The sequence below is a fragment of the Streptomyces sp. CB01201 genome (assembly GCF_002803085.1).
Taxonomy (GTDB): Bacteria; Actinomycetota; Actinomycetes; order Streptomycetales; family Streptomycetaceae; genus Streptomyces; species Streptomyces hundungensis.
This window is the reverse complement of the sequence record NZ_NNBJ01000004.1, coordinates 147,861-204,800: the sequence shown is the minus strand read 5'-3', so window position 1 is coordinate 204,800 and position 56,940 is coordinate 147,861. Positions and strand designations below refer to the sequence as shown.

The 56,940-nt window shown below is 70.6% G+C and carries 52 protein-coding genes (1 of these 52 cut by a window edge); 20 read left to right on the top strand and 32 right to left on the bottom strand.

What is annotated here, in order from left to right:
- Positions 1–414 carry the 5' end (the start) of a redox-regulated ATPase YchF gene (gene ychF, locus CG740_RS11115; protein WP_100574881.1) on the bottom strand. The gene continues 675 nt to the left of window position 1, outside the view, so 414 of the gene's 1,089 nt are visible here — the first part of the coding sequence; it begins with the start codon at positions 412–414; its stop codon lies off the left edge, out of view.
- A 276-nt stretch (positions 415–690) separates the two neighbouring features.
- On the opposite strand from ychF, the gene CG740_RS11110 reads away from it, so the two are divergent.
- Positions 691–1,275 (top strand): DUF6542 domain-containing protein, encoded by a 585-nt coding sequence (locus tag CG740_RS11110; RefSeq protein ID WP_376216083.1) that lies wholly within the window; start codon positions 691–693, stop codon positions 1,273–1,275.
- A 166-nt stretch (positions 1,276–1,441) separates the two neighbouring features.
- Here CG740_RS11110 and ppgK read toward each other — a convergent pair whose 3' ends face one another.
- Together ppgK and CG740_RS11100 are read right to left on the bottom strand one after the other, a co-directional pair.
- Positions 1,442–2,197: a polyphosphate--glucose phosphotransferase gene (gene ppgK, locus CG740_RS11105; RefSeq protein ID WP_100574880.1), complete on the bottom strand. Its 756-nt coding sequence runs from the start codon at positions 2,195–2,197 to the stop codon at positions 1,442–1,444.
- Between the two features lie 110 nt (positions 2,198–2,307).
- The gene (locus tag CG740_RS11100; RefSeq protein WP_199846408.1) at positions 2,308–3,297 is read right to left on the bottom strand and encodes a 4-hydroxy-3-methylbut-2-enyl diphosphate reductase; all 990 of its coding nucleotides are present in this window, start codon (positions 3,295–3,297) and stop codon (positions 2,308–2,310) included.
- Positions 3,298–3,509: 212 nt separating this feature from the next.
- Between CG740_RS11100 and CG740_RS11095 the strand changes: the two genes are divergently transcribed.
- The 4 genes from CG740_RS11095 to CG740_RS11075 all read left to right on the top strand — a co-directional run bounded on the left by CG740_RS11095 (position 3,510) and on the right by CG740_RS11075 (position 7,441).
- On the top strand, positions 3,510–4,967 hold the full coding sequence (locus tag CG740_RS11095) for an APC family permease (protein WP_100574878.1): 1,458 nt from the start codon (positions 3,510–3,512) through the stop codon (positions 4,965–4,967).
- Between the two features lie 55 nt (positions 4,968–5,022).
- Positions 5,023–6,237: an exodeoxyribonuclease VII large subunit gene (xseA, locus tag CG740_RS11090; protein WP_100574877.1), complete on the top strand. Its 1,215-nt coding sequence runs from the start codon at positions 5,023–5,025 to the stop codon at positions 6,235–6,237.
- Positions 6,238–6,247: 10 nt separating this feature from the next.
- Entirely contained in the window at positions 6,248–6,478 is a 231-nt protein-coding gene (locus tag CG740_RS11085; RefSeq protein WP_100575082.1) for an exodeoxyribonuclease VII small subunit, read from the top strand.
- A gap of 372 nt (positions 6,479–6,850) precedes the next feature.
- Positions 6,851–7,441 carry a malonic semialdehyde reductase gene (locus CG740_RS11075; RefSeq protein WP_100574875.1) on the top strand — a complete coding sequence of 197 codons (591 nt, stop codon included), beginning with the start codon at positions 6,851–6,853 and terminating at the stop codon, positions 7,439–7,441.
- A 215-nt stretch (positions 7,442–7,656) separates the two neighbouring features.
- On the opposite strand, the gene CG740_RS11070 is transcribed toward CG740_RS11075, so the two are convergent.
- Positions 7,657–8,199 (bottom strand): DUF4245 domain-containing protein, encoded by a 543-nt coding sequence (locus tag CG740_RS11070; RefSeq protein WP_267895399.1) that lies wholly within the window; start codon positions 8,197–8,199, stop codon positions 7,657–7,659.
- 126 nt (positions 8,200–8,325) lie between these two features.
- On the opposite strand from CG740_RS11070, the gene glpX reads away from it, so the two are divergent.
- On the top strand, positions 8,326–9,357 hold the full coding sequence (glpX, locus tag CG740_RS11065; protein WP_100574873.1) for a class II fructose-bisphosphatase: 1,032 nt from the start codon (positions 8,326–8,328) through the stop codon (positions 9,355–9,357).
- A 105-nt stretch (positions 9,358–9,462) separates the two neighbouring features.
- Here glpX and CG740_RS11060 read toward each other — a convergent pair whose 3' ends face one another.
- Together CG740_RS11060 and CG740_RS11055 are read right to left on the bottom strand one after the other, a co-directional pair.
- A complete protein-coding gene (locus tag CG740_RS11060) occupies positions 9,463–9,816 on the bottom strand; it encodes a WhiB family transcriptional regulator (protein WP_053726269.1) in 354 nt (117 codons plus the stop codon).
- Between the two features lie 151 nt (positions 9,817–9,967).
- Entirely contained in the window at positions 9,968–10,666 is a 699-nt protein-coding gene (locus CG740_RS11055) for a DUF1707 SHOCT-like domain-containing protein (protein WP_100574872.1), read from the bottom strand.
- A 173-nt stretch (positions 10,667–10,839) separates the two neighbouring features.
- Here CG740_RS11055 and CG740_RS11050 point away from each other — a divergent pair, with 173 nt between their 5' ends.
- Positions 10,840–12,510, top strand: coding sequence for a fumarate hydratase (locus tag CG740_RS11050; protein ID WP_199846407.1), 1,671 nt, complete (start codon positions 10,840–10,842; stop codon positions 12,508–12,510).
- A gap of 79 nt (positions 12,511–12,589) precedes the next feature.
- The gene (locus CG740_RS11045) at positions 12,590–12,958 is read left to right on the top strand and encodes a hypothetical protein (RefSeq protein ID WP_199846406.1); all 369 of its coding nucleotides are present in this window, start codon (positions 12,590–12,592) and stop codon (positions 12,956–12,958) included.
- 21 nt (positions 12,959–12,979) lie between these two features.
- Here the strand turns inward: CG740_RS11045 and CG740_RS11040 are convergent, their stop codons facing one another.
- Entirely contained in the window at positions 12,980–14,503 is a 1,524-nt protein-coding gene (locus CG740_RS11040) for a ricin-type beta-trefoil lectin domain protein (protein ID WP_100574869.1), read from the bottom strand.
- A gap of 138 nt (positions 14,504–14,641) precedes the next feature.
- Here CG740_RS11040 and CG740_RS11035 point away from each other — a divergent pair, with 138 nt between their 5' ends.
- The 3 genes from CG740_RS11035 (at position 14,642) to CG740_RS11025 (ending at position 19,109) form a co-directional block, all read left to right on the top strand.
- Positions 14,642–16,033 carry a class II fumarate hydratase gene (locus CG740_RS11035; protein WP_100574868.1) on the top strand — a complete coding sequence of 464 codons (1,392 nt, stop codon included), beginning with the start codon at positions 14,642–14,644 and terminating at the stop codon, positions 16,031–16,033.
- Between the two features lie 56 nt (positions 16,034–16,089).
- On the top strand, positions 16,090–16,779 hold the full coding sequence (gene fomD, locus CG740_RS11030) for a cytidylyl-2-hydroxypropylphosphonate hydrolase (RefSeq protein ID WP_100574867.1): 690 nt from the start codon (positions 16,090–16,092) through the stop codon (positions 16,777–16,779).
- A 293-nt stretch (positions 16,780–17,072) separates the two neighbouring features.
- Positions 17,073–19,109, top strand: coding sequence for an ATP-binding SpoIIE family protein phosphatase (locus tag CG740_RS11025; protein ID WP_100574866.1), 2,037 nt, complete (start codon positions 17,073–17,075; stop codon positions 19,107–19,109).
- 79 nt (positions 19,110–19,188) lie between these two features.
- Here the strand turns inward: CG740_RS11025 and CG740_RS11020 are convergent, their stop codons facing one another.
- Positions 19,189–21,483, bottom strand: coding sequence for a transglycosylase domain-containing protein (locus tag CG740_RS11020; RefSeq protein WP_100574865.1), 2,295 nt, complete (start codon positions 21,481–21,483; stop codon positions 19,189–19,191).
- Between the two features lie 270 nt (positions 21,484–21,753).
- Between CG740_RS11020 and CG740_RS11015 the strand changes: the two genes are divergently transcribed.
- The 4 genes from CG740_RS11015 to CG740_RS11000 are packed head-to-tail and all read left to right on the top strand — an operon-like array spanning position 21,754 to position 27,729.
- Positions 21,754–24,135 (top strand): FtsX-like permease family protein, encoded by a 2,382-nt coding sequence (locus tag CG740_RS11015; protein ID WP_100574864.1) that lies wholly within the window; start codon positions 21,754–21,756, stop codon positions 24,133–24,135.
- A gap of 50 nt (positions 24,136–24,185) precedes the next feature.
- Positions 24,186–24,710, top strand: coding sequence for a PadR family transcriptional regulator (locus CG740_RS11010; RefSeq protein WP_100574863.1), 525 nt, complete (start codon positions 24,186–24,188; stop codon positions 24,708–24,710).
- Positions 24,707–25,399 (top strand): ABC transporter ATP-binding protein, encoded by a 693-nt coding sequence (locus tag CG740_RS11005; RefSeq protein ID WP_100574862.1) that lies wholly within the window; start codon positions 24,707–24,709, stop codon positions 25,397–25,399. Before CG740_RS11010 ends, CG740_RS11005 begins: the two co-directional genes overlap by 4 nt.
- A complete protein-coding gene (locus CG740_RS11000) occupies positions 25,396–27,729 on the top strand; it encodes an ABC transporter permease (RefSeq protein WP_100574861.1) in 2,334 nt (777 codons plus the stop codon). Before CG740_RS11005 ends, CG740_RS11000 begins: the two co-directional genes overlap by 4 nt.
- A gap of 172 nt (positions 27,730–27,901) precedes the next feature.
- Here the strand turns inward: CG740_RS11000 and CG740_RS10995 are convergent, their stop codons facing one another.
- A complete protein-coding gene (locus tag CG740_RS10995; protein ID WP_100574860.1) occupies positions 27,902–28,840 on the bottom strand; it encodes a LysR substrate-binding domain-containing protein in 939 nt (312 codons plus the stop codon).
- 164 nt (positions 28,841–29,004) lie between these two features.
- Here CG740_RS10995 and CG740_RS10990 point away from each other — a divergent pair, with 164 nt between their 5' ends.
- Complete coding sequence (locus CG740_RS10990) at positions 29,005–29,559, top strand: peroxiredoxin (RefSeq protein ID WP_100574859.1); 555 nt, start codon at positions 29,005–29,007, stop codon at positions 29,557–29,559.
- 3 nt (positions 29,560–29,562) lie between these two features.
- Positions 29,563–30,096, top strand: coding sequence for an alkyl hydroperoxide reductase (locus CG740_RS10985; RefSeq protein ID WP_100574858.1), 534 nt, complete (start codon positions 29,563–29,565; stop codon positions 30,094–30,096).
- Positions 30,097–30,183: 87 nt separating this feature from the next.
- Here the strand turns inward: CG740_RS10985 and CG740_RS10980 are convergent, their stop codons facing one another.
- From CG740_RS10980 to CG740_RS10965, 4 genes are all read right to left on the bottom strand, one after another.
- Complete coding sequence (locus CG740_RS10980) at positions 30,184–31,602, bottom strand: AI-2E family transporter (RefSeq protein ID WP_100574857.1); 1,419 nt, start codon at positions 31,600–31,602, stop codon at positions 30,184–30,186.
- 168 nt (positions 31,603–31,770) lie between these two features.
- The gene (locus tag CG740_RS10975; RefSeq protein ID WP_100574856.1) at positions 31,771–32,481 is read right to left on the bottom strand and encodes a transglycosylase SLT domain-containing protein; all 711 of its coding nucleotides are present in this window, start codon (positions 32,479–32,481) and stop codon (positions 31,771–31,773) included.
- A gap of 385 nt (positions 32,482–32,866) precedes the next feature.
- The gene (locus CG740_RS10970) at positions 32,867–34,189 is read right to left on the bottom strand and encodes a PhoH family protein (protein WP_100574855.1); all 1,323 of its coding nucleotides are present in this window, start codon (positions 34,187–34,189) and stop codon (positions 32,867–32,869) included.
- Positions 34,190–34,682: 493 nt separating this feature from the next.
- Entirely contained in the window at positions 34,683–35,444 is a 762-nt protein-coding gene (locus CG740_RS10965; RefSeq protein WP_100575081.1) for an isoprenyl transferase, read from the bottom strand.
- A 136-nt stretch (positions 35,445–35,580) separates the two neighbouring features.
- Here CG740_RS10965 and mgrA point away from each other — a divergent pair, with 136 nt between their 5' ends.
- On the top strand, positions 35,581–36,618 hold the full coding sequence (mgrA, locus tag CG740_RS10960; protein WP_100574854.1) for an L-glyceraldehyde 3-phosphate reductase: 1,038 nt from the start codon (positions 35,581–35,583) through the stop codon (positions 36,616–36,618).
- Between the two features lie 406 nt (positions 36,619–37,024).
- On the opposite strand, the gene CG740_RS10955 is transcribed toward mgrA, so the two are convergent.
- Positions 37,025–38,554 carry a DUF2079 domain-containing protein gene (locus CG740_RS10955; protein WP_100574853.1) on the bottom strand — a complete coding sequence of 510 codons (1,530 nt, stop codon included), beginning with the start codon at positions 38,552–38,554 and terminating at the stop codon, positions 37,025–37,027.
- An 11-nt stretch (positions 38,555–38,565) separates the two neighbouring features.
- Positions 38,566–39,369 (bottom strand): class I SAM-dependent methyltransferase, encoded by an 804-nt coding sequence (locus tag CG740_RS10950; RefSeq protein ID WP_100574852.1) that lies wholly within the window; start codon positions 39,367–39,369, stop codon positions 38,566–38,568.
- Positions 39,370–39,415: 46 nt separating this feature from the next.
- Between CG740_RS10950 and CG740_RS10945 the strand changes: the two genes are divergently transcribed.
- Positions 39,416–39,799 carry a DUF192 domain-containing protein gene (locus tag CG740_RS10945; protein WP_100574851.1) on the top strand — a complete coding sequence of 128 codons (384 nt, stop codon included), beginning with the start codon at positions 39,416–39,418 and terminating at the stop codon, positions 39,797–39,799.
- Here CG740_RS10945 and CG740_RS10940 read toward each other — a convergent pair.
- From CG740_RS10940 to CG740_RS10870, 15 genes are all read right to left on the bottom strand, one after another.
- Positions 39,789–40,544 (bottom strand): hypothetical protein, encoded by a 756-nt coding sequence (locus CG740_RS10940; RefSeq protein WP_159030271.1) that lies wholly within the window; start codon positions 40,542–40,544, stop codon positions 39,789–39,791. The two genes, CG740_RS10945 and CG740_RS10940, sit on opposite strands and share 11 nt — an antisense overlap.
- A 179-nt stretch (positions 40,545–40,723) precedes the next feature.
- Positions 40,724–41,344 (bottom strand): OmpA family protein, encoded by a 621-nt coding sequence (locus CG740_RS10935; RefSeq protein ID WP_100574849.1) that lies wholly within the window; start codon positions 41,342–41,344, stop codon positions 40,724–40,726.
- A 7-nt stretch (positions 41,345–41,351) separates the two neighbouring features.
- Positions 41,352–41,900 (bottom strand): hypothetical protein, encoded by a 549-nt coding sequence (locus tag CG740_RS10930; protein WP_234376188.1) that lies wholly within the window; start codon positions 41,898–41,900, stop codon positions 41,352–41,354.
- A gap of 78 nt (positions 41,901–41,978) precedes the next feature.
- Positions 41,979–42,545 (bottom strand): pilus assembly protein TadG-related protein, encoded by a 567-nt coding sequence (locus CG740_RS10925; RefSeq protein ID WP_234376207.1) that lies wholly within the window; start codon positions 42,543–42,545, stop codon positions 41,979–41,981.
- A 50-nt stretch (positions 42,546–42,595) separates the two neighbouring features.
- On the bottom strand, positions 42,596–42,889 hold the full coding sequence (locus CG740_RS10920; protein ID WP_234376187.1) for a hypothetical protein: 294 nt from the start codon (positions 42,887–42,889) through the stop codon (positions 42,596–42,598).
- A gap of 71 nt (positions 42,890–42,960) precedes the next feature.
- The gene (locus tag CG740_RS10915; RefSeq protein WP_100574847.1) at positions 42,961–43,740 is read right to left on the bottom strand and encodes a response regulator; all 780 of its coding nucleotides are present in this window, start codon (positions 43,738–43,740) and stop codon (positions 42,961–42,963) included.
- A complete protein-coding gene (locus CG740_RS10910) occupies positions 43,737–45,032 on the bottom strand; it encodes a sensor histidine kinase (RefSeq protein ID WP_442802818.1) in 1,296 nt (431 codons plus the stop codon). Before CG740_RS10910 ends, CG740_RS10915 begins: the two co-directional genes overlap by 4 nt.
- The gene (locus CG740_RS10905; RefSeq protein ID WP_100574846.1) at positions 45,029–45,922 is read right to left on the bottom strand and encodes a DUF5936 domain-containing protein; all 894 of its coding nucleotides are present in this window, start codon (positions 45,920–45,922) and stop codon (positions 45,029–45,031) included. Before CG740_RS10905 ends, CG740_RS10910 begins: the two co-directional genes overlap by 4 nt.
- Positions 45,923–45,977: 55 nt before the next feature.
- Positions 45,978–46,913: a type II secretion system F family protein gene (locus CG740_RS10900; RefSeq protein ID WP_100574845.1), complete on the bottom strand. Its 936-nt coding sequence runs from the start codon at positions 46,911–46,913 to the stop codon at positions 45,978–45,980.
- Between the two features lie 98 nt (positions 46,914–47,011).
- A complete protein-coding gene (locus CG740_RS10895) occupies positions 47,012–48,349 on the bottom strand; it encodes a CpaF family protein (RefSeq protein WP_100574844.1) in 1,338 nt (445 codons plus the stop codon).
- A 37-nt stretch (positions 48,350–48,386) separates the two neighbouring features.
- A complete protein-coding gene (locus CG740_RS10890) occupies positions 48,387–48,788 on the bottom strand; it encodes a hypothetical protein (RefSeq protein WP_100575077.1) in 402 nt (133 codons plus the stop codon).
- A 9-nt stretch (positions 48,789–48,797) separates the two neighbouring features.
- Positions 48,798–49,133, bottom strand: coding sequence for a TadE/TadG family type IV pilus assembly protein (locus CG740_RS10885; protein WP_234376186.1), 336 nt, complete (start codon positions 49,131–49,133; stop codon positions 48,798–48,800).
- A 101-nt stretch (positions 49,134–49,234) separates the two neighbouring features.
- Positions 49,235–50,473: an AAA family ATPase gene (locus tag CG740_RS10880; RefSeq protein WP_100575076.1), complete on the bottom strand. Its 1,239-nt coding sequence runs from the start codon at positions 50,471–50,473 to the stop codon at positions 49,235–49,237.
- 7 nt (positions 50,474–50,480) lie between these two features.
- Positions 50,481–51,188 carry a Flp pilus assembly protein CpaB gene (gene cpaB / locus CG740_RS10875; protein ID WP_100574842.1) on the bottom strand — a complete coding sequence of 236 codons (708 nt, stop codon included), beginning with the start codon at positions 51,186–51,188 and terminating at the stop codon, positions 50,481–50,483.
- 70 nt (positions 51,189–51,258) lie between these two features.
- Entirely contained in the window at positions 51,259–52,194 is a 936-nt protein-coding gene (locus CG740_RS10870; protein WP_234376185.1) for a hypothetical protein, read from the bottom strand.
- Positions 52,195–52,640: 446 nt separating this feature from the next.
- Between CG740_RS10870 and CG740_RS10865 the strand changes: the two genes are divergently transcribed.
- A complete protein-coding gene (locus CG740_RS10865; RefSeq protein WP_100574841.1) occupies positions 52,641–54,338 on the top strand; it encodes a chitinase in 1,698 nt (565 codons plus the stop codon).
- Positions 54,339–54,438: 100 nt separating this feature from the next.
- Here the strand turns inward: CG740_RS10865 and CG740_RS10860 are convergent, their stop codons facing one another.
- Positions 54,439–55,326, bottom strand: a complete 888-nt coding sequence (locus tag CG740_RS10860) for a S1 family peptidase (RefSeq protein ID WP_100574840.1) — start codon at positions 55,324–55,326, stop codon at positions 54,439–54,441.
- Positions 55,327–55,590: 264 nt separating this feature from the next.
- On the bottom strand, positions 55,591–56,940 hold a 1,350-nt coding region (locus CG740_RS10855), incomplete at its 5' end, for a GntP family permease (protein ID WP_100574839.1).

Here is a 56,940-nt window from a genome sequence, read left to right as displayed (position 1 = left end):
CTGGAGGTCGGCGAGGATCAGCTCCGTGTTGATCGTCTCGATGTCGTCCTTGGGGGACACCTTGCCGTCGACGTGGACGACGTTCTCGTCCTTGAAGGCGCGGATGACCTGGCAGATCGCGTCCGACTCGCGGATGTTCGCGAGGAACTTGTTGCCCAGGCCCTCACCCTCGCTCGCGCCGCGCACGATGCCGGCGATGTCGACGAAGTCGACGGTGGCGGGCAGGATCCGCTGGGAGTTGAAGACCTCGGCGAGCTTGGCCAGACGGGCGTCGGGGACGCCGACGACGCCGACGTTCGGCTCGATGGTGGCGAACGGGTAGTTGGCCGCCAGTACGTCGTTCTTGGTCAGGGCGTTGAACAGGGTCGACTTGCCGACATTCGGCAGACCGACGATTCCGATCGTGAGCGACACGTGGCGACTTCCCGGTACGAGGGCGGTGGACGGTCCGGAGAGCGGACCGCCCACCAGTTTACGGGCGCGCCAAACCGGACGTGACGGGCCCGGACCGTCGAACGCACGGGCAAGCTCACTCAAAGGGCGTGTCCAATGGATGGTTGCGCCCCTGTGGCGACCTACGTTGGTGCGGTGGAGCAATCTAGGACGCGCACCCCGCAGAACGGACAGCGAGCACGGACCTCGGCGCCGGGGCCCTCCCGGGCGCCACTCGGCGTGCCCGCGGGCGCGGCGGTGACCGGTGAGAGCGCCGCCGTCTACCGGGCGGCCGGCCGCACCCGGCGGGTGCCGCCCATCGTCCTCGCGCTGCGCAGACTGCCGTCCCCCCGGCTCACCGGGCTCGGCGGCGGCCTCTTCGCCGCGGCCCTGATGTTCGCGCTCGGCACCCTGGACTGGCTGCTCTTCGACGGTTCACCGACGGTGTACGGGGTGCTGTTCCTGCCCGTCTGTGCGGTGACCGCGCTCTGGGTGCGGCCCGCCGACCTGGTGACGGCCCCGATCTGCGTGCCCATCGCCTTCGCGGTGGGGATCGTCCCGGTCGCGGGCGGCACCGGCGGCTTCGGCGGCCAGGCGATGGCCGTGGTGACCGCGCTCGCCCTGCACGCGGGCTGGCTGTACGCGGGAACGCTGGTCGCCGGAGTCATCGCGACCGTACGGAAGGTACGGCTCATGGGGCGTCGGCGCGGCCCGGTGAAGGCCGGGAGCCCCGGGAGCGCCGGCAAGGCCGGGGGTCCGGGTGCCAAGGCGGGCGGTGCCGCCAAGGCCGGGGGCCCAGGTGCCAAGGCCGGCGGTCCGGGCAAGGCCGGCGCCCGGCGCTGAGCCCCTCCGAGAGCGAGTGCTGCCCTTCGGGGTGACCTGACCCCGCCGGGCGAGGCGGCCGGGCCGGGATGATCCGGGCCCGGCACCGCGCGCCCGACCAGCACGGACCACAGGGCGCGTACAGCACGGACGGCAGGGCACGGACAGCCCGGACAGCCCGCCGGGCCTACCGCCCGGCCGCCACCATCGCCGCCCCCACGATCCCCGCGTTGTTCTGCAACTGGGCCGGGACGATCTCCGCCTCGATGCCCTCGATCAGGGGCAGGAACTTGTCGGCCTTGCGGCTGACTCCGCCGCCGATGATGAACAGCTCGGGCGAGAACAGCATCTCCACGTGGGCGAGGTACTTCTGGACCCGGCGCGCCCAGTGCGGCCAGCTCAGGTCCTCGTCCTCCTTGGCCTTGGTCGAGGCGTGCTTCTCCGCATCGTGGCCGTGCAGCTCCAGATGGCCGAGCTCGGTGTTGGGCACGAGGTTGCCGTCGATGAAGAGCGCGCTGCCGATGCCCGTACCGAAGGTCAGCAGGATCACCGTCCCCTTGCGGCCCTTGCCCGCGCCGAAGCGCATCTCGGCGACGCCCGCCGCGTCCGCGTCGTTCAGGACGGTCACCGGCATGTCGTTCCCCAGGCGGTCACCGAGCAGCCGGGCCGCGTCCACGCCCACCCAGTCCTTGGCGACATTGGCCGCGGTGCGGACCGTGTTCGCGGTGACCACTCCCGGGAAGGTGATGCCGACCGGCCCCGACCAGCCGAAATGGCCGACGACCTCCGCCACGCGGTCCGCCACCGCCTCGGGGGTGGCGGGCTGCGGGGTCAGCACCTTGTGGCGCTCCTGCGCCAGGTCGCCCCTTTCGAGGTCGACGGGGGCACCCTTGATGCCGGTTCCGCCGACGTCCACTCCGAACACGTTCCTCATGGCGCTCATGAGATCCACGTTACGGGCGGACGCCCGGCCCGACGCGATGGACGGCGCTTCTCGCCGGAGAGTCCGGCCCGGTCCGCGGAGCGTTCGGCGCCGTCGACGGACGGTTCGGCCTACTCGCCGGAGAGTTCGGCGGCCTCGGCGCGCAGGTCGCGGCGGAGTTCCTTGGGCAGCGAGAAGGTGATCGACTCGTCCGCCGTCTTGACCGTCTCGACGTCGCCGTAGCCGCGCTGGGCCAGCCATTCCAGGACGCCGTCGACCAGGACGTCCGGCACGGAGGCGCCGGAGGTCAGGCCGACCGTGCTGACGCCCTCCAGCCAGGCCTCGTCGATCTCGTCGGCGAAGTCCACCAGGTGGGCGGCGGGGGCGCCCGCGTCGAGGGCGACCTCGACCATGCGGATCGAGTTCGAGGAGTTCTTGGAGCCGACGACGATGACCAGCTGGGCGTCCTCGGCGAGCTTCTTCACGGCCACCTGGCGGTTCTGCGTGGCGTAGCAGATGTCGTCGCTGGGGGGCGAGAGGAGGTTGGGGAACTTGTTCTTGAGCGCGCCGACCGTCTCCATCGTCTCGTCCACGGAGAGCGTGGTCTGGGACAGCCAGACGACCTTCGACTCGTCGCGCACCTCGACGTTGGCCACGTCGTCCGGGCCGTCGACCAGGGTGATGTGCTCGGGGGCCTCGCCGGAGGTGCCGATGACCTCCTCGTGGCCCTCGTGGCCGATCAGGAGGATGTCGTAGTCCTCCTTCGCGTACCGCACGGCCTCCTTGTGGACCTTGGTGACCAGCGGGCACGTCGCGTCGATGGTGGCCAGCTTGCGCTCGGCGGCCTCGGCGTGGACGGTCGGGGCCACGCCGTGCGCGGAGAACATCACGATGGAGCCCTCGGGCACCTCGGCCGTCTGCTCGACGAAGATCGCGCCCTTCTTCTCCAGGGTCTGCACGACGTACTTGTTGTGGACGATCTCGTGCCGGACGTAGATGGGCGCCCCGTACTGCTCCAGGGCCTTCTCCACGGCGATCACGGCACGGTCCACGCCCGCGCAGTAGCCACGGGGAGCGGCGAGCAGGACCCGGCGGGCAGCAGTAGCAGTCATGCCGTCCATGGTAGGGGCTGACGCCGACAGCCCGGCCGGACCCATGCCGCGCCTGGAACTCGGCCCTCCGGCCGACCGCCCGACCGGCTCGGGTGACCCCCCGGGCCCGCCCGACCGGCGCGGGCAATCCCCGCGCCCGCCCCACGCCCCCGCCCTACGCCCCCGCCCCCGACCGGCGCCCCCGGCGGGCCAAAGATCGCGGAGCCGGTGAGACTGGGCGCATGAGCGGCGTACGCGAGGAGCACGAGGATTCCGGCAGGCCCCGCGACCCCGAGGGGGCGGGACCGGGCGAGGTGGCCGAGGGGGCCGGGGAACTGCGGCGGAGTCTCGGATTCCGGGACCTGGTCGTGTACGGGCTGCTCTTCATCGCGCCCATGGCCCCGGTCGGCATCTTCGGCACGCTGGACGCCAAGTCGCACGGCGCCGTCGCGCTCGTCTACCTGGTGGCCACGGTCGCCATGGGGTTCACCGCGTTCAGTTACGCGCAGATGGTGCGGGTCGTCCCGCTGGCCGGGTCGGTGTTCGCGTACGCGCGCAAGGCGCTCGGCGAGGGGCCGGGGTTCATCGCCGGGTGGATGGCCATGCTCGACTATCTGCTCATCCCGGCGGTCGCCTACCTCTTCTCCGGCATCGCGATGAACTCCCTGGTCCCCTCGGTCTCGCGCTGGGTGTGGACGGCGATCGCCGTGGTGATCACCACCTTCCTGAACCTGTGGGGCGTACGGGCCGCGGCCCGGGTGGGCTTCGCGGTGCTCGCGATGGAGATCGTGGTGCTGCTGGTCTTCGTCGTGTCCGCGGTGGTCGTGCTCGTACGGGACGGCGCCCAGCGCGGCTGGCTCTCGCCGCTGACCGGGGACGCCGGATTCACCCTCGGCGCGGTGCTCGGCGCGGTGTCGGTCGCGGTCCTTTCCTATCTGGGCTTCGACGCGATCGCCACGTTCGCCGAGGAGGTGACGGGCGGCTCGGCGAAGGTGGCGCGCGCGGTCCTGTTCTGCCTGGTCCTGGCCGGGATCCTGTTCGTCGCGCAGTCCTATCTGGCGGCCCTGCTCGAACCGATGTCGTCCGCCGAGCTGGCGGCCGACCCGGTGAAGCAGGGCTCGGCGTTCTACGACACCGTCGAGAGCTCGGTCGGCGGCTGGCTGCACACCCTGGTGGCGGTCAGCAAGGCGATCGGAGCGGCCTTCGCGGCGCTCGCCGGGCAGGCGGCGGCGGGCCGGCTCGTCTTCGCGATGGCGCGCGAGCGGCGCCTTCCGCACGTGCTGTCCCGGACCACGTCGGGGGTGCCGCGCGCGGCTCTGCTGCTCGCCGCGGTGGTGACGCTGGTCGCCGCGGTGTGGGCGGCCCGGCGCGACGACGGCATGGACCACCTCGTCTCGGTGGTCGACATGGGCGCGCTGACCGCGTTCTTCCTGCTGCACGTCTCGGTGGTGGTCTGGTACGCGGTGCGCCGCATGGAGGGCGCCCCCAACTGGCTGAGCCATGTGGTGGTTCCGGTGCTCGGCGCGGCCGTCATCGTCGCCGTGGTCTGGGAGGCGACGACCACGGCCCAGCTGGTCGGCCTCGGTTGGCTCGCGGTGGGCCTGGTGGTCCTGGCGACGCAGTGGGGCCGGCGGGGCGGCCACGGCGGTCCGGGCCCGCGGCCCCCGTCGCCGGGCGGAACCGCGGGTGGCGCGGGCTAGTCCCGCGTGCGTGGGCGCAAGCGGGACTGTCAGTGGCTCGGGCTAGCCTGCGTACATGGCTCTGAATACGAGTGCGGACGCGCCGCTCCCCGTCGGCGAGGTGTCGCGCCTCATCGGGGGGTGGATCAACCGCCTCGGCGCGGTCTGGGTGGAGGGACAGATCACCCAGCTCTCGCGGCGGCCCGGTGCGGGCGTGGTGTTCCTGACGCTGCGCGACCCGTCGCACGACATCTCGGTGGGCGTCACCTGCTACCGCCAGGTGTTCGACGCGGTGGCCGATGTCGTGTCCGAGGGCGCGCGCGTCGTGGTGCACGCGAAACCCGAGTGGTACGCGCCGCGCGGCCAGCTCTCGCTGCGCGCGGTGGAGATAAAGCCGGTCGGCATCGGTGAACTGCTCGCCAGACTGGAGCAGTTGAAGCGGACGCTGGCCGCGGAGGGCCTGTTCGCCCTGGACCGCAAGCGTCAACTCCCTTTCCTGCCGCAGCTCGTGGGGCTCGTGGTCGGGCGGGCCTCGGCGGCCGAGCGGGACGTCCTGGAGAACGCCCGGCGGCGCTGGCCGGCCGTGCGCTTCGAGGTGCGCAACGTGGCGGTGCAGGGGGTGCACGCGGTGCCACAGGTCGTCCAGGCGGTCAAGGAGCTGGACGAGCAGCCGGACGTCGACGTGATCATCGTGGCCCGGGGCGGCGGCAGCGTGGAGGACCTGCTCCCGTTCTCGGACGAGGAGCTGGTGCGGGCGGTGGCCCGGTGCCGTACGCCCGTGGTGTCGGCGATCGGCCACGAGCCGGACGCGCCGCTGCTCGACCTGGTCGCGGACCTGCGCGCGTCCACGCCGACGGACGCGGCGAAGAAGGTCGTGCCGGACGTCGGCGAGGAGCTGGACCGGGTCCGGCTGCTGCGCGACCGGGCGCGGCGCCATGTCGTGGGCCTGGTGGACCGCGAGGAGCGGGGTCTGGCGGGGATGCTCGCCCGGCCCTGGATGGAACGGCCGCACCGCATGCTGGACGACCGGGCCGACGAGGTGGACGCGTTGCTCCACCGCTCGCGCCGGGTCCTCGGCCACCTGCTCGACCGGGCCGACTCGGAGCTTTCGCACACCCGCGCCCGGGTGGTGGCGCTCTCCCCGGCGGCCACGCTGGAGCGGGGGTACGCGGTGCTCCAGCGGGCCGGCGGCGAGGTGGTCCGCTCCCCCGACGAGGTCGCGCCCGGGGAGGATCTGCGCGCCCGGGTCGCCGAGGGCGAGCTGCACGTCACTGTCGTACCGCGGACATAGGGTGGATCGCATGGCCAAGACGGACGAGGTCGCATCGGGTGATGCGGCACTGGGGTACGAGCAGGCGCGGGACGAGCTGATCGATGTCGTACGGCGGCTCGAAGCGGGGGGTACGACGCTGGAGGAGTCCCTCGCGCTCTGGGAGCGGGGGGAGGAGCTGGCCAAGGTGTGCCGGCGCTGGCTTGAGGGGGCCCGGGCCCGCCTCGACGCGGCGCTGGCGGAGCCGGCCGAGGAGAGCTGACGCTCTCGCTTTCGGCGCGGGGCCGCTGGGACGTCGGGAGCCCAGGGGCGCCGAAGCTCCGCCCCGGACCCCGTCCGCGCCTTAAGGGCGCTCGTCCTCAAACTCCCCCAAGGCCTTAAGGGCCAGGGCCAGGGGGACCCCCATGACGGGCTGAAGATGCCCCGCACCGGTGCCGCCAAGGGGCGCGGGGAACTGCGCGATCAGCCCCGCACGGCCCACAGGGTGCGAACGGCGTCGGCACCTCGCCTGAAGCCCCCCCACCTCACTCCTGTGAACCTGATCACGCAAGCCCGGTTTTAGTTGAAAGTTAACCTAAACCTGCCGTAGTGTCGGAGACATCGCTTGATCAGCAGCCCGGAAGGTAGCTCAAAGATGTCCCTCGCCCTTGACCCCGCCGCCCAGGACCTCCTCTTCCGTGAGGCCCGCACCGCCAACACGTTCACCGACGAGCCGGTGACCGACGAGCAGGTTCAGGCGATCTACGACCTGGTCAAGTACGGTCCGACCGCGTTCAACCAGTCGCCGCTGCGCGTCACCCTGGTCCGCTCCCCCGAGGCCCGCGAGCGCCTCGTGCAGCTGATGGCCGAGGGCAACCGCCCGAAGACCGCCACCGCCCCGCTGGTCGCGATCCTCTCCGCCGACAACGAGTTCCACGAGGAGCTCCCGGCCCTCTTCCCGCACTTCCCGGCCGCCAAGGACGCCTTCTTCTCGGAGCGCCCGGTCCGCGAGAGCGCCGCGCTGCTCAACTCCGCGCTCCAGGCCGCCTACTTCATCGTCGGCGTCCGTGCCGCCGGTCTGGCCGCCGGCCCGATGACCGGGTTCGACCCCGCCGGTGTGCAGAAGGAGTTCCTGGACGACGACCACACCCCGCTGATGGTCGTCAACATCGGCAAGCCGGGCGAGGACGCCTGGTTCCCGCGCAGCCCGCGCCTGGCGTACGACGACGTCGTCACGACCGTCTGACCACAGCCCCCACGGCCGGGGGTCCGGGGGTTGCCCCCGGAAGGACACAGTCCGCGCAGCCCGCGCCTGGCGTACGACGACGTCGTCACGACCGTCTGAGCCGTCACCGCTCACAGCGGCTGAGCGCACGCTCGATACGAGGAGGGCCGCCGCACCATTCCGGTGCGGCGGCCCTCCTCGTATGCGTACGGGACCGGTACAGGACCAGCGGGACGTCAGTCCGCCGTCCGCTTCGACTCCAGGGCCCCCGCCATCGTCACCAGCTGGTCGTACGGCGCCGTGCCCGTGACCACCGTGGTGTGGCCCTGGTCCTGGCGGACGAGGGCGTCGTACTTGGGGCCGTCCCAGTACGTCCAGGTCGCGCCGGCGATCTGCTGCGACTTCTCGGTCTTCGTCGCGCTCCGGCTGACCTCGGCGACGAACTTGTCCAGCGGCGCGGTCGACTGCTCGACGGCGACGTACTGGTTCTGCGGGTCGAGGAAGCCCAGATGCCAGGCGTTGTTCTTGGCACCGTCGTACGAGACGGACGTCGCCTTCCACTTGTCCTGGTCGGGCAGGCCGACGGGAGCCGCCACCGGGTACGGGGCGGCCCGCCGCACGGTCGAGAGCTCGACCTTGTAGTTGACCGCCTTGAGCGGCGGCGCGGCCGAGTCGTCGTGCGGGATGAACACATAGATCACAGCCGCCGCGATGCCGATCACCGCCAACGACTGCAGCATGTTCCGGACTGTCTGCTTGCTGCTGCGCGTTCCTGCCACGACCCCATGTTCTCAGGTCATGTCGCCGCTCATACGTGGACCCCTCTGCTCAATTTGTCGACGTGCGGATAGAGTCCTAGCACCCTCTTATCCTGCGGCCGTCGCCGTACAGAAAGGTGCGCTCCGATGACCGAGCATCATCTGCCGTCCGAACTCACGGTCTCCCCCGAGGCTCCCGACCGCAACCTGGCCCTTGAGCTCGTCCGGGTCACCGAGGCCGCCGCCATGGCCGCCGGCCGCTGGGTCGGCCGCGGGGACAAGATCGGCGCGGACGGCGCCGCGGTCAACGCCATGCGGACCCTCGTCTCCACCGTCTCGATGAACGGCGTCGTCGTCATCGGCGAGGGCGAGAAGGACGAAGCCCCCATGCTCTACAACGGGGAGCGCATCGGCGACGGCACCGGGCCGGAGGTCGACATCGCCGTCGACCCCATCGACGGCACCACCCTGAACGCCAAGGGCATGCCGAACGCGATCGCCGTGCTCGCCGCCGCCGACCGCGGCACCATGTTCGACCCGTCCGCCGTGTTCTACATGGACAAGCTGGTGACCGGCCCCGAGGCGGCCGACTTCGTCGACATCAACGCCCCGGTGTCGGTGAACATCCGCCGCGTCGCCAAGGCCAAGCACTCCTCGCCCGAGGACGTCACCGTGGTCATCCTCGACCGCCCGCGCCACGAGGGCATCGTCAAGGAGATCCGGGAGACCGGCGCGCGCATCAAGTTCATCTCGGACGGCGACGTCGCCGGTTCGATCATGGCCGTGCGCGAGGGCACCGGCGTCGACCTGCTCATGGGCATCGGCGGCACCCCGGAGGGCATCATCTCGGCCTGCGCGATCAAGTGCCTGGGCGGGGTGATCCAGGGCAAGCTGTGGCCCAAGGACGAGGCCGAGCGTCAGCGGGCGATCGACGCCGGGCACGACCTGGACCGTACGCTCTCCACGAACGACCTGGTCAGCGGCGACAACGTGTTCTTCGTCGCCACCGGCATCACCGACGGCGAGCTCCTTCGCGGGGTGCGCTACCGCGCGGAGACCGCGACCACCCAGTCGCTCGTGATGCGCTCGAAGTCGGGCACGATCCGCCAGATCGACTCCACGCACCGCCTGTCCAAGCTGCGCGCCTACAGCGCGATCGACTTCGACCGGGCCAAGTAACCCCGCAAGCAACCCTGGAATCAAGGCAGTTCAGCACTGCTGCCCGTACGTATGTGAAGGGGCGTCCCCGTTGTGCGGCGGGGGCACCCCTTCACGTACGCAGGGCTACGCGGCGGACGCGGCCTTCTTCAGCTCGACCTCGCGCCGCCTGCGGCGGGCGATCACCACACGGCGCTCGGCGGCGGTCAGGCCGCCCCACACCCCGTACGGCTCGGGCATCAGCAGGGCGTGCTCGCGGCACTCCACCATCACCGGACAGCGGGCGCACACGCGCTTGGCGGCCTCCTCGCGGGAGAGCCGGGCGGCCGTCGGTTCCTTGGAGGGGGCGAAGAAGAGACCCGCCTCGTCCCGGCGGCAGACCGCTTCCGCGTGCCACGGACCCGCCTGGTCCTCCCGAGCTGGACCACGCTGCGGCGGAACGGCGGCGACCTGCAAGGAATGATGCGGCGGATGCAGCACGGTCTACTCCTGACGACGGCTTCGCGAGCGAGCGACGATGCGACAGTCCCTACCCGCTGTGCGCACGCCTATGCACTGAGTTCCGTAGTGCGGAAGCATGCTCGGCCGCCCGGTGGCCTGAACCCGGCGTCGTGGCGCCCGGTTTCGGACCTCAGGATTCGAGCCGCTTGCGCAGCCTCTGGTGCAGGTCCGCGATGAGCTTGCCCCGCTTCGGCTTGGCTTCGATGTTGCCGAAGACGGAGTATCCATTGACGACGACCACCGGAGCCTCCGGATCATCGGCTTCGAGGGTGTCGACCTCGAAGTTGCCGAAGATTCCGGTGCCACTGCCGCGCAGGCTCAGGTTCTCCGGGACCCGGACCTCCACATTGCCGAAAATCGCGGTCGCGTTGATGACGGTCAGACGCTGCTCGAACAGCGCCTCGGTGAGGTCGATCTCCACGCTGCCGAACAGCGAGAAGGCGTTCGTGCGCCGCCCCACCCGCCAGCGGCCCTTGCGGGTGGTGGCGGAGAAGATCGCGATCATGTTCTCGGCGTCGGCCGGCGCCCCGGTCTCCGCCACCTCGTACGGCCGGGGCGCGGCCGCCGGCCGTGAGCGGGCGCCGCTCGCGGGCAAGTCCTGGACCAGGGGCTCCAGTTCACCGAGGGTCTTGGCCCGGTAGACCGCGTCGATGCGCTCGGAGTGCTCGGTGGCGTCGAGCCGGCCCTCGGCCAGGGCGTCGCGCAGGATGTCGGCGATCCGGTCCCGGTCGGCGTCGGAGGCCCGCAGCGCCGGGGGCTCGGCATGCTTGGTGAGGTCGGCCTTCGCGGGGGCCGCGGGATCCGCCTTGGCGTGCTTTTCGAGGTCCACGGGAGCAGCGTACCCAAACGCGATAGATCGCGACTAGTCGCGGGAGCCGCCGGGCTCGGCCGGCGGCAACTGAGCCTTACCTCACAGGAGCGGCGCCGAGGCGGCGGCATACGCTGGTGGATGCCGTGCCAATGGAGGTACAGCAGCTGTCTGCCGAGTGAGGAATGGCCGCAATGCCAGAGTTTCAGTACTCCGACCTTCTCCCCCTGGGAGAGGACACCACGCCCTACCGCCTGGTGACCGCCGAGGGTGTCACCACCTTCGAAGCCGACGGGCGTACGTTCCTCAAGGTCGAGCCGGAGGCGCTGCGGAAGCTGGCCGCCGAGGCGATCCACGACATCCAGCACTACCTCCGCCCGGCCCACCTGGCGCAGCTGCGCAAGATCGTCGACGACCCGGAGGCCTCGGGCAACGACAAGTTCGTCGCGCTCGACCTGCTGAAGAACGCGAACATCGCGGCCGCCGGCGTGCTGCCGATGTGCCAGGACACCGGCACCGCGATCGTGATGGGCAAGCGCGGCCAGAACGTGCTGACCGAGGGCGGCGACGAGGAAGCCCTGTCGCGCGGCATCTACGACGCGTACACGCAGCTGAACCTGCGCTACTCGCAGATGGCCCCCCTCACCATGTGGGACGAGAAGAACACCGGCTCGAACCTGCCCGCGCAGATCGAGCTGTACGCGACCGACGGGGGCGCCTACAAGTTCCTCTTCATGGCCAAGGGCGGCGGCTCGGCCAACAAGTCGTTCCTCTACCAGGAGACGAAGGCCGTCCTGAACGAGTCCTCCATGATGAAGTTCCTGGAGGAGAAGATCCGCTCGCTCGGCACCGCCGCGTGCCCGCCGTACCACCTGGCGATCGTGGTGGGCGGCACCAGCGCCGAGTTCGCGCTCAAGACCGCGAAGTACGCCTCCGCGCACTACCTGGACGAACTGCCCTCCGAGGGCTCGGAGTTGGGCCACGGCTTCCGGGACGAGGAGCTGGAGAAGAAGGTCTTCGAGCTGACCCAGAAGATCGGCATCGGCGCGCAGTTCGGCGGCAAGTACTTCTGCCACGACGTGCGCGTGGTGCGCCTGCCCCGGCACGGCGCCTCGCTGCCGGTCGCGATCGCCGTGTCCTGCTCGGCCGACCGCCAGGCCGTCGCGAAGATCACCGCCGAGGGCGTCTTCCTGGAGCAGCTGGAGACCGACCCGGCGCGCTTCCTGCCGGAGACCACCGATGAGCACCTCTCGGCCGGCGAGGACGACGTCGTACGCATCGACCTCAACCAGCCGATGGACGCGATCCTGGCCGAGCTCACCAAGTACCCGGTCAAGACCCGCCTCTCGCTGACCGGCCCGCTGGTGGTGGCCCGTGACATCGCGCACGCCAAGATCAAGGAGCGGCTCGACGCGGGCGAGGAGATGCCGCAGTACCTGAAGGACCACCCGGTGTACTACGCGGGCCCGGCCAAGACGCCCGAGGGCTACGCGTCCGGCTCGTTCGGCCCGACCACGGCCGGCCGGATGGACTCCTACGTCGAGCAGTTCCAGGCGGCCGGCGGCTCCAGGGTGATGCTGGCCAAGGGCAACCGCAGCAAGCAGGTCACCGACGCCTGCGGCACGCACGGCGGGTTCTACCTCGGCTCGATCGGCGGCCCGGCCGCCCGGCTCGCCCAGGACTGCATCAAGAAGGTCGAGGTCGTCGAGTACGAGGAGCTCGGCATGGAGGCGGTGTGGAAGATCGAGGTCGAGGACTTCCCGGCGTTCGTCGTCGTCGACGACAAGGGCAACGACTTCTTCCAGGCTCCCGCCGAGCCGCCCACGTTCCTGAACATCCCCGTGCGGGGCGCGGGACAGGCCTGATCCGCCGCGAAGCACCACGGGACCCGAATAGGGTCCAAAGGCCCTAAGGGCCAGCCGAATTGGCCACCTATCCTGGCATGTGTCCACAATCTCCCCGGCCGCCGCATCGGCCGGGGAGGTTCAACCACCGGGAGGGGTGGCGCAGTTGGGGTGGTTCACCGGACCCGGCGGCTTACTGGCGGGTCTCGACCGGAGCCTGCTCCGGCGCCGCGCGAAGTCCTCGCCGACGGCTGCCGCGATGGTCGGCGCGGCCGGGCGGGTGGTCACCCCGATCCCCCGGGGCGGCTACGGCGAGGTCGTCTTCTGTGTGCACGGCCGGCCGCTCAAGTACGCGGCGCGGGCGCGCACCCCGCTCGACTCCGGGGCCCGGGTACGGGTCTCGTCGGCGCTCTCCCCGTCCGCCATCGAGGTGGCACACCTCGGCCCCGCGACGGACGGCTGTCCGTGACGGGGCCGGATGCCGGACGGGTCAGGCGAAGCGCTGGCTCGCGGTGCCGTCGCAGGGCCGCAGGGTGAGCGGGTCCTTGGCGGCGCCGAGCGTGGCGCACAGACCGGTCGCGGCCGCCGGGCGCAGGCCGCCGGACTGGCGCACCCACTCCTGGTTGGCGGCGCCCGAGCAGTTCCAGATGATCAGCTTGGCGCCGGCCGTGTAGTTGGCGCCCGGCACGTCCAGGCAGCGGTCCTGGGTGAGCTGGGTGTGCACCGACTTGCGGTCGCTGTCGTACCACCAGCCCTGGTTGCGTCCGCCGTGGCAGTCCCAGCCGATGACGGCCGTGCCGTTGGCACTGGCGGAGGCGGTGACGTCGAGGCAGGTGCCGGTCGCCTCGTTCTTCAGGGGCCGGTAGGCGTCGTCCCAGGCCAGCGGGTAGAGCGTCGGCGTGCCGGTCGAGGCCGGGTCCGCGCAACTGCCTTCCTGGACACCGGAGTTGTAGAGCTGGGTGAGGCAGGAGGCGAAGGCGCCGTGGCCCCGGTAGTTGGGGTGGAAGGACTGGCGGACCGAGTTGGAGTCCGGCAGCCCGGGCTTGGAGACGTCGATGTAGAGACCGCGGGCCCAGGTGTCCTCCATGCACACCTCGTGGCCGTTGAAGAGCCTTGAGTTGTCGAGGTAGGTCACGCCGGTGTCCTCGGCCACCTTGCGCATGCCGACCTCGAAGGCGGGCACCGCGGTGTTGCGGCCCCACACCGTGTCGGAGTCGTAGCCGAGGCCGCCGCAGGCGAGCTTGCCGGGGAAGCCGGGGTTGTCGTGGAAGTCGGGGCCGATCGGGCTCGGGTAGCCCATCACGACCAGCTTGTACGAGCCGTCGGCGTAACCGGCGTCGCGCATCACGGACTTGAGGTCGCTCACGGTCTGCTCGACTTTGGGCACGAGCGCGTCGACACGGGCCTGCCAGCCGGGCTCGTACTTGGACTGGCACGGGCCCTGGAGCAGCAGGTAGCGCTCCACGCAGTCGGTCATGACCGGGCCGAACTGGAGGTCGTCGTTGGCCCCGGCGACCAGGAGGACCATCTTGATGCGGGTGTTGCGCGCCTTGATGGCGAGGCTGTCGCTCTGCACGAGTTCGTCGGCGTACTGCTTGGTCCCGCCGATCCTGATGTTGCCGGTGTAGGCGCCCGAGCAGGCGACGTTGTACGTCTCGTCGGCCGGGATGCCGGTGCGGTGGATCGCGGAGTCGGGCGAGCGGTGGCACCAGTTGTCGGGGCCGTTGGTGCCGGCCTCGTAGGTGCCGACGCCCTCGCCCGAGATCTCGCTGTCGCCGAGCGAGATCAGGCCGGTCTTGCGGTCCGCCGGCGGCCGCTCGGCCGGATCGCCGTAGAGCTGGGTGGCCTCCGCCGCCCGGATCTTCTCCAGGTCGGGTGGCAGCGGGGTGGACTGGACGGACGGGGCGGACGCGGCCTGGGCGCCGGTCGCGCCGGCCGCCATGCCCCCGAACGCCGCCGCGGCGGCCACGGCCGCCGCGAACGTACAGCGAAGTCTGTGTCTGGTGCGCCTCATTACGCCTCCCTGGTGGTTCCCGGAGGGACGAGGGCCGTCCCCCGGGAAAATGCAGCCCACCGGTATTTACTGGCCGGTAAGGCGTGTTGGGAATAGGTAGAACAAGACAACTGCTCATCTTTTTCAGGAGGTTCCGCGATGAACGACAGCGAGTACCGGATCGAGCACGACTCGATGGGCGAGGTACGGGTGCCCGCGCACGCCAAGTGGCGCGCGCAGACACAGCGGGCGGTGGAGAACTTCCCCGTCTCCGGGCAGCGCCTGGAGCGCGCCCACATCGAGGCGCTGGCCCGCGTCAAGGCGGCCGCCGCCAAGGTGAACGCCGAGCTGGGGGTGCTCGACAAGGACATCGCCGCCGCCGTCCGGGAGGCGGCCGGCGAGGTCGCCGAGGGCCGCTGGGACGAGCACTTTCCGGTCGATGTCTTCCAGACCGGTTCCGGCACCTCGTCGAACATGAACATGAACGAGGTCGTGGCGACGCTCGCCACCGACAGGCTCGGCCGCGACGTCCACCCCAACGACCATGTGAACGCCTCGCAGTCGTCCAACGACGTCTTCCCCTCCTCCATCCACATCGCCGCGACGGCCGCCGTCACGGGCGATCTGATCCCGGCCCTGGACCATCTGGCGACGGCCCTTGAGCGCAAGTCGGCCGAGTTCGCGGACGTGGTCAAGTCGGGGCGTACGCACCTGATGGACGCGACCCCGGTCACCCTCGGCCAGGAGTTCGGCGGCTATGCGGCGCAGGTCCGTTACGGCATCGAACGGCTGCGCTCCTCGCTGCCCCGCCTGGCCGAACTCCCCCTGGGCGGCACGGCGGTGGGCACCGGCATCAACACCCCGCACGGCTTCTCGGCGGCCGTGATCGCCGAGGTCGCACGGGTCACCGGGCTGCCGCTCACCGAGGCCCGGGACCACTTCGAGGCGCAGGGCGCGCGCGACGGCCTGGTGGAGGCGAGCGGGCAGCTGCGCACCATCGCGGTGTCGCTCACCAAGATCTCCAACGACCTGCGCTGGATGGCCTCGGGCCCGCGCACAGGATTGGCCGAGATCAGTCTTCCCGACCTCCAGCCGGGCTCGTCGATCATGCCCGGGAAGGTCAATCCGGTCATTCCGGAGGCCGTTCTCATGGTCGCGGCCCAGGTGATCGGCAACGACGCGACGGTGGCGACGGCCGGCGCGGCGGGCAACTTCGAGCTCAATGTGATGCTGCCGGTGATCGCCAAGAACCTCCTGGAGTCGATCCGGCTGCTCACCAACGTCTCCCGGCTGCTGGCCGACCGGACCGTCGACGGCATCACCGCGAACGTGGAACGGGCCCGCGAGTACGCCGAGTCCTCTCCTTCGGTGGTCACCCCGCTCAACAAGTACATCGGGTACGAGGAGGCCGCCAAGGTCGCCAAGAAGTCCCTCGCCGAGCGGAAGACCATCCGCGAGGTGGTCCTCGAATCGGGGTACGTGGAGCGCGGCGACCTGACGGTGGAGCAGCTCGACGCGGCCCTCGACGTCCTCGGGATGACCCGCCCCTGACCACCGGGTGATCCGAATCGCAGCGTGGCCGGGCCCGGACTCCGTAATATCTGCACATGACAGGTACAGGCGTCGGCACCCCACACTGGGCGCCGGGGGACCAGATCCTCTGGCGCTATCACGATCATGCCCCGGGCCTGGGGAGCGGCGGCAGGGCGCCGGTCCACATCTGTCGGCCGGTGACCGTCGTCGAGGACACCGATGACATGCTCGCCGTGTGGATGGCGCCGCGCACCGAGTGCGTACGCCCGGTACTCACCGACGGCCGTCCCCTGTACCAGGAACCGCTGGCCACCCGGTACACCGCCCCGCGCACCACGGAGCGCTCGCGGTGGTTCGGCAGCGGTGTGCTCAAGCTGGCGCGCCCCGGTGAGCCCTGGTCGGTGTGGCTTTTCTGGGAACGGGGCTGGCGTTTCAAGAACTGGTACGTGAACCTGGAGGAGCCGCGCGCACGCTGGTCGGGCGGCATCGACTCCACGGACCACTTCCTCGACATCTCCGTTGCCCCGGACCGCAGTTGGCGCTGGCTGGACGAGGACGAGTTCGCCCAGGCCCAGCGAGTGGGCCTGATGGACGGCGAGCAGGCGGCGCGGGTGCGGGCGGCCGGGCACGCCGCGGTCGAGGTGATCACGGCGTGGGGGCGGCCGTTCTCGGACGGCTGGGAGGCATGGCGGCCGGACCCGCGCTGGCCCGTTCCCGCACTCCCGGCGGACTGGGATCGCACCCCGGCGCACATGACGTCGTGAGACCCTTGATACGCCCCCGGGGTGCAAACGTAGGATCGTCCTCCGCAGGGCCGCGCAGGGGCCACAGGGGCCGATCGGCGGATCCGGTGCGAGAATTGACCGTATGTCACCACAGGGGGGTGGAGCATGCCCGGTGTCGCCGCCGCCCGGACGGGGCCGCCCCCGCACCTCAAGAAGTTGGGGGAGGGTATACCGCGTGAAGCGACGGCATCACGCATGCTTACCCTGTCGCCGCCACTGCCGCCGCTCGCGGCAGGGTGGACGCCTCATCCCGGACGGACGGAACCCGACGCGTGACGGAGCCCCAGCCCACCTCGCACGAGAGCCGGCACGAGGAACGCGCCCGGCCCTCGGAGCAGACCCTTCCGCACGCTCTTGAGGAGCAGGGGAGGCCCCATGCCGATACGCCGGCCGTGCCGGAACCGGGCGGCCCGTCCCGGCGCGCCCCGCTGGGCGCCCGCGTCGACCGGAGCGGCGGCGTGACCGCGTCCGTGCCCGGCCAGCCGGAGCGGGCGGGCCGTGACAGCGCGGCCGCGGCCGCCGTGCCCTCGGTGGGCGCGGGCGACGAGAGCGGCCCGACCGCCCCGGAGCCGGGCGAGGGCGCCGCCGCGGTGGCCCGGCGCGAGGGCGACCGGCTGCGCTTCGTGGGCGCCGCGACCCGCCGGATCGCCCGCGGCATAGACCTCGACGAGATCGTGCTCGGCCTGTGCCGGGCCACCGTGCCCACGTTCTCCGACGCCATCCTGGTCCATCTGCGCGACCCGCTGCCGGTCGGCGACGAGCGCCCGGCCACCCCCTTCGTGCTGCGCCTGCGCCGCACCGACCGGCTGCGTTTAGTCGACGAGGCGCTGAGCGAGAGCGCGGAGGCCGAGGGCCTCACCGTGCTCGGCGGGTCAGGACCCGACCTCACCCCCGCCTCCGAGCTGTGCGAGGTGCGCACCGGCGGCGAGCTGAACGAGGTCCTGCGCGGGGTGCGCCCGGTCTTCGCGGAGTCCCCCGCCGCCCGCGCGGCCCTGGCCGAACTGCTCGGCCCCGACCGTACGGTGCCCGGCGGCCGACGGGCGATACTCGCCCCGCTGCGCGGCCGGCGGCGGGTGATCGGCGCGGCCGTCTTCGTCCGCGGCCCCGAGCGGCCCGCCTTCGAGGCCAACGACCTCTTGGTAGCAGCCCAGTTGGCGACCCACACCGCGCTGGGCATCGACAAGGCCGTCCTGTACGGACGCGAGGCGTACATCGCCGACGAGCTCCAGCGCACCATGCTGCCCGACAGCCTGCCCCAGCCCACCGGGGTCCGGCTCGCCTCGCGCTATCTGCCGGCGGCCGAGACCGCCCGGGTCGGCGGGGACTGGTACGACGCGATCCCGCTGCCCGGCAGCCGGGTCGCCCTGGTCGTCGGCGACGTCATGGGCCACTCCATGACCTCCGCCGCGATCATGGGCCAACTCCGCACCACGGCACAGACGTTGGCGGGTCTCGACCTGCCGCCCGCCGAGGTGCTGCACCATCTCGACGAGCAGGCCCAACGGCTCGGCACCGACCGCATGGCGACCTGCCTGTACGCGGTGTACGACCCGGTCGCGCACCGCATCACCATCGCCAACGCCGGCCACCCGCCGCCGGTCCTGCTGCATCTCGGCGGCCGCGCCGAGGTCCTGCGGGTGCCGCCGGGCGCCCCGATCGGGGTCGGCGGGGTCGACTTCGAGGCGGTCGAGCTGGACGCCCCGGCGGGTGCCACGCTGCTCCTGTACACCGACGGCCTGGTCGAGTCCCGGCTGCGCGATGTGTGGACCGGCATCGAGCAGCTGCGGGAACGGCTCGCCGCCACCGCCCAGTTGACCGGCCCCGACCACTCGCCGCCGCTCGAAGCGCTCTGCGACGACGTGCTCGACATGCTCGGCCCCGGCGACCGCGACGACGACATCGCGCTGCTCGCCGCCCGCTTCGACGGGATCGCGCCGAGCGATGTGGCGTACTGGTTCCTCGACCCGGAGGAGACCGCCCCCGGCCGGGCCCGGCGCCTGGCCCGCAGGGCCCTTGAGCGCTGGGGCCTTGAGGAGCTGACCGACTCGGTGGAGCTCCTGGTCAGCGAGGTGGTCACCAACGCCGTGCGCTATGCCGAGCGGCCGGTCACGCTGCGGCTGCTCAAGACCGACGTACTGCGCTGCGAGGTCGGCGACGACTCGCCGCAACTCCCGCGCCAGCGCCGGGCCCGCGAGACCGACGAGGGCGGGCGCGGCCTCTTCCTCGTCAACCGTCTCGCCCGGCGCTGGGGCGCGACCCGGCTCTCCGGCGGCAAGGTCGTCTGGTTCGAGCTGCCGACGCGCGGCTGACCCGGGCCCGCCCTGCGGAACGGCCGACGGCCCCCGCCCCCGCTCGGGGGGTGGGGGCCGTCGGCCGTTCCGGTTGCCGTCAGTTGCCCGCGTTGGGCACGAGCGGGTCGTCCGGCGGGCTCGCGCCGCCGGAGTTGCTCGATGTCGGCGTGGGCGGCTTCGGCTTGTGCGAGGTCGTGCCGGTGGGCGATCCGGTCGGGTCCGTCGTCTTGGACGGGGTGTTCGACGGGGTCTTGGACGGGGTGTTGGACGGGGTCTTGGACGGCGTGTTCGACGGGGTCTTGGACGGCGTGTTCGACGGCGTCTTGGACGGCGTGTACACCGGCTCCTTGGCCGCGCCCTGGTCGGTCTCCAGGTCGAACTTGTCGGCGCCGCCCTTGGCCGCGTCGAAGGTGTAACCGGCCCAGATACGGGCGGGGATCGAGCCACCGTTGACGCGGCCGTCCTCCCCGGCGCCGTTGGTCATCGTGACCTGGCCGCCCGTGGGGACGTGCACGTCCTTGCCGTCGATCTTCACCGTGCGCGGGCTGGCGGCCTCGCCCCACATCCCGACCGAGGTGACCAGGTCCGGGGTGTACCCGGTGAACCAGGCCGACTTGTTGTCGTCGGAGGTACCGGTCTTGCCCGCGACCTGCTTGCCGTTGCGGTTGTCGGCCTCGGCCACCGACGTCTTGGCCGTACCGTCGTCGACCACGCCGGTGAGCACCGAGGTGACCGCGTCCGCCGCGTCCCGGCTGATGACCTGGCTGCCGATGGGGTCGGGCTTGTTGTACTTGTGGTCCTTGTTCTCGGCGGCCTTCACGATCGACGGCGTGACTTCCTTGCCGTGGTTGTCGAGCGTGGCGTACACCGCGGCCATCTGGAGCGGGCTGGAACCGTAGGAGCCGAGCGTCATGGAGGGCACGGGGTTGAGGCCTTCGATGGACTTCATGCCCATGGCCACGGCCGTGTCCCGCACCTTGTCGAGGTGGGCGTCCACACCCATCTGCGCGAAGACGGAGTTGACGGACTTGTTCATCGCGTCCTGGACGCTGATGGGGCCGTAGTCCCGGTGGTCCTCGTTCGGCGGGGCGAAGGCGATGCTGCTCCCCTTGACCGGTCGGCTGCTGTCGCCGTCGTAGACGGTGTCGGCGGTGATCGGCTTGCCGTCCTGCGTCTGGGCGCCCTGGTTGAAGGCGGCCGCGAGGATGACCGGCTTGAAGGTCGACGCGGGCTGGTAGGTGGTGTTGCTCGCGTTGCTCAGCTGGTGCTTGAGGTAGTCCTGGCCGCCGTAGAGGGCGACCACCGAGCCGGTCTTAGGGTCCACCGAGGCCGCGCCGGCCTGGAGGTCCGCGTCGACCTTGCGCTTCTTCGGGTCGAGCTTGCTGGTCAGCTGCTCCTTGACCGCGTTCTCCAGGAGCTTCTGCTTGGCCGGGTCGATGTTGAGCGTGATCGTCCAGCCGCCGCGGGCCAGCAGGGCTTCGTCGACGTGATTGCGGATCAACTCGGCCTTGGCGGCGGCGACCAGGTAGCCCGTCTGCCCCTGCATCCCGGGGTCGGCCTTGGCGTCGTGGGGCGGCTCGAACTTGATCTTCTGCCGCTCTTCCGGCGTCAGCTTCTTCATCTCGACCATGTTGTCGAGGGCCTTGTTCCAGCGGCCTTCGACCAGCGCCTTGCCCGTCTTGCCGGCGACCTGCCAGTCGTACTGGCTCGGGGCCTGGAGCAGCGCCGCGAGGTAAGTGCCCTCCGACAGGTTCAGCTGGGAGACGTCCTTGCCGTAGTAGGCCTGGGCGGCGGCCTGGATGCCGTAGGCGTTGCGGCCGTAGTAGCTGGTGTTCATGTACCCGGCGAGGATGGTGTCCTTGCTGTAGCGCTGGTCCACCTTGAGGGAGATCACGATCTCCTTCAACTTGCGGGAGACCGTCTGCTCCTGCGTCAGGTAGTTGTTCTTGACGTACTGCTGGGTGATCGTCGAGCCGCCCTGGGCGCCCTTGCCCATCAGGGTCTTGATGATGCCGCGGGCGGTGCCCTTGAAGTCGACGCCCTTGTCGTCGTAGAAGGTCTTGTTCTCCAGGGCGACGAAGCTCTGCTGGATCGGCAGCGGCACCTTCTTGAGTTCCACCGTCTCGCGGTTGACCTTCCCGGACCGTGCGAGCACCTGGCCGTTGGAGAGCTTGTAGACGTTGCTCTCCAGCTGTGCCTCGTCATTGCCCGACGGGATCGGCACCATCAGGTAGATGACGTAGAACGCACCCATCGCGAGGAGGCAGAGCCCGAAGAACGTGCCGAGCATCTTCTTCCAGGTGAAGAACCGGCGTATGCCTTTCTTCTTCACCTTCTGCTTGCCCCGGCGCGTCCCGCCCTGCCGGGCGCGCCGCTCTTCCGCTCGGCCCATAACCTCAGTCGCTCGCCTTCATATGACTCACCAGACTCGCCAGATCAGCTCAGAAAACTAACACCGCACCTATGGACAAAGCGGATTCGATCACGCCTTTTCCGTACGTGAGAATCAGCACCTGCCCCATGGGAACCGACGATCGAATCGCCCCGAGGGTTGCGAAGGTCCCCGATACCGCCCTGGTTTGCCCCGTAATCGGGCGGTCGCAGGGGGCTATGCACCCCGGGTATACACGGCAGGTATACCTACCGCGTATAGTCGTCCCCCATGAAGCGACGCCTCCACGATCTCGGCCTCGGTATCCGGTTCGCCCTCGGCGGCGGCCGGGAGGGCTGGGCCCGCACCCTGCTCACCGCGGTCGGTGTCGGCCTCGGCGTGGCCCTGCTCCTCGGCGCGGCATCGGTGCCCCATCTCGTGGACCAGCGGGCCGACCGCATCCACGGCCGGCAGCCGTTCTCGGCGGGCTCGGAGAAGAACACCGGGCAGGTGAAGGCGTCCCTCCTGTACGCGAGTGCCGACACCGAGTACCGGGACGAGACCATCGGCGGCAAGCTGCTGCGCCCCGCCGATGCCGACCCCGTACTCCCGCCGGGCCTGAGCTCCGTACCGGCCCCCGGCACCATGGCCGTCTCGCCCGCACTGCACGAACTGCTCGACTCCCCCGAAGGCCGACTCCTGCGCCAACGGCTGCCGTACGACATCACCGCCACCATCGGCGACGCCGGACTTGTCGAGCCCTCGGAGCTCTACTTCTACGCGGGCAGTCCCTCGCTCTCCCCCGACAGCGGCGCCTCCAGCGCGGCCGGCTTCGGCAACATCGGCGAGACCGAGCCGCTCGACCCGATGCTGGTCGTGTTCGTGATCCTGATCTGCGTCGTGCTCCTGATGCCCGTCGCCATCTTCATCGCCACCGCCGTACGGTTCGGCGGCGAACGGCGCGACCGGCGGCTCGCGGCGCTGCGACTGGTCGGCGCCGACGCCCGCAGCACCCGCTGGACGGCCGGCGGCGAGGCCCTGGCCGGGGCCGTGCTCGGACTCGGCGTCGGCACCCTGCTCTTCCTCGGCGGCGCCGAACTCATCGGCCCCGTCGGCCTGTGGAGCTTCGGCTTCTTCCCGGGCGACCTGCGGCCCGTGCCCTGGCTCGCCCTGCTCGTCGCCGTGACCGTGCCCGCCCTCGCGGTGCTGGTGACCCTGGCCGCGCTGCGCTCGGTGGTGATCGAACCCCTGGGCGTCGTGCGGGGCGGCCGCACCCGGCGCCGCAGGCTGTGGTGGCGGCTCGTCCTGCCGGCCCTCGGCGTGGCCCTGCTCCTGCTGTCCCAGAACCCGGACGCGAGCTCGGGGCCGCTCTCGGCGGTGTCCTCCGGCCTCGGCCTCCCGCTGTACGAGTACCTCTCCCCCCTCTGCATCGCCGCGGGCGCCACCTTCGTCCTCGCCGGGCTCATCGCCCTGCTGCCCTGGCTCGTGGAGGCGGTCGTGGGCCGACTGCGCGGCGGCTCGCCGGCCTGGCAACTTGCCGTGCGCAGGCTCCAGTTGAGCAGCGGTCCGGCGGCGCGCGCGGTCGGCGGGATCACCGTGGCGGTCGCGGGGTCGGTGGCCTTGCAGATGTACTCGGTCGGCATCCACGACGACTTCAACAAGGTGACGGGCGCCGACGCGAGCCGCGCCCAGTACACCGTCCAGGCCGAATACCCGGACGCCAAGCTCGCCGAGCGCATGATCGGCGCCTTCCGCGAGACTCCGGGCGTCGGGAAGGTGATCGGCACGGTCGCCAGCTATGTGACGCTGCCCGGACCGGTCGCGTCGCAGGACGTCCGGCCCATCACCGAGCTGACCCTGGGCGACTGCGCGACCCTGCGCGAGCTGGCCCGCATCGACTCCTGCACGGACGGCGACACCTTCGTGGTGCACCCCTCCGACGACCACGACAGGGCCGCCTGGGTGGACCGCACGGCCCGGCCGGGTGAGCCGATCGACACCTCCGCCGGCGAGCCCGGCGTCCCGCCGACGCTGTGGACGCTGCCCGCCTCGGCCCGTACCGTCACCGCCCGCCCGGACCCCGCGGGCGCCGAGCACGACGGCATCTTCGCCACCCCGGGGGCGATCGACGCCTCCCTCCTGGGTTCGTCGGCCCACACCGCGGCCATGCTCAGCGTGGACCAGCGGGTCCCGGACGCGGCCGAGCACATCCGCAACACCGCGGCCCGGGTCTCCCCGCTGCTCGGCGTCCGGACCGTACGCACCCTGGAGCGCGACCAGCAGTACGCCGGGATCCAGACCGGACTCCAGGCCGCGGGGCTTGCCACGCTCGGTCTGATCGCGGCCGCCATGCTGGTCTCCCAGCTGGAGCAACTGCGCGAGCGCAGGCGCCTGCTGGCGGCCCTGCTCGCCTTCGGCACCCGGCGCGCGACACTCGCCGGCTCGGTGCTGTGGCAGACCGCGGTCCCGGTCGTGCTCGGCATCGGCCTCGCGGTCGCGGGCGGACTCGCGCTCGGCGCCCTGATGCTGCGGATCATCGGCAAGACCGTCACCGACTGGTGGCTGTTCCTGCCGCTGGCCGGGGCGGGCGCCGCGGTGATCCTCGCGGTCACCCTGCTGAGCCTGCCGGCCCTGTGGCGCCTGATGCGCCCCGACGGCCTGCGCACCGAATGACCCCTCAGAACTTCCTTACTCATTGCGGCAGTTGAGAAGAGAGGAACACCATGTCCATCGGCCACACCCTCCTGGGGCTCCTGGAGTCGGGCCCACGCCACGGGTACGACCTGAAGCGCGCCTTCGACGAGAAGTTCGGGCACGACCGCCCGCTGCACTACGGGCAGGTCTACTCGACGATGTCCCGGCTCCTGAAGAACGGCCTCGTCGAGGTCGACGGCGTGGAGGCCGGCGGCGGCCCCGAGCGCAAGCGGTACGCCATCACGGAGGCCGGCGTCACCGACGTCGAGACCTGGATCAGGCAGCCGGAGAAGCCGGAGCCCTATCTCCAGTCGACCCTCTACACCAAGGTCGTCCTGGCCCTGCTCACCGGCCGCGACGCGGGCGACGTCCTGGACACCCAGCGCGCCGAGCACCTGCGCCTGATGCGCGTGCTCACCGACCGCAAGCGGCACGGCGACCTCAGCGACCAGCTGATCTGCGACCACGCCCTGTTCCACCTGGAGGCCGATCTGCGGTGGCTCGAACTGACCGCCGCCCGCCTCGTCCAGCTCGCCTCGGAGGTACGCACATGACGCCCGCCGGCTCCCTGCTCGTCGCCCAGGACCTGCACAAGTCCTACGGCCCCACCCCGGCCCTCGACGGCGCCGGGTTCTCCATCCATCCCGGCGAGGTCGTCGCGGTGATGGGCCCGTCCGGCTCCGGCAAGTCGACGCTCCTGCACTGCCTCGCCGGCATCGTCACCCCGGACTCCGGCACGATCCGCTACGACGGCCGCGAGCTGTCCGCGATGTCGGACGCCGAGCGCAGCGCGCTGCGTCGCACCGAGTTCGGCTTCGTCTTCCAATTCGGCCAGCTGGTGCCCGAGTTGACGTGCGTGGAGAACGTCGCACTGCCGCTGCGCCTGACCGGCGTCAAGCGCAAGGAGGCCGAGCGCAGGTCCCTGGAGTGGATGGAGCGCCTGGAGGTCGCCGACCTCGGGCACAAGCGGCCCGGCGAGGTCTCCGGCGGTCAGGGCCAGCGGGTGGCCGTGGCCCGCTCGCTCGTGACCCAGCCCCGGGTGGTCTTCGCCGACGAGCCGACCGGCGCCCTGGACTCCCTCAACGGCGAGCGCGTCATGCAGCTCCTCACCGAGGCGGCCCGCTCCACCAACGCGGCGGTCGTCCTGGTCACCCACGAGGCGCGGGTCGCCGCCTACTCGGACCGCGAGATCGTCGTACGCGACGGAAAGTCCCGCGACATGATGCTGGAGCACTCCGTATGAGCCTGCTCCGCGACCTCGCGCTCGGCGCCCGGTTCGCCCTGGCGGGAGGCCGCGAGGGCTGGACGCGCACCCTGCTCACCGCCGTCGGCGTGGGCCTCGGCGTCGCCCTGCTGCTCGGCACCACCGCGCTGCCGGGCGCCCTGAACGCCCGCAACGCGCGCGACAACGCCCGCAACGACTACGGGGCTTCGGTCGACGGCGGCCCCGCGGCGGACACCCTTCTGATCGGCCGCGTCGACACGCAGTTCCAGGGCTCGGACGTACGGGGCCGGCTGGTCCAGCCGGAGGGCCCCGAGGCGCCGCTGCCGCCGGGCGTCTCGGCGCTCCCGGCGCCCGGCACCATGGCCGCCTCGCCCGCCCTGCGCGATCTGCTCGCCTCGTCCGAGGGCGAACTGCTGCGGGAACGCCTTCCGTACAAGGTCGTCTCGACCATCGCGGACAAGGGCCTGATGGGCCCGCACGAACTCGCCTATTACGCGGGCAGCGACCTCCTCAAGCAGCGCAAGGAGGTGGTGAACGATCGCGCCGAGGTGCTGCGGGTCAAGGCGTTCGTCAACCCGGCGCCGCAGCAGAAGATCGACCCGGTCCTGGCGCTGCTCATCGTGATCATCTTCGTGGTGCTGCTCATGCCGGTCGGTGTGTTCATCGCCGCCGCCGTGCGCTTCGGCGGCGACCGGCGCGACCGGAGGCTCGCGGCGCTGCGCCTGGCGGGCGCGGACCGGCGGATGACCCGGTGGATGGCGGCCGGTGAGGCGCTGGCCGGAGCCGTGGTCGGCGTCGTGGTCGGCGCCCTGTTCTTCGTGATCGGGCGCCAGTACGTGGGCGACATCTCGATCGCCGGGCTCAACGTCTTCCCCGCCGACCTCGACCCGAGCCCGCTGCTCGCGGTGGGGGTGGCGCTCGCGGTGCCCGCCTCGGCGGTCGCGGTCACCCTGTTCGCGATGCGCTCTGTGGTCGTCGAACCGCTCGGCGTGGTGCGCACCTCGGTGCCGCGCAGACGGCGCATGTGGTGGCGGGTGCTGCCGCCGCTGGCCGGGCTCGCCCTGCTCACCCCGCTGATGGGCCGCGGCCGCGACCGCGGGACCTTCAACCAGGTCCAGGTGATCGGCGGCACGGTCCTGCTGCTCATCGGTGTGACCGCACTGCTGCCCTGGCTGGTGGAGGCGGTCGTGCGCCGGCTCGGCGGCGGCCCGGTCGGCTGGCAACTGGCCGTCCGCAGGCTCCAGTTGACGTCCGGTTCGGCGGCCCGCATGGTGAACGGCATCGCGGTCGCGGTGGCCGGTGCGATCGCGCTGCAAATGCTGTTCGGTGCCGTCGAGGGCGACTACGTGAAGTCGAGCGGCGAGGACACCAGCCGGGCCCAGCTGTTCGTCCCGCTCGGCGACTCCACGCCCGACCAGCAGGTCCGCGATCTCGGCGCGTTGAAGAGCGTGTCCGGCGTGACCGGTGCGGCGGTCCTCGGCTCGCTGGAGGCCGGCGAGAAGGCGAAGGAGCCGCAGCACTTCATCCCCGTCACGGTCGGCACCTGCGCGGACCTGGGTCAGGCCGCCGCCCTGCCGTCGTGCAAGGACGGCGACACCTTCATCGCGACCGGCGGCGCGTGGGAGCCGGAGCTTGCCACGCCGCCGGGCAGCACGATCTACCTCGATCCGGCCACGGGCGGCTCCGCCACCCGGGGCACGGCGGTCCGCTGGACCGTTCCGCCGACCACCCGCAAGGCGGCGTCCCGGCCCGACCCCATGGGCCAGCGCCGCCCCGGCCTCATGGTCACGCCGGGCGCGCTCCCGCGGGGGGCGAAGCTGCCGATCCACTCGACGGCGTTCGTCTCGACCGCGCCGGGCGACAAGCTCGCCAAGGAGCGGGTCCTGAACGCGGCCGCCAAGGCCGATCCGCTCACCTCGGCACGTTCGCTGAGCGACCTCCAGACCTCGGCCCGGTTCGCCGGGGTCCGCAAGGGCCTCTACATCGGGGCCGCGGCGGTGCTGATGCTGATCGGCGCGAGCCTGCTCGTGTCGATGCTGGAGCAGCTGCGCGAGCGCAAGAAGCTGCTGTCGGCGCTGGTCGCGTTCGGCACCCGTCGCACCACCCTGAGCTGGTCGGTGCTGTGGCAGACCGCGGTACCGGTCGCGCTCGGCCTCGCGCTCGCCGCGGTGGTGGGCCTCGCGCTCGGCTCGGTGCTGCTGCGGATGGTGGGCCGCTCGGTGACCATCGACTGGGTCCCGGCGGTGTCGATGGTCGGCATCGGAGCGGGCGTAGTCCTGATCGTCACGGCCCTGTCGCTGCCGCCGCTGTGGCGGCTGATGCGTCCGGAGGGGCTGCGCACGGAGTAGCCGCGGAACGCGGGGCCGTGCCCTTTGCGCGGCTCCGCCGCGGCGGGCGCGACTGCCGGGTACCGGGTGCCCTAGCAGGGGCGCGGGGAACTGCGCGGGAAGCGGGCACGGTCCGCAGCCGGCAGCGGGGCTGAAGGGGCCCTGCGCCGGCACCGGGCGGGGTGGCGCCGGCCTACCTCGACACCCGTACCGGAAGGCCCCGCAGCGCCCCGCGCAGGGCGGCCGCGAACTCCTCGAACTCGCCCTGGCGCGCGGCACCCGTCCGCATCGCCAGGGCGATCGTGCGCGAGGGGGCCGGTTCCGCGAAGTACCCGGTGACCAGGCGGTCGTTGCGGCCCGTCTCGATCTCGACGGCGGTGCGCGGCAGCAGCGTCACCCCGAGCCCGCCCGCCACCAGCTGCACCAGAGTGGAGAGCCCGGCGGCGGTCGTCGTCACCGGCGCCCCGTCGGTGCGCCCGGCCTCCCGGCAGATGTCGAGCGCCTGGTCGCGCAGGCAGTGGCCCTCGTCCAGGAGGAGCAGATGCAGCTCGCGCAGCGCCTCGCGGGGAATGCCGGCACGACCGCCGAGCCAGTGGTCCTGCGGGGTGACGAGCACGAAGTCCTCGTCGAACAAAGGGAGTTCACTGACACCGGGCACACCGAGCGGCACGGCGAGCAGCAGCAGATCGAGCCGTCCGGCGCCGAGCCCTTCGAGGAGTGAGGAGGTCTGCTCCTCGTGGACCTGGAGGTCGAGCTCGGGGTAGCGCTCGTGCACGAGGCGCAGCACGGCGGGCAGCAGATACGGCGCCACGGTCGGGATCACACCGAGCCGGAGCACCCCGGTGAACGGCGCCCGCACCGCCTCGGCCTCCTCCATCAGCGCGCCCACCGCGTCGAGGACCGCCTTGGCCCGCACCGCGAGCCGCTCCCCCGCCGGCGAGAGCAGAACCTTGCGGGTCGTACGCTCCAGGAGCTGGACGCCGAGCGCGTCCTCCAGGGCCGAGACCGCGCCGGACAGGGCGGGCTGGCTCATGCCGATGGCCGCCGCCGCGTCCCGGAAGTGCAGATGTTCCGCCACGGCCGCGAACGCTCGCAACTGCGCCAGGCTGGGCTGCTTGCCCCGGTTGCTCATGCCCCTATTACTGATGGCCACTGATAGGCACCTCCGATCACGCTGACCCAGTCTAGCTATTTCACTGATCAATACTCCCTGTGCCAGGATCGGCAATCCGTCCAACCCCGTAGGAAGCTTCCGAATCCGCTCGATTCGGGCTTCCTCGTTCGCAAGGAGAGCGCGTGCTCACTGTTGGTGACCAGTTCCCCACGTACGACCTGACTGCCTGTGTCTCGCTGGAAAGCGGCCAGGAGTTCCAGCAGATCGACCACAAGACCTACGAGGGCAAGTGGCGCGTGGTCTTCGCGTGGCCCAAGGACTTCACCTTCGTCTGCCCGACCGAGATCGCCGCGTTCGGCAAGCTGAACGACGAGTTCGCGGACCGCGACGCCCAGATCCTCGGCTTCTCCGGTGACTCCGAGTTCGTGCACCACGCCTGGCGCAAGGACCACCCGGACCTGACCGACCTCCCGTTCCCGATGCTGGCCGACTCGAAGCACGAGCTCATGCGTGACCTCGGCATCGAGGGCGAGGACGGCTTCGCGCAGCGCGCCGTCTTCATCGTCGACCCGAACAACGAGATCCAGTTCACGATGGTGACCGCCGGTTCCGTGGGCCGTAACCCCAAGGAGGTCCTGCGGGTCCTCGACGCCCTGCAGACCGACGAGCTGTGCCCGTGCAACTGGACCAAGGGCGAGAACACCCTTGACCCGGTCGCGCTGCTGGCCGGTGAGTAACCCATGTCCCTCGACGCGCTGAAGTCCGCCGTACCGGACTACGCCAAGGACCTGAAGCTGAACCTCGGTTCGGTCATCGGCAACTCCGAGCTCCCGGCCCAGCAGCTGTGGGGCACGGTGCTCGCCACCGCCATCGCCTCGCGCAGCCCGATCGTGCTGCGCGAGCTGGAGCCGGAGGCCAAGGCCAACCTGTCGCCCGAGGCGTACACGGCGGCCAAGGCGGCCGCCGCCGTCATGGCGATGAACAACGTCTTCTACCGCACCCGCCACCTGCTCTCCGACCCGGAGTACGGCACCCTGCGGGCCGGTCTGCGGATGAACGTCATCGGCAACCCGGGCGTGGAGAAGGTCGACTTCGAGCTGTGGTCGCTCGCCGTCTCCGCGGTGAACGGCTGCGGCCAGTGCCTCGACTCGCACGAGCACGTGCTGCGCAAGGCCGGCGTCGACCGCGAGACGATCCAGGAAGCCTTCAAGATCGCCGCGGTGATCCAGGCTGTCGGCGTCACCCTCGACTCCGAGGCCGCGCTGGCCCAGTAGGACCGCGTACGGAACAGGTACGGAACACCAGAAGGGCCCCGCCGGTAGCGCACCGGCGGGGCCCTTTCGGCATGCGTACGGGCCGGACTACTCGCGGTCCGCGGTCACGGCGGGCACCACGGCGGCCGGCGGGGCGCCCTCGACCGCCTGGGCACTGCGCAGCGCGTTCTCGCGGGAGTACTTCCGCAGATAGCCGACCACCGTGTTGGTGACCGCGACCAGCGGGACCGCGACCACCGCGCCGCCGATGCCGCCGACCAGTCCGCCGGCGGCCACCGACAGGACCACCGCGAGCGGGTGCACCCGGACCGCGCGGCCCAGGATGAAGGGCTGGAGCACATGGCCCTCGATCTGCTGGACGGCCAGGACCACGAGCAGCACCATCAGCGCGTTGAACACGCCGTCGGTGACCAGGGCGACCACCACGGCGAGCGCGCCCGAGACGACCGCGCCGACCAGCGGGATGAAGGCGAACAGGAAGATGAACACGGCGAGCGGCACCGCCATGGGCACGCCCAGGAAGTAGATGCCGATGCCGATGCAGATCGCGTCGATCAGGGCGACTATCACCGTGCCGCGCACATACGCGGTGAGCGTGCGCCAGGCCTTGGGCCCCGCGCCCGCGACACCCGGCCGGGCGGCCTCCGGCACCAGGTTGAGGACCCACTGCCAGATCTTCGGGCCGTCGTACAGCAGGAACAGCGTCGAGAACATCGCGAGCAGTATCCCGGTGAGCACCTCGACGAGGACGGTCACGCCCTGGAGCCCGGCGTTGGTGATCTCGTTGGTGTTGGCCCCGATGGTGTCGCTGAGGTTCTTGGCGATCTGGTTGATCTGGTCCTCGGTGACGTGGAACGGGCTGTTCAGGGCCCAGCGCTTGAGCTCCTCGATACCGGCCCGCACCTTGCTGGACAGATCGTCGAGGTTGTCCATGACCTGCCAGACCACGAACCAGCCGACGAGCCCCATGATGACGAACCCGGAGATCGCGGTGAGCGCGGTGGCCAGGCCCCTGGGCAGCCCCATCCGCTTGAGCCGGGCGACCGTCGGCTGGAGCAGAGCGGTGATCAGCAGGGCCGCCACGAACGCGAGGACCACCAGGCTGACCGCGCTGATGATCTGCGTCAGCACGTAGATGGAGCCGGCGAGGACCAGCAGGCGCCAGCCGACGGCCGCGGCGACCCGCATACTCCACGGCACCGCGTCCACCGGATCGGGCCGGGCGGAGACCGCGGGCGCGTACGAGGGCGGCGGCGGCACGTGCTCGGGGGCGTGCTCGTCGGCCGGCTCCAGCTCGGCCGACGGCCCGCCCGACGGCTCGGGTGCGGGGGCGGCGGGCGGCTTCCTGGGCGGTGGTCCCTGCACGGACACCGGGGGCGCGGGATCGACGATGACCGGGTCGAGCTCGGCGTCGGCCTCCGCCGCCGCCCTGCGCTCGTCCAGACGCTCTCCCATGCGGGTCAGTCCGGCGCCTAGCCGTCCGAGCAAACCGGGCACTCTCGACATGATCCCGCCATTTCCCTTTTCCCCGATGTTGAGTCGCCCCACCGCGTACCCCCGAAACGTGATTCTGACCGTACACGGGCGAAGCCCCGCACCGAAGGACGGTGCGGGGCTCCGGAAGGTTGAGCGGCTGTTGGCTGTTCTTCGCCGGGCCGGCCTACCTGACGATCTCTAGTACCAGCTGTGGGCCTGCCAGAACGACCAGGCGCCGCAGGGGCTGCCGTAGCGGTCGTTCATGTAGTTCAGGCCCCACTTGATCTGCGTGGCCGGGTTGGTCTGCCAGTCGGAGCCGGCCGAGGCCATCTTGTTGCCGGGCAGAGCCTGGACGAGGCCGTAGGCGCCGGAACCGCCGTTGGTGGCCGTGTAGTCCCAGCTCGACTCGTTGTTCACGATGTGGCTGAAGCACTGGAACTGACCCGAAGGAACGATCTGCTGGGCGATCGCCTGGACCTCGGCGATCGAGTACGAGCTCTTGACCGCGAAGTTCGTGCGGCTCGACGAGCGGCTGGCGGCCTGGGTCTCCAGGTCGCGGGCCTTGGCGTCGGCGGCCTCCTTGTCGGCCTTCGCCTTGTCCGCGGCGTCCTTCTTGGACTTCGCGTCCTCGGCGGCCCGAACGCGCGCGGCCTCCTCGGCGGACTTCTTCGCGGTGGCACTCGCCTGGGCGGACTGCGCGTCCGCCTGCTGCGTCAGGGACGCGGTCTGCACCTGGGCCTGCTGGCCGGCGGGGATGTCGGCAAGAAGCGTCGTGTCGGCAGCGGTCGCCTCGAAGTTGTCGTTCGAAGCGGCGGCAGGGCTTCCTGCGGCAACGCCGACAACGGCGCCAACGGTGGTGACCGCAGTGGCAGATGCCACCGCGAACCCCCGGACCGAGATCCGGCTCACACGGTTTCCTTCCAGCAGCATCCGCACGGGTGACCTCGCGGACGCAATCGTGCCCCTGGCTCTCTCCTCCCAACTACTGGGTCACGGGAGGAACTGACCCGATGGGCAACTCCCTTGCGGGAAGTGCCACGTGATGCGCGGGCGGCATACGGCTCAGCTATTGAGTTGCGTGGGTACCGGGGTACCCGGGATACAGGGGTGCCGTATGCGGGGCCTGACGGATCCAAGACTCTGCCGGAAGCCGACGCCGCAAGGCAATTCCCCGTTGCGTGTTAAACCTCACACCTCGTTAACCCCAGTAGTTTTTTCCAACCGCAGACACAAGAAGGCGCCGCCCGGCTAGGCTGCTGCGCTCGCCGGACGGCGCCAACTGGCGCTTACTGCCTCAGATCGAGACGTCCTCCAGCATTTCGGTCACCAGGGCGGCGATCTGCGAACGCTCGGACCGGGTGAGGGTGACATGCGCGAACAGCGGGTGCCCCTTGAGCTTTTCGACGACCGCCACGACACCGTCGTACCGGCCGACCCTCAAGTTGTCGCGCTGGGCCACGTCATGGGTGAGCACCACCCGCGAATTGGCCCCGATCCGGGACAGAACGGTCAGCAGGACGTTCCGTTCCAGTGACTGCGCCTCGTCCACGATCACGAACGCGTCGTGCAGCGAGCGGCCCCGGATGTGGGTGAGCGGCAGGACTTCGAGCATCCCGCGCGAAGTGACCTCCTCGATGACCTCACGGCTGGTCACCGCGGACAGCGTGTCGAAGACGGCCTGGGCCCAGGGGCCCATCTTCTCGGCCTCGGAACCCGGCAGATAGCCGAGTTCCTGGCCGCCCACCGCGTACAGCGGCCGGAAGACCATCACCTTCTTGTGCTGCCGGCGCTCCAGGACCGCTTCCAGGCCCGCGCAGAGCGCGAGCGCCGACTTGCCCGTGCCGGCCCGCCCGCCCATCGAGATGATGCCGATCTCGGGGTCGAGCAACAGGTCGAGCGCGATCCGCTGTTCGGCGCTGCGGCCGTGGATGCCGAACGCCTCGCGGTCACCCCGCACCAGCTTGACGTTGCCGTCCGGCGAGACCCGCCCGAGCGCCTTGCCGCGCTCGGAGAGCAGCACGAGCCCGGTGTGGACGGGAAGCTCGGCGGCCTCCGGAACGTAGAGCGTCTCCTCCTCGAAGAGCAGGTCGACCTGTTCGCCGCTCAGCGGCAGTTCGGCCATCCCGGTGAAGCCGGAGTCGGTGATGGCCAGTTCGGCGCGGTACTCCTCGGCGAGCAGGCCCACCGACGACGCCTTGATCCGCAGCGGCAGGTCCTTGGACACGACGGTGACGTCGAATCCCTCCGCCTGGAGATTGCGGGCCACGGCGAGAATGCGGGAGTCGTTGTCCCCCAACCTGTAGCCGGCGGGCAGTACGCCGGGATCGGAATGGTTCAGCTCGACACGGAGGGTGCCGCCTAGCTCGCCCATCGGGATGGGGGCGTCGAGGCGTCCGTACCGGACCCGGAAGTCGTCCAGCAGGCGCAGGGCCTGCCGGGCGAAGTAGCCGAGCTCGGGATGGTGCCTCTTGGCCTCCAGCTCTGTGACCACGACGATGGGGAGCACCACTTCGTGCTCCTCGAACCGGGTCATCGCATTGGGGTCGGCCAGCAGGACGCTGGTGTCGAGTACGTAGGTGCGCCGGTCGGGCATGCGGCGCTTTGTGCTGGTCACCACGGAAGGACGTACCCCCTCGTAAGAGGCGCATGAGAACGGGGTGCGACGGCGTCGCGGAAACGGGGACCGGGCTTCGACCGCGCTGCGCGGGCCGAGCTCCGGCCCTCCACGTCGCCCGCGCGCGGTGCGCGGTCGTCCTGGTGCAAAGGGCCTCCCGGGCGGATGGCGTTGCCGCCACCCACTGAGATCCGACGCCCGTGGTCCGGACGTCGACCTGGGTGGGTTATGCCCTCGAACACCCGAAGCCATGCCCGGTCATATGCCTGGAGTTCCCGCTGGGGCTCCGCCCCAGACCCCGTATCGCGCCTGAACGGCGCTCGTCCTCAATCGCCGGACGGGCTGAAGATGCTCGCGCCGGCCCGCACCGAGTACTCAGGGGCGCGGGGAACTGCGCGACCAGCCACCTACGGCCCGCAGCAAAAAGCCGGACGGGAGCAGAATCGAGCCCGTCCGGCGATTGAGGGCAAGAAGGGGGCGAAAACCGGGGCCGCCCTCAGCTGCCGTACCTCCGATGCCGCGCAGCGTAATCACGCAGGGCGCGCAGGAAGTCGACCTTGCGGAAGGCCGGCCAGAAGACTTCGCAGAAGTAGTACTCGGAGTGGGCCGACTGCCACAGCATGAAGCCGGAAAGCCGCTGCTCCCCACTCGTACGGATCACGAGGTCGGGGTCGGGCTGGCCCCGCGTGTACAGGTGCTCCGAGATGTGCTCGACGTCGACGATCTCCGCGAGCTCCTCGAAGGACGTCCCCTTCGCCGCGTGCTCGTGCAGCAGCGAGCGGACCGCGTCCGCGATCTCCTGGCGCCCGCCGTAGCCGACGGCGACGTTGACCAGTATCCCGTCGATGTCGTGCGTGGCCTGCTCGGCCTCCTTGAGCACCGACTGGGTGTGCCCGGGCAGCAGATCCGCGTTGCCGACGTGGTGCACCCGCCAGCGCCCGTCCGCCGCCAAGTCCCGTACCGCGTCCTCGATGATGCCGAGCAGCGGGATCAACTGGTCCTCGGGGCGGTCCAGGTTGTCGGTGGAGAGCAGCCAGAGGGTGACGACCTCGACGTCCGTCTCGGCACACCAGCCGAGCAGTTCCTGGATCTTGCTGGCTCCGGCCTGGTGGCCCTGCTCGGGGCTGCGGGCGGAGGCCTTGGCCCAGCGCCGGTTGCCGTCCAGGATGACGCCGATGTGCTTGGGCACCTGGTCGTGGTCGAGGCGGCCTTCCACCCGGCGGGCATAGAGCCTGTACACCAGGTCGCGCAAACTCACCGATTCCACCCTCTCGTTGCCTTCCGGGGGCCCGCCGCCGCCCCGTACTCCGGCAGCCCCAGGGAAAGCACAGTACTGCGGACGGGTCACGGCGGCCCAACTCGGTCTGTCACAAGTCCGTGATAAGCAGGGAAACGTGACTGAATCGCTCCGCTACCTCGCCGCCGCCGACCGCTACGACTCCATGGAGTACCGCCGAACGGGTCGCAGTGGCCTCAAGCTCCCCGCCGTATCACTCGGCCTGTGGCACAACTTCGGTGACGACCGCGCCCTGGATTCCCAGCGTGCGATCCTGCGCCGCGCCTTCGACCTGGGTGTCACCCACTTCGACCTGGCCAACAACTACGGCCCGCCGGCCGGCTCCGCCGAGCTCAACTTCGGCAAGATTTTCGGCCAGGACTTCGCCGCGTACCGGGACGAGCTCGTCATCTCCACCAAGGCCGGTTATCTGATGCACCCCGGGCCGTACGGCGAGTGGGGTTCGCGCAAGTACCTGCTGTCCTCGCTCGACGCGTCCCTGAACCGCATGGGCCTGGACCACGTCGACATCTTCTACTCGCACCGCTTCGACCCGGAGACCCCGCTGGAGGAGACGATGGGCGCGCTCGCGTCCGCCGTCCAGCAGGGCAAGGCGCTGTACGTGGGCGTCTCCTCGTACAACAGCGAGCAGACCGCCGAGGCCGCCCGGCTCCTGAAGGAGATGGGCGTACCGGCCCTGATCCACCAGCCGTCGTACTCGATGATCAACCGCTGGACGGAGGAGGACGGGCTGCTCGACACCCTGGAGACCGCCGGCATGGGCTGCATCTCCTTCGTGCCGCTCGCCCAGGGCCTGCTCACCGACAAGTACCTCAAGGGCATCCCGGAGGGTTCGCGCGCGACCCAGGGCAAGTCCCTGGACCCGAACCTGCTGAGCGGCGAGGTGGTACGCCGGCTGGTCGGGCTGAACGACATCGCCGTGCGGCGCGGCCAGTCGCTCGCGCAGCTGGCGCTGGCCTGGGTGCTGCGCGACCCGCGTATGACGTCCGCGCTCATCGGCGCTTCCAGCGTGCGGCAGTTGGAGGAGAACGTGGCGGCGCTGGCCGGACCGGCGCTCAGCGACGCGGAGTTGAAGGAGATCGACACCTTCGCCGTGGACACCGAGGGCACCAACATCTGGGCCCGTCGCGGCTGACGGCATCCGGCTCGGCCGGCGTACCGCGGGCCCGGCTCGGGGGTGCCGAAGAAAAAACGGGCCGGTCCGTGGGGGGGATACGGACCGGCCCGAGGGGGGGTTTCCACCATAACCCTTCGTAAGTGATGCTGGGTGCCACGGCGCCCCGGAACTACGCTCCGAAACCGGGCCAGTACGCTTTTCCGGTCCCTCTCAGGGGTGACCCCGGCACCGGGAGCGGGCTTGACCGCGCAGGTCAGAGGGGTTGTGGCCGCCTCGCCGCAGCGCACATGCGCTCGTTCGGAACGTCAAAATCCACTCGGCCCGAGCTTCACCCCACTGGCCCAAGCGGGACAGCACGGTGTGACCGTCCGATGCCGTCCCGTACACGAGAGCGCTTACCGAGGGGCCGCCCCCCGAGCGGGGTTCAGCCGCTGCGGCGCAGCAGCGAGACACCGTCCGCCTCCGCCACCCGTACGTATCCGTACCGCGCGAGCGTGGCGGCGTACTCCTGCTCCTGCCGGGGGGCCGGGTAGGGCCAGGGGCCCGGCGGGTAGGGCCAGGACTCCGGGGGGATGCGGTCGTAGGCGATCCACTGGGCCGTGGGCGGCGGGATCGGGCCGTCCGTCGAGTACAGCGTCCAGTGCACCGGGAAGGTCGGGAACAGGGCGACCGTGGTGCGTGAAGTCAGTTGCGGGACAAGGCGGTTGGAGGCGGCGACGGTCGCGCCGTCGGGGATGCGGCGCAGCAGTTCGCGTACGGCCGTGACGTGCGGGGTGGTGCGCCAGGTGGAGCGGTGGGCGATCTGGGCGAGCGGGAAGGACGGGACGAGGATCAGTGTCACGGCCGCGACGGTCGCGAGCGAGGCCCGCACATGGCGCCGGGCGAGCGGGTCGCCGGCGGCGGCGTACGGCCGCAGCGCGTCGATGAGCGCGGCGAACACGACGGGCATCAGGACCGCGGAGTAGTGGAAGGCGGTCCCCCAGTGGAAGGCGTTGGTGGACAGCATCCGCCAGCCGAGCGTGGGCACCGCGATCAGGGCGAGCGGTGAGCGCAGCGCGATGAGCGCGGCCGGTGCGAAGACGAGGACCAGGGTGGTCGCCTTCACCTCGGGGCGCACGGCGTCCAGCGGCGCGAGGGCGAGCGTGGTGAGCAGTGAGTGGTGGCCGGGCGCGAGGTTGGCGGCGTGCGCGTAGGTGCCGGCCGGGTTGAAGTACGGCATCAGGACCTTGAATTCGAGCGCGCTGCCCGCCAGGCCGAGCAGCGCGGCCGCGATGCCGAGGCGGCGCGGGCCGCGCCAGGCCACGTACGCCCCGATCGCGGCGAGCGTCAGTCCGAGGTCCTCCTTGACCAGGAGCAGCGGCACCGACCAAGCGAGCGCGCGCCGCCAGTTGCGCCGGGCCAGCGCTTCGAGGGCGTAGGACACCAGCGGGACCGCGAAGCACACCTCGTGGAAGTCGAACCCGACCGCCGATGCGATGCCCCAGCTCAACCCGTATCCGCAGGCCACCACATGGGCGGCGCGGCGGCCGAGGACGCGCGCGGCCTGCCGGGCGAGCGGCACCACGGCGAGCGCGAGCAGCGCGGCCTGGGCCGCGAGCAGCGTGTACGGGGAGGGCGCGAGGCGGTAGAGGGGGGCGAGGACGGCGAGCACGGGGTGGAAGTGGTCGCCGAGGAGGTTGAAGCCGTCGCCGCGCAGCGGGACGACGGGCGCGCGCAGCCGGGCGTACGCGCGGACGGCCTGCTCGAAGATGCCGAGGTCGTAACCGGTGGTGCGGACCAGCGCCTGGCGCCGGGCCGAGATGGTGGCGTACAGCAGGAAGAGCGCGGCGGCCCACCCCCACCACAGGAGGGCGGGCCGGCCGATGCGTACGCGCGGGATGCGGAAGATGACGGGTACGGACGTGCCCGGCGACCGCGCGCCCCGCCCTACCCTTTGATCGGCGATTGTCCCCATATGCCCCGATGCTAAGCAGCGCGCGTGGGCCTCAGCGGCTTCCGCGCCTCGATCAGGAAGCGTGTCGTGTGCGCGACGAAGGGGCCTTCGGTACGGATCTGCTCGTCGAGCGCCTTCAACTGGTCGCGGTACTCCTCGACGGTGAAGCCGGGCACCATCCAGATCACCTTGCGCAGGAAGTAGACGACGGCGCCGATGTCCAGGAACTCCGTCCGCAGCTTCTCCAGGCGCAGATCGACGACTTCGAGCCCGGCGCTCTCCGCCTCCTTGCGCGCCTTGCCGGGGTCGCGCCCGCCGCGCACCTCCGGCGGCTGCGGACCCAGGAAGTACTCGACGAGCTCGAACACGCTGGCCGGGCCCACCTGTTGGGAGAAGTACGTGCCGCCCGGGGAGAGCACACGGGCGATCTCCGACCACCAGGTGGTGACGGGGTGACGGCTGACGACCAGGTCGAAGGCGCCGTCGGCGAACGGCAGCGGCGGCTTGTCCTCGTCGGCGACGACCGCCACTCCGCGCGGGTGGAGCAGGCCGGTGGCGCGGGCGACGTTCGGCGGCCAGCCCTCCGTCGCGACGGCGAGCGGGGGCAGCTGCGGCACGGCGGCGAGGACCTCGCCGCCGCCGGTCTGGACGTCGAGGGCGGCGGTGGCCTTCGCCATCCGCCCGGCCATCGAACGGGCATACCCCCAGGACGGCCGCTCTTCGGTGGCCCGGCCGTCGAGCCAGGAGAAGTCCCAGCCGTCGACGGAGACGGACGCGGCCTCGTCGATCAGTTCCTCGAAGGGGCGGTTGTTGTGGTTCCTGATGTTTCGGCCCATGTTGCGGACCCTACGCGGCGGCCCCGCGAGCGACTACCGTTTATCCATGGGCCGATGGAGGGACGGAACGGGCGAGTTGAGTGTGCTCGACGGCGCCGGGGAGCCCGGCCCGCCGGTCCCGCTGGAGATCGCGGCGTCCTATCGGGCCCGCACGCGGGGCCTGCTCGGCCGCGACGGCATCACGGGCGCGATCCTCCTCACCCCCGCGAGCAGCGTGCACACCTTCCGGATGCGCTTCGCGATCGACGTGGCCCATCTGGACCGCCGGCTCCGGGTGATCGCGGTCCGCACGATGCGCCCGGGCCGCCTCGGCGCGATCCGGCCGCGGGCCCGGTACGTCCTGGAGGCGGAGGCGGGCGCGATGGCCGCGTGGGGCCTGCGGCCCGGTGTCCGGGTCGCGATCGCGACCGGTCAGGATCTCAGGACTTGAGCTTGGCCGCCTGCGCAACGGCGAGCTCGGCCGGAATCTGGGGCGTGTCGTCACCGGTGACGTCGACCGCGTAGTACGTCACGACCGTCGTCCCGCTGCGCACCACCAGGAACACCATCGGCACCGGGTCGCCCTGCGCGGTGCCCATCAGCTCGTACGCGAGGGCCTCGTCGCCGACCTTCGGCGCGGGCACCTCCTTGACCTCGGTGAACTCGCTGGGCTCCAGGTCGCCGCCCTTGGTCTTGAACCCGTCGGCGCAGGCGTCGATGGCGGTACGCAGCCGGGGCAGCACATCGGTCGCCCCGGCCGGGTGGGCCCCGAGCACCTCGGTGACGACGGTCTGGTCGGCCTGCCCGTCCTCGCTGGCCTTCACCAGGCGCCGGTAGACGGTCGCGGAGGGCGCGGGGTCGGGCGTGCCGTTGATGACGGCCACGAACGGCATGCACTCGGCCTTGGCCGTCCGGGAGCTGCCGGTGGGGGTGCCGCCCTCCAGGGGTTCGGCCGAGAAGTCCTTCACGTCACCGGTCACGAGCGCGGCCTTGGCGAGCTGGTCGCTGCTGAGTGCCCCGGCGGCCGCCTTCACCTGTGCGCTGCCACTGGCGCCGGGCGCGGCCGAGGTGTCCCGCACGGAGCCCTCGGCACCCTGGCCACTCGCCCCGCCGGGCCCGCAAGCCGCCACGGCGGCGAAGGCGATCAGACACACCCCAGCGGTTGCCGTACGGCTCCGTACCAGCCTTGGCTTCATACCCCGCACCGTAACAACCACTCCTGTGGATTGGCTGGGTCTCGGCCCGCCCTATTTCCCACCCCGACAGGCCGCCGGAGCACGGCCGTGCGGCCGCCATGGGCGGTTACCCGGGGCGGCGCCCGGCTAACTCCCCGACCCCGGGCGTCAGTTGGTCGCAGCCCCGGTCGCGCGGACCGCTACCCGCCGCTCCGGGTGAAGCTGACCTCGACGCGGCGGTTCTTCTTGCGGCCGTCCTCCGTCGAATTGTCGGAGATCGGGTAGTCCTCGGCGTAGCCCCGGATCTCGAAGGTGACATCGGGGCCGAGGGAAAGGGAGAGCGCCTTCTGGACGGCGTCGGCGCGCTCCTTCGACAGCACCAAGCCGTGCTCATGCGTACCGAGGTTGTCGGTGAAGCCGAAGACCCGGACGCTGGTCGCCTTCTGCTTCTTGACCTCGGCGGCGATGCCCTGGATGCGGTCGTTGGCGTCGGGCGAGAGGGCCGCGCTGTCCATGGCGAACAGCACCTCCGCCTGGAGCGCGAACGTCACGCTGGTGTTGGTGTCCGAGCGGCGCTCCTCGCCGCCCTGGTCCTCGACGATCGACTTGATGTCGAGCACCTTGGGCGCGGCGAGCGTGCCGCCCTCGGGGAGCTTCAGATTCGGCGAGGTCCCGTCGACCTTCATCGAAGGATCGCTGGTCGCCTCGGTGCCGGGCAGTGGGGGGCTGCTCGGCGTCTCGTCGGCGTACGCGGTGGTACCACCGGCGGCCAGGACTAGCGCGGCGGCGATCGCTACGGCTGCGTGCCGGGTTCTGGTCATGGTGTGATCACCCGGAGACGGGGACGGTCATGGTGGGGAAGGTCGGGAGCTGGAAGTCGACGTCCTTGGTGCCGGCGGGTGGGGCGGGGAACTGAGCGAAGAAGGGCACGGTCTGGCCTGCCTTAACGCCTACGATGCCCATCGTGCAGAGGCACTTTCCGCCGGTGTCGCGCAGCACGTAGTAGCGCTTCTTGCCGACCTTGTCCACCAGAGTCGCCCCAGCTACCGAGTCGCCGCTGGCCAGCACATCCTTTTCCGTACCGACCCAGCCGGACGTGTCGACGAAGTTCTCCGAACCGGGATTCCTCAGCTGACCCGTCACCGTCACGAATCCGCCGGTGTCGCGCGCCACGCTGTTGATGGTGAGAAGGATGCCGCCCTGGCCCGTGGCTTCCGCGAGTTTGACCGTTGGTTCGGTCTTCGGCGCCGAGGTGCCGGACTGCTGGCTGCCTCCGGAAGCCGCCTTGGACTGGGGACCGCTGCTCGCGCTACCGGACTTGCCGTCCTTGCTGTCGCTGCCGCACCCGCCGACAGCCAACGCCAGAGCCACAACCATCGCTGCCGCCGCCCCCCTACGGGCCCTCAACGTATGCCGAACGCTCATCGGTGTCTTTCCTCTGCTCGTCACTTGAAGTCAGTCGACCAGTTTCACTGCGAACAACTCATCCGGAGCGGGCAAGGGGTCGGTGGGCATGTCCTTGCCGTCGCACGTGATCGTGACCGGAGGCGGCGTGGACGTGGGTGTCGGTGTCGGCGTCGGACTTGTGCTGCCGCCGGTGCCGGGCGGCAGGCCACACCTCAACTCGATCATCGCAGTGGCAGTGGCAGTGCCGTGCTCCCGCTCGGTGCCCGGGATCACCGATTCGCCCACCGTGTAGTTGGTCTGCACGCTTGCCGTGAACTTGAACTGGCCCACGCCACCAGCGTGAGGCACCAGAGTCTGCAGTTCGGCGTCGTTCTTCGCTGCGAACGTCACGGCCTCGGCTCGTGCATCCGCAAGGACCGGACCGTCCTTGAAGATGTTGTCGAGACCTCCTGGCGTCGTGAGCGCCGTCAGCACCTTCGGGCCCAGTTCCTCGCGAGCTCGCTGCGCTGCGGCCAGAGCTGCCGAATCGGCCGCTCCCTGAGCCCCGTTGCGCGTCGCCGACGCCTGTCCGACCGCGAAGAAGGCGAACGCAAGAAAGAGCAGGCCTGCCACCATCACGATGTAGATGGGGAAGGCCTGCCCTCGATCTTGACGAAGGTCCGCGATCAGCCGCCGGCCTTGATCTTGTCGATCTGCTCTTTGATCTTGTTGGTGATGGACGTGCCGATCCCCGTCGCCATGATCCCCCCAATGATCGCCACCACCACCAGAATGATCCCCAGATACTCGAACGAAGTCTGCCCCCGATCCCGCTCCCCGGAGGCGTACCGGGCGCGGGCCCGGGTGGTGGCGGTGTCCCGCCAGTCGCGCACCCGCAGCTGCGCGGCGACGGCGGTCCTCAGCAGCGTGTCCTGCGGCATCTCGCGGCTCTCCTCCGGTTGCGGCATCGCGTACGTCATCGGGAACGTAGGCCGGGGGCAGGGGACCCTCCGAGGGCCCGGGGGCCCAAATTCGGGCCCAAAGGGGGGAGTTAAGCATGGCGCACCCCCAGCCAGTGCGCGATCGCCTCGCCGCGGGTCGTGCTGTTCAGCTTCGCAAAGATGCGGTTGATGTGGTTCTTGACCGTCTTCTCGCTGATGAAGCACGTGGCCGCGATCTGCTGGTTGCTCATGCCCGCCGCGATCAACTCCATCACCTCGGCTTCCCGCGAACTCAGCCTGAAGTCTGCCCTGTTGCGCATGGACACCGCTCGCCGTGCAGTTGAAGACTGTGCCACAAACGGTTGCAGTTGCGAAAGAGGTTCTGCGGAATTGGCCACGGCCCGGTCCGGCTGCTCGCGCACATGGGCCAGGAGCGCGTCCGCCGCCGTGGCGGTGAAGACGGCCCTCCCTTGCCCCATACCCCGCACTGCGGCGCCGAGTTCGTCTGCCGTGAACTCGCCGTGGACCAGGTACCCACCGGCCCCGAGCCGCAACGCCTCCCGCACGATCTCGCTCTCGCGGCTGTACGTCAGCATCATCACAGGTGCAAGGCCCACCAGGTGCGGCAGCGCCGATATGCCGTCGACGCCCGGCATGCGTACGTCCAGCAGGATCACGTCCGGGCGGTGGCGCAGCGCCGCCTCGTACGCCTCGTGGCCATCCGCCGCCTCCGCCACCACCTCGATGTCCTCGCGGCCGTGCAGCAGCGCGACCAAGCCCGCCCGCACCACCGGGTTGTCGTCCGCGACAACGATTCGCAGCGGGTCCCTCCCGACACCGCCCTTCCGATGCGTCAAGGCCCTGTTCGGCACCACGCCTTCTTCGGTCATGACGGCCTCAACTCCGTTTTATTGAGGGGTAGTTCCACGCGCACCTCGGTCCCCGCGGGAGCACTGCCCCGCCCCACCCTGATCCGTGCGCCGATCGCCGCCGCGCGCTCCACCATGCCCACCAGGCCGAAGTGGCCCGTGCGCTTCAGATCGTCCAGGGTGGTGCCGGGCGGCAGGCCCCGGCCCTCGTCCTGGACGCTCAGGCGGAACAGGGCTCCTTCGACTCCCGCCGACACCCGGACAGCGGCCGGCCCCGCGTGCCGGTGGGCGTTGTCCAGGGCCTCGCTCGCGATCGTCAGGAGCTGACGGGCCACTCCCGCCGGGAGCGGCGGCAGCGGTTCCGTGCCGAGCACTCGCCACTCCACCGGCACGGCGGTGCGGCTGGTGAAGTCCCTTACGAGAAGGGACAGTTCATGGGCCATGTCCAAATCGCCCGGCGCTCGTCGCAGGTCACCCAGGAGTTCGCGGGACTCCGCTGCCGCGCGGCGCGCGGCCCGTGCCACCAGTTCGGCGCGGTGGCGCAGCGCCGGCGGGTCCATCCGGTCGGCGGAGGCCGCCAGGCCGTCGGCGGCGAGGGCCAGGCCGTGCAGGGTCTTGGCCACCGAGTCGTGCAGGTCCCGGGCGAGCCGGGCCCGCTCCTCCTCGACCGCGTCGTGCACGGCGAGCCGGGCCCGGGTCTCCGTGAGGGCCTGACTCGCGGCGCCGAAGCGGAAGAGGAGATTGCGGATGGTGACGCCCACGGCGCCCGCCATGACGCAGAAGCCCGGCAGCAACAGGGCTGAGGCATCCGCCAGTTGGTGGCGCGGTCCCGTCGCGTACACCAGGGCCAGGATCGCCACCTGGAGCCCCGCGAAGAGACCCGCCCCGCGCCAGCCGTAGACCAGGCCGGCGAGGAGCGGGGTGCACGTGGTGACGTAGCCGAGGGAGGACTCCGGGGTCGCCGTGATCAGCAGCAGCGCGCCGAACACCGCGTCGACCGCGAGCAGCCAGGGATGCTTGAGCAGCAGCGGCCCGAAGCGTTCCCAGTCGCGGAACAGGACGTACGAGCCCATGAACGTGACCAGGACCGCCGCCCCCACCAGCATCCCGGGCGCCCCCTTCGCGGCCCCCGCCAGGGCGAAGGGAGCACCTATGGCGATCATCGCCAGGCGGAAGCCGAACACCTGGCGGCACATCGCCTGGAGTGCGTTGATCTGGAGGGCGAGGGTCGGGGGCCGCACCGGTTCGGTCGTCGCTCTGCGCAGTGTCGGCATGGTCAACCCCCTTGCGTCCAGCGCCAGTTGCAGGGTCACTTCGGGCCTCCCAGAAAACCCCCGAAGTCCAGGTTCGCCCCGTACACGAAACCCACGCTGAGCAGGATCAGGGTGCCCGGCAGCAGGAAGGTCGTCACGGCGAAGGTGGCCTTGGGGACCGCGCGGGCGGCCTTGCGGCGGGCGTTCTGCGCGTCCGTGCGGCGCATGTCGGCGGCGATCGCTATCAGCGTCTCGACGATGGGCGCGCCCAGTTCCTCGCCCTGCTGAAGCGCGGTCACGAACATCGCGACCTGCTCGGAGTCGTTGCGCTTGCGCAGTTCCTCGAAGGCCTGGCGGCGGCTGACGCCCATGTCCATCTGGCGCAGCGTGATGCGCAGTTCGTCCGCCCAAGGGCCCTCGTACTTGTCGGCGACGCGGTCGAGGGCCTGCCGGAAGCCGAGGCCCGCACTGACCACGACGGCGAGGACGTCCAGGAAGTCGGGCAGGGTGCGCTCGATGTGGTCCCGGCGCACCCGCACCGCCGACCAGATGCCGACCTCCACCCAGAACAGGGCGAAGGCAGCCATCACCAGCGCGATGATCCAGTGCCCTTCGAGCAGCATGATCAGCGCCGCCGCCGCGCCGAGCATCCCGTACACCGCGCGGCGGGCCGCGTACCGGTCGACGGTGAGGCCGCCGGGATTGCCCGCGAGGTCGATCTGGCGGCGCTTCCTGGCGACCCGCTCCGGGCCCATCATCCGCAGCACGGCGGGCGCCCAGCGCATGCCGAGCCGGTCGACGGCCGAGCCGACGGCGGTGGTGCGCGTCGCACCGACCTCCAGGGCCACCGACAGGTCGCTCGGGAGCTTCACCTCGGCCCGGTACATACGGATGCCGAGGAACATTCCGTACACGCTCAGGCCCATCAGGGCCGCGAAGAGCAGTCCCACGTGTCGCTCACTCCCCTCTCGTGTCGAGTGGTCATGCGTCGGGTCGGACGGCCGGTCATACGTCGATGCGGGACAGGCGCCGGACCACGAAGAATCCGAGCGCGTACAGGGCGATCGAGATCAGCACGGCCGCCTGGCCGAGGAAGGCGCCGGTCATCCGGTCGAGCGCGCCCGGCATCACGGCGTTCAGCATCAGGAGCGCGGCCATGCCGAAGCCGGGCACGGCGTACGCGGTGACGGTCACCTGCGCCAGCGTGGTGCGCACCTCGCGCCGGGTCTCCTTGCGCTCCTCCAGGGTGGTGGTCAGATTGCGCAGCGAGCTGACCACCGTGCCACCCGCGCGGTTGGCCAGCACCAACGTCGTTACCAGGACGACCAGTTCACGGGAGGGCAGCCGCTCCGCGATCTCGCCCAGGGCGTCCTCAAGGGACTCGCCGACGGCAAGCCGGTCGGTGACCCGGCCCAGTTCCTCACCCGCCGGGGCCTCCATTTCCTCAGCGGCCATGGCGATCGCGGTACGCAGGGCGAGGCCCGCCTGGGTGGCGTTGGCGAGGATGCGGGACAGCTCGGGCAGCTGGTTGATGAAGCGCTCGATGCGCTTCTGGCGCTGCCAGTTGAGGAAGGAGTTGGCGCCCCACAGCGCGGCGAGGCCGGCGAGCGGGCCGAAGAAGGACGCGAGGACGGACGCGGCGATCAGCCACAGTGCGGCCACCCCGGCCAGCATGTAGACGAAGAACTCGCCCGGCGTCAGGTCCAGGCCGGTCGCGGCCAGTTTCAGCTCGATGCGCCGGCCCAGCTTCGTCCCGCGCAGCCGCCGGTCCACCCCCCGGAACGGACGACTGCGACCGGGCGCATGCTGGGCGCCGGGGTTGCTGAGCCGGTCGATGAGGGCTTCGCGCTGGGCACGACCCGCCCCGTAGGAGCGCAGCCCCAGGACCGCCAGCACCCCGGCGAGCAGCGTGACGCCGAGCGTGAGGAAGGAGAGGTTCATCTGCGCGTTCCCTGTCGGTTGGTATGTGCGGGCGGTCGGCTGGTGTGTGCCGGAGGCCAGTTGGCTTGTCGGGCGGGTCAGTTGGCTGGTCGGGCGCGTCAGTTGGCGTGGCGGACGGCCAGCTGTTCGGCGTGCGAGGCGACTCCGTAGGCCTGGGGTACGGGCTGGTTGGCGAGGTAGAGGCGGTCGGCGACGCGCCGGGGCAGCGGGAAGTACTGGAAGCGCCCGTGGATGCGGCCGTCGGCGGCCATCGGCTGGGCGTCGAAGCGGCACACGGTGGTGATCCGGTACGGCTCGCGGCCGTGCGATTCGAGCAGGGCGATCTCGGTGATCTTGCGAGCGCCGTCGGCGTGCCGGGTGAGCTGGACGATCACGTCCACGGCCGAGTTGATCTGGTCGTGCAGCGCCTCGAAGGGGACCTCCACCTCGGACATCGAGGCCAGCGTCTGGAGGCGCATCAGCGCGTCCTCGGCGCTGTTGGCGTGCACCGTGGCGAGCGAACCGTCGTGTCCTGTGGACATGGCCTGGAGCATGTCGAGCGATTCGCCGCCACGGACCTCGCCGACCACGATCCGGTCGGGACGCATGCGCAGCGAGTTGCGTACCAGGTCGCGGATGGAGATGTGGCCCTTGCCCTCCACGTTGGGGGGCCGCGACTCCAGACGGATGACGTGGGCCTGCTGGAGCTGGAGTTCGGCGGAGTCCTCGATGGTGATGATGCGTTCGTGCGGCGGGATCAGACCGGAGAGCGCGTTGAGGAGCGTGGTCTTGCCGGTGCCGGTGGCGCCCGACACGATGACGTTGAAGCGGGCCTGTACGAGCCCCGCGAGGAGCAGCAGCATGTGCTCGTCGAGCGAGCCGAAGGTGATCATCTCCTGGAGCGTGAACGACCTCGGGAAACGGCGGATGGTGAGCGTCGCGCCGGTCAGCGACAGCGGCGGGATGATCACGTTGACGCGCTCGCCGGACGGCAGCCGGGCGTCCACCATCGGGTTCGACTCGTCCACCCGGCGGTTCACGGTCGACACGATCCGCTCGATCGTCTGCATCAGCTGCTCGTGCGAGGCGAACCGGAGCGGGAGCTGCTCCACCCGCCCGCCGCGCTCCACGAAGATCTGGTCGGGGCCGTTGACCATGATCTCGGTGATCGAGGCGTCTTCGAGGAGCGGTTCCAGGATGCCGAGGCCGAGCGCCTCGTCGACCACCCGGCGGATCAGCTGGGCCCGCTCGCCGGTGGAGAGCACTGGGCCCTCGCGGCTGATGATGTGCCCGAGCACCCGCTCAAGGCGGGCCCGGCGCTCGGCGGCGGCGAGGGACGACATCTCCGCGAGGTCGATCTCCTCCAGGAGCTTGGCGCGGTAGGAGGCGACCAGATGACCGTCCTCGCGACCGGGTCCTGTCTCCTCGGGAGCGGCGATCCGTGCCCGCAGACTCATGTCATCTCTCCAGTCTTCTCGGGGCGGCTCGTCCGCATCAGTTCTGCTGCCGGAGCTTCGGCATGGTGGACGTACGGGTGGTGGTGCCGAAGAAGCCGTCGCCCAGACCGGGGATGACGCTGGGGATCGCGATGGTGACGGTGTACGAGACGCCGTCTCCCCCAGTTCCGGCGGGTGCGATCCGCGGCTTGAGCCACCCGCTGACCGCGGCCGTCCCCGCGGCCACCGGGTCCAGCACCGGCTCGCCCGCCCGCGGCGCGTCGAGACTCGCCGCCCGTGCCGCCGCGCGCGCCCCTGTACCCGCCTGGTTCGCGGCGTACGCGGCGACCCCGAGCTGGATCGCGGCGAGGCCGACGAGCAGCAGGATGGCGACGAACCCGATGTATTCCAGGGCGACTTGACCACGGTCGTCCCGCTCGCGCCCTCGACACGTACGCATGCGCACGGCTCAGCGCTCCTTCACATGGGCGGCGGTGCCCTCGATGGGGAAGCCGTTGAGGACACCCGGGATCAGAATGGGGATCTTCAGGGTGACCTTCGCCCCGTACATGCCGGCCCCGTCCGCTCCGCAAGCGGGAGGGCCGGCCTGAAGGGACGAGGGCACCTCGTGCAGGGCTGCCGTCTCGCAGGCGGCGGCTCCATCGCCCTGCGCCGCCGCCCCCGCCCGCGCCCCCTCGTCGGCCGCGTTGCCCACGAGGACGAAGGCGTACCCGACCAGAGCGCACTGCCACAGCGCGACAAGGAGGAGCAGGATCAGCGGGACCACGCCGATGAACTCGATCACCGTCTGTCCCCGGTCCTGCCCGCACGCACGGATCCGGCTCCCCCGGCTGCCCGCACGGATCCTCCTCACCCGCACCCCGCGTACCGGGCGCACCCCCCGCATCAGGACCCCCTGCGCCGGAGCACCAGGCCGGAGCCCCGGGCTGCGCGCGCCTTGGCTCTGCCTTCCGGGGCCTTGAGCAGGCCGATCTCGCCGGCCAGGGCCCAGATGGCCTGCTTGACCGTGCTCTTGTTGTCCAGGTCGTGCAGCCGCCCCGCGTCCACGGCGGACTGAAGTTCCTTGAAATGGGCCGGTACTGCGGTCTGGGAGACCCTGGTGCCGGTGATCTTCTGAACCAGCGGGGGCTGGATCTCGGTGTTCCGGGTGTGCCGGTTCACCACGGTGGTGGTCTCCTCCGCCTTGCGGATCTGGAGCCGGTCCCACATCCGTACGGTCCGCTTGGCGCCGCGTACGGACACGACGTCCGGGGTGGTGACGAGGAGGGCGACATCGGCCATCTCGACCGCGACCGCGTTGGCGGCGGTCGTCTGGGTGCCGCAGTCCACGACGACGGCCTCGTAGCGGGTGCGCAGGGCGCCGATGATCTGGCGGGCGGACCGGTCCGTCACCTCCTCGCCGCGTTCCCCCTCGGCGGGGGCGAGCAGCAGGGCAAGCCCGCTCTCGTGGTTGAAGACGGCGTCGGCCAGGACGCGGGGCGAGATGTCGGTGATCGCGGCGAGGTCGGCGATGGAGCGCCGGAACTGCACGTCCAGGTAGGAGGCGACGTCGCCGGCCTGGAGGTCCAGGTCGAGCAGCACGGTGGTGCGGCCCGATGCCCGTGCGGCGAGGGCGAGTTGGACGGCGATCAGGGTGGTGCCGACACCACCCTTGGCCCCGGTGACGGTGGTGACGGTGCCGCCGGGCCCGGTGAAGACGTCGAGGCCCGCACCCAGGTGCCGGCGTACACCCGCGGACCACTGCGCCGCCGCCTGCACGCGCACCGCGAGTTCCTCGTACGACAGCGGCAGCGCGACCAGCCCGCGCGCGCCGGAGTCCATGGCGGCGGAGAAGACAGCGGGCCCGGCATCCGAGGAGATCAGGACGACGCCGACCGCCGGGAACCGCAGGGCGACCTCCCTGATCAGTTCGAGGGCCGGGACCGGGCCGATGCGCTCGTGGACCAGCACGACCTCGGGGAGCTCGTCCAGGGACTCGCCCGCGAGCCTGGCCAGGGTGTCGAGCAACTGTGTGGAGTCGCCGACCGGCACCGCGGGTTCGGCGTCGGGGAGCTGGCTGAGCAGGGTGGTGACGGATCGGGCGGCGTCCGCGTCGGAGACGGCCGGAAGGATTCGGGTGGTCATCCGCACCTCACTGGTCCTTTTCGAGCCGGTACGTACGGTCACCGGGCGGAATCGTGCTGTCGCCGTTGCCGCGGCCGACCAGCGCGAGACGGACATGGGTGGCGAACGACTCGGCGTAGGCGACCCGTTGGGCGTCCAGGGTGCTGAGGGCGAAGGTGATCGGGACGGCCTGGGTGGTCTGGTTCTTGTCCGACGCGCTCGGGGTCAGGGCCTGGACGGCGCCCACCTGGATCACTCGGGCGTTGGCGACGATGAGCTTGGACTCGGGGGTGTCGCCCTGTTTGGTCGCCGCGAACGTGGCGAAGATGTTGACGCTGTCGTTCCCGTTGATCTTCCCCGCGACTCCCGTCGACGCGTCGATCATGATGGCGATCTCCTGCTCACCCGGCTTGAGTTGGGGACGGTCGGTGAACATGCCGTCCTGGAGCAGGGAGCCCTTGGTGAGATGGGTCGCCGCCATCTTGCCGATGACATCGGAGAGATCGGTGACCGCACCCTCGGAGAGCCAGCGTTTGGGCATGCTCGTCTTCGCGAACTGGTCCGCCTTCAGGGGCGCGTAGGCGTCGATGTCGTCCTTCAGCTTGTACGCCGTCACCTCGGGGCCCACCTTGGAGTCCACGTCGCTGATCACCGCGAACACCCCGGCGAACGCGCCGAGGGCACACAGGAGCGAGAGGAGGAGAAGGATGATGCCGCGGCGCTGGCGGGAGTTCATTGACCGTACGACCTCGTTCGCTGACGTGGGGTAGAGCGGGCAAATGCCTTGCTGGGAGCAGGCGTTGTGGTCACGGGCCCGGCGCGATGGCGCGGCGTCGTTCGGCCCGGGTGAGGGGCCGGGAGCGGTAGGCGGAGGCCGGCACCGGGTCGAGGGCGGCGACCCCGTGCGGCGGGTCGGGCTCGCCCTCGGGCGGCTGACGCGAGGAGCAGAATCCACAGCGGTCGCCGATGAGTTCCATGGGACACCAGCGGCACTGTTCGCGCCGCACCGAGGCCACGAGCTGGTAGAGCACCGCGATGTCGGGCAGATAGGCGGCGAACTCGGTCAGCTTGCCGGTGCCCCACCAGGCGGCCGAGTCGGCGGGCAGGGCGGTCTCCTGGACGGTCTTGATCTGCCAGGCGGGGGCGAGTGTGCCGGTGATCCATTCAGCGTGGGCGGACCCCCTGGCCAGGAGCAGCTCGCAGGCGAAGTCGGGTCCCTCCAGGGTGGCCGCCGGGCCTAGCTTGACGAGCTGGGGTGTCGGGTTGGCGAGGACGGCGAACTGGCTGCCGGGCATCCATGACTTGGCGTGGGCGGTGAGCCCGACCGGGATGCGTTCCAGCCGGGTCACGGAGTTGAGCACGGCTCCGGTGTGGATGTAGTGCGACAGCAGCCGGGCCGCCGACGCGATCACACCGGGGCTGAAGTCACACACCGACAACTGCCTCAACTGCCTTACCAGGATGGCGAGTCCTAGCGGAGGCAGTTCGGATTTGATCAGCGTGATCCGGTCGGTTTCCAGGAGCGACCGAACCGTGTGCAGCCGCTGTTCATGGGCCGCCGGAATGGACGCCGGACAGAAGGCGATGACATATCCGTGCTGTTCCAGGAGGCGGTGCATGTCGACGAGTGCGGAGTCGAGCGGCTGGGCGTCCGGCGACTGGAGCAGGGCCGCGAGCGGCGTCTGCGGGTCGGTCGGCGGCAGCACCAGGTCGGGGCTGGTGACGGCTATCGCGGTCGGCACGTCCCGGGCCCCCGTTCACTGATCGCGGTCGCCACCCTGGGCCCCCGTTCCATGCGGTGCGCGAGCGTGTGCGAGCCCCACGACCGCAACTGATCCCTGCGATTCCCACCTGCATCAGCACTTTATCCACGACCTACCGGCCGGAGAACCGTCTTCTCCTTTCCTGTGTGCTTCCGGGGCTGGTTTTGGTGCGCGTGGGACGGGAGTTGCGTACGAAGTCGGCCATGTCCCCGGCCGGAATTGATCCTCGCCCATCGGAGCGGAGCCGCGCCCGATTCGTGGCCGTCCCACTCCCCAGGTCCCTGCGCGAGGTCTTGACAAGCGAATTGGTCTGGACCAAGTTGTGCGACCAGGACGACGCCCTCCCCACCTGCCGTCCCGCTTCCCCGTTCCTTCACTTCCCCCTTCACTCCCCACCCTCCCCACTCCCCTCCCGGAGGCAGCAAGTGAACCGCGCGAGACATGCAAGGCTCGCCCTGGCCGTGGTTGCGGCCGGTGCCCTGTCCATAGCCGGGCTCGCCGGCACCGCCCAGGCGGCCGACGTCAACAACGCCAAGAACGCCGGGTTCGAGTCGGGCCTCGGCAACTGGAGCTGCTCGGCCGGGAGCGGTGCCACCGTCTCCTCGCCCGTGCACGGCGGCACCGCCGCACTCAAGGCCACGCCCTCGGGCTCGGACACCGCCCAGTGTTCGCAGACCGTCGCCGTGAAGCCCAACTCGACCTACACGCTGAGCGCCTGGGTCCAGGGCAGTTACGTCTACCTCGGCGCGAGCGGTACCGGCACCACCGACGTCTCGACCTGGACCCCCGGCACGGGCAGCGGCTACAGCCAGCTGAGCACCAGCTTCAAGACCGGCTCGTCCACCACCTCCGTGCAGATCTACACGCACGGCTGGTACGGCCAACCCGCCTACTACGCCGATGACTTCTCGGTGTTCGGGCCGGACGGCGGCGGGGGCGGCGACCCGGCCCCGACGGTCCCGGCGGCGCCCGCCGGCCTCGCGGTCGGCTCGGTCAGCTCGTCCTCGGTGAACCTGTCTTGGGGCGCGGTGTCGAACGCGACCGGGTACAACGTCTACCAGGGCGGCACCAAGGTGCAGTCGGTGACGGGCAGTTCGGCGACCGTGACCGGGCTGAGCGCGTCGACCTCGTACCAGTTCCAGGTGAGCGCGACCAACGCGGCGGGCGAGTCCCCGAAGTCGGCGGCGGTGACCGGCACCACCTCGGCCTCCGGCGGCAACCCGGGCGGCGGCGGGAACGTGCCCAAGCACGCGGTGACCGGCTACTGGCAGAACTTCAACAACGGCGCGACGGTCCAGAAGATCAGCGATGTGCCGGCGGACTACGACATCATCGCCGTGGCCTTCGCGGACGCCACCAGCACGCCGGGCGCGGTGAGCTTCACGCTCGACTCGGCCGGTCTCGGCGGCTACACCGTCGACCAGTTCAAGGCGGACATCGCGGCCAAGCACGCGGCCGGCAAGTTCGTGATCATCTCGATCGGCGGCCAGAACGGCACGATCTCGGTCAGCGACTCCAACTCGGCGAACAACTTCGCCAACTCGGTGTACTCGCTGATGCAGACGTACGGCTTCGACGGCGTCGACATCGACCTGGAGAACGGCCTCAACTCCACCTATATGACACAGGCGTTGAAGGCGATCGCCGCGAAGGGCGGCAGCAAGACCGTCATCACGATGGCCCCGCAGACCATCGACATGCAGTCCCCGTCGAACGAGTACTTCAAGACGGCGCTCAACATCAAGGACATCCTGACCGTCGTCAACATGCAGTACTACAACAGCGGTTCGATGAACGGCTGCGACGGCAACGTCTACTCGCAGGGCACGGTCGACTTCCTGACCGCGCTCGCCTGCATCCAGCTCCAGGGCGGTCTCGACCCCTCACAGGTCGGGCTCGGCCTGCCGGCCTCCACGTCCGGCGCGGGCAGCGGCTATGTCTCGCCGTCCGTGGTGAACGCGGCGCTCGACTGCCTGACCAAGGGCACGAGCTGCGGCAACTTCAAGCCGTCCAAGACCTACCCGACCCTGCGCGGCGCGATGACCTGGTCCACCAACTGGGACGCCAAGTCGGGCAACGCCTGGTCCGGCGCGGTCGGCCCGCACGTCCACGCCCTTCCGTAACCGCACGGCCCGCTCACGGCAGCAGCGCCGCCCGCTCTCCCGGGCGGCGCTGCCTTCGTGCTGTCCCGCTGCTGTCCTGTGGATCACGCCCTACGGGTGGTCACGGCTTGGGCAGGGCGCAGCCGGCGCGGCTCAGGTCAATCTTGTTGCCGGTGCCGACGCAGGCGACGATGAGGTACGTCTCCTCGGCGTAGTTCGTGCCCTGGTGGACGGTGACGTTGCCGTTCTGGTCCACCTCGCACGGGTTGTTCTCGGTGCAGCGCTCGCCGTCCTCGTTGCCGGTGTTGTTGACGGCGACGACCTTGCCGGTCGTCGTGTCGATCACCGGGGAGCCCGAGGTGCCGCCGATGGTGTTGCACGACGGGGTGTAGCGGACCGAGTCCTTCCAGGTCCAGTCGCCCTCCTTCAGCCGGTAGACGAAGCCGTCCACGTTGCAGCTGTAGGTCCGCTTCCAGTACCCGGAGACGACCTTGATGGCCGAACCCTGGGTCGGATGGGCGTCGTTGAGGGTGAGCGCGCTGATTCCGTAGCTGCTCTGGATCTGCGCGTAGGTGGTGTTGAGCTGGTAGATCGTGATGTCCGTGTCGGTCATCGTGGCGTACGCGACCTTGCTGGCACGCAGGGTCGCGACCTTGGAGCCGGACGCGTTGAGCAGCGAGAAGGTGCGGGACGAGGGCTGGTTGGTGATGACCTCGCCGGCGGCCGGGAATCCGGTTTCGAGGCAGTGGCCGTTGGAGAGCACGAGCGCGGGGTCGCTCGGCTGCGAGCTGGGCATGCGGATGACGGAGCCCGAACAGTTGCTCAGCGCCACCGTTCCGGCGAAGTTGACCGCCTTGACGGGGGCCGGGGCGGCCTTGCCCGCGGAGGTCTGCGCGGCGACGCGGGCCTGGCCGTCTGCGGGCTGCGCGGCCATGGCCGGCACCGCGCCCGCGGTGGCGAGCAGCAGGGCACTGACGGCGCCGAGTGCGCCGACGAAGGACTTCTTCATGTGGGGGTTCCCTTTGTGGGGGTGCTCGGATGATGAAGGAGTGCTGTTTTGTCATGCGCATTGTTGAGTGTCCAGCTCCCAACCGGCAAGTGGACAAAAGGAGTTGCTGAGCGGACAGACACGTTCGAGGGCGCCCTCACGAAGAGGGCGCCCTCGGCTGTCCTTGCGGGTCGCGCACGTCCGCGCTCGTCCATACGCGTCGGTGCGCGTCCGTGCGCGTCCGTGCGCGTCCGTGCGCGTCCGTGCGCGTCCGTGCGCGTCCGGCTAGATCACCAGGCTGAGCAGGGCCGCCACCGCGAAGCCCGCGACCGACAGGACCGATTCCAGGACCGTCCAGGACTTCAGGGTGTCGCGCTCGGTGATGCCGAAGTACTTGGCCACCATCCAGAAGCCGCCGTCGTTGACGTGCGAGGCGAAGATCGAGCCTGCCGAGATCGCCATGATGATCAGGGCCAGATGGGCCTGGGAGTAGCCGGAGCCCTCCACCAGGGGGACCACGATGCCGGCCGTGGTGACGATCGCGACCGTCGCCGAGCCCTGCGCCACGCGCAGGACGACCGAGATCAGCCAGGCCAGCAGTATCACCGGGAGGCCGACGCTGTGGAAGGTGCTGGCGAGCGCGTCCGCGATGCCCGACGCCTTCAGGACCGCGCCGAAGATGCCGCCCGCGCCGACCACGAGCAGGATGTTGCCGACCGGCTTGAGCGACGAAGTGGACACCGTCTCAAGGGACTTGCGGGACCAGCCGCGCCGGATGCCCAGCAGGTAGTAGGCGAGGACCAGGGCGATGGTCAGGGCCACGAACGGGTTGCCGAAGAACTCCAGGACCGAGCGGAGCGTGGAGGGGTCCAGGGCGATCGAGGAGAACGTGGCGGCCAGGATCAGGATCAGCGGGGTGCCGATGATGGCGAGTACGGCACCGAGCGACACCGGCTCCTCGCGCGGCGTGACGCCGGAGGCCTGCTGTTCGGCCGCGACGGCGGCCCTGGCCTCCTCGGCGGCCTCGACCATGTCCTGCGGGACCTCGACGAAGATCCGCTTGCCGATCCAGGCGGCGTAACCCCAGGCGGCGAGGACGGACGGGATGCCGACGAGGGCGCCCATCAGGATGACCCAGCCGAGCGAGACGTGGAACAGGCCGGCGGCCGCGACCGGGCCGGGGTGCGGCGGCAGGAAGGCGTGGGTCATGGACAGGCCCGCGAGCAGCGGCATGCAGTAGAGCAGGATCGACTTGCCGGACCGCTTGGCGGCCGCGTACACGATCGGCGCGAGGACGAAGATGCCGACGTCGAAGAAGACCGGGATGCCGAAGATCAGGCCGGTGAGGCCCATCGCGAGAGGGGCGCGCTTCTCGCCGAAGAGGGTGAGCAGCCGGGTGCTCAACACCTCGGCGCCGCCACTGACTTCGAGGATCGCGCCGAGCATCGTGCCGAGGCCGATGATGATCGCGACGTGTCCGAGGATGCCACCCATGCCGGATTCGATGACCGAGACGGCGGCGGACTTCTGCACGGTTCCGAAGAGCTCGGTGACCGAGAGCCCCGCGCCGAGGCCGACGGCTATGGAGACCGCGAGGAGCGCCACGAAGGGCTGGAGCCTGACCTTGATGATCAG

What these genes read in the sequence shown, in the direction of transcription:
- ppgK (WP_100574880.1), bottom strand. Translation starts at nt 2,197, where the DNA reads ATGAGCGCCATGAGGAACGTGTTCGGAGTGGACGTCGGCGGAACCGGC.
- CG740_RS11100 (WP_199846408.1), bottom strand. Translation starts at nt 3,297, where the DNA reads ATGGACGGCATGACTGCTACTGCTGCCCGCCGGGTCCTGCTCGCCGCT.
- CG740_RS11095 (WP_100574878.1), top strand. Translation starts at nt 3,510, where the DNA reads ATGAGCGGCGTACGCGAGGAGCACGAGGATTCCGGCAGGCCCCGCGAC.
- xseA (WP_100574877.1), top strand. Translation starts at nt 5,023, where the DNA reads ATGGCTCTGAATACGAGTGCGGACGCGCCGCTCCCCGTCGGCGAGGTG.
- CG740_RS11085 (WP_100575082.1), top strand. Translation starts at nt 6,248, where the DNA reads ATGGCCAAGACGGACGAGGTCGCATCGGGTGATGCGGCACTGGGGTAC.
- CG740_RS11075 (WP_100574875.1), top strand. Translation starts at nt 6,851, where the DNA reads ATGTCCCTCGCCCTTGACCCCGCCGCCCAGGACCTCCTCTTCCGTGAG.
- glpX (WP_100574873.1), top strand. Translation starts at nt 8,326, where the DNA reads ATGACCGAGCATCATCTGCCGTCCGAACTCACGGTCTCCCCCGAGGCT.
- CG740_RS11050 (WP_199846407.1), top strand. Translation starts at nt 10,840, where the DNA reads ATGCCAGAGTTTCAGTACTCCGACCTTCTCCCCCTGGGAGAGGACACC.
- CG740_RS11040 (WP_100574869.1), bottom strand. Translation starts at nt 14,503, where the DNA reads ATGAGGCGCACCAGACACAGACTTCGCTGTACGTTCGCGGCGGCCGTG.
- CG740_RS11035 (WP_100574868.1), top strand. Translation starts at nt 14,642, where the DNA reads ATGAACGACAGCGAGTACCGGATCGAGCACGACTCGATGGGCGAGGTA.
- fomD (WP_100574867.1), top strand. Translation starts at nt 16,090, where the DNA reads ATGACAGGTACAGGCGTCGGCACCCCACACTGGGCGCCGGGGGACCAG.
- CG740_RS11020 (WP_100574865.1), bottom strand. Translation starts at nt 21,483, where the DNA reads ATGGGCCGAGCGGAAGAGCGGCGCGCCCGGCAGGGCGGGACGCGCCGG.
- CG740_RS11015 (WP_100574864.1), top strand. Translation starts at nt 21,754, where the DNA reads ATGAAGCGACGCCTCCACGATCTCGGCCTCGGTATCCGGTTCGCCCTC.
- CG740_RS11010 (WP_100574863.1), top strand. Translation starts at nt 24,186, where the DNA reads ATGTCCATCGGCCACACCCTCCTGGGGCTCCTGGAGTCGGGCCCACGC.
- CG740_RS11005 (WP_100574862.1), top strand. Translation starts at nt 24,707, where the DNA reads ATGACGCCCGCCGGCTCCCTGCTCGTCGCCCAGGACCTGCACAAGTCC.
- CG740_RS11000 (WP_100574861.1), top strand. Translation starts at nt 25,396, where the DNA reads ATGAGCCTGCTCCGCGACCTCGCGCTCGGCGCCCGGTTCGCCCTGGCG.
- CG740_RS10995 (WP_100574860.1), bottom strand. Translation starts at nt 28,840, where the DNA reads ATGAGCAACCGGGGCAAGCAGCCCAGCCTGGCGCAGTTGCGAGCGTTC.
- CG740_RS10985 (WP_100574858.1), top strand. Translation starts at nt 29,563, where the DNA reads ATGTCCCTCGACGCGCTGAAGTCCGCCGTACCGGACTACGCCAAGGAC.
- CG740_RS10980 (WP_100574857.1), bottom strand. Translation starts at nt 31,602, where the DNA reads ATGTCGAGAGTGCCCGGTTTGCTCGGACGGCTAGGCGCCGGACTGACC.
- CG740_RS10955 (WP_100574853.1), bottom strand. Translation starts at nt 38,554, where the DNA reads ATGGGGACAATCGCCGATCAAAGGGTAGGGCGGGGCGCGCGGTCGCCG.
- CG740_RS10950 (WP_100574852.1), bottom strand. Translation starts at nt 39,369, where the DNA reads ATGGGCCGAAACATCAGGAACCACAACAACCGCCCCTTCGAGGAACTG.
- CG740_RS10945 (WP_100574851.1), top strand. Translation starts at nt 39,416, where the DNA reads ATGGGCCGATGGAGGGACGGAACGGGCGAGTTGAGTGTGCTCGACGGC.
- CG740_RS10940 (WP_159030271.1), bottom strand. Translation starts at nt 40,544, where the DNA reads ATGAAGCCAAGGCTGGTACGGAGCCGTACGGCAACCGCTGGGGTGTGT.
- CG740_RS10935 (WP_100574849.1), bottom strand. Translation starts at nt 41,344, where the DNA reads ATGACCAGAACCCGGCACGCAGCCGTAGCGATCGCCGCCGCGCTAGTC.
- CG740_RS10930 (WP_234376188.1), bottom strand. Translation starts at nt 41,900, where the DNA reads ATGGTTGTGGCTCTGGCGTTGGCTGTCGGCGGGTGCGGCAGCGACAGC.
- CG740_RS10925 (WP_234376207.1), bottom strand. Translation starts at nt 42,545, where the DNA reads ATGGTGGCAGGCCTGCTCTTTCTTGCGTTCGCCTTCTTCGCGGTCGGA.
- CG740_RS10920 (WP_234376187.1), bottom strand. Translation starts at nt 42,889, where the DNA reads ATGACGTACGCGATGCCGCAACCGGAGGAGAGCCGCGAGATGCCGCAG.
- CG740_RS10915 (WP_100574847.1), bottom strand. Translation starts at nt 43,740, where the DNA reads ATGACCGAAGAAGGCGTGGTGCCGAACAGGGCCTTGACGCATCGGAAG.
- CG740_RS10900 (WP_100574845.1), bottom strand. Translation starts at nt 46,913, where the DNA reads ATGAACCTCTCCTTCCTCACGCTCGGCGTCACGCTGCTCGCCGGGGTG.
- CG740_RS10895 (WP_100574844.1), bottom strand. Translation starts at nt 48,349, where the DNA reads ATGAGTCTGCGGGCACGGATCGCCGCTCCCGAGGAGACAGGACCCGGT.
- CG740_RS10890 (WP_100575077.1), bottom strand. Translation starts at nt 48,788, where the DNA reads ATGCGTACGTGTCGAGGGCGCGAGCGGGACGACCGTGGTCAAGTCGCC.
- CG740_RS10880 (WP_100575076.1), bottom strand. Translation starts at nt 50,473, where the DNA reads ATGACCACCCGAATCCTTCCGGCCGTCTCCGACGCGGACGCCGCCCGA.
- cpaB (WP_100574842.1), bottom strand. Translation starts at nt 51,188, where the DNA reads ATGAACTCCCGCCAGCGCCGCGGCATCATCCTTCTCCTCCTCTCGCTC.
- CG740_RS10860 (WP_100574840.1), bottom strand. Translation starts at nt 55,326, where the DNA reads ATGAAGAAGTCCTTCGTCGGCGCACTCGGCGCCGTCAGTGCCCTGCTG.